The 56,509-nt window shown below is 64.3% G+C and carries 53 protein-coding genes and 2 pseudogenes; 35 read left to right on the top strand and 20 right to left on the bottom strand.

Translation table 11 applies throughout. The features are described 5' to 3' along the window. Positions 1-2: 2 nt before the first annotated feature. Complete coding sequence (locus CQW31_RS05135; protein WP_003248064.1) at positions 3-191, bottom strand: hypothetical protein; 189 nt, start codon at positions 189-191, stop codon at positions 3-5. Positions 192-339: 148 nt separating this feature from the next. Here CQW31_RS05135 and CQW31_RS05130 point away from each other — a divergent pair, with 148 nt between their 5' ends. The 4 genes from CQW31_RS05130 (at position 340) to CQW31_RS05115 (ending at position 2,753) form a co-directional block, all read left to right on the top strand. Continuing rightward, positions 340-798, top strand: coding sequence for a hypothetical protein (locus CQW31_RS05130; protein ID WP_099813951.1), 459 nt, complete (start codon positions 340-342; stop codon positions 796-798). 231 nt (positions 799-1,029) lie between these two features. Further along, positions 1,030-1,410, top strand: a complete 381-nt coding sequence (locus tag CQW31_RS05125) for a Mor transcription activator family protein (RefSeq protein ID WP_054887321.1) — start codon at positions 1,030-1,032, stop codon at positions 1,408-1,410. Between the two features lie 62 nt (positions 1,411-1,472). Further along, positions 1,473-2,123 carry a DUF2589 domain-containing protein gene (locus CQW31_RS05120; RefSeq protein ID WP_054887322.1) on the top strand — a complete coding sequence of 217 codons (651 nt, stop codon included), beginning with the start codon at positions 1,473-1,475 and terminating at the stop codon, positions 2,121-2,123. Between the two features lie 72 nt (positions 2,124-2,195). After that, positions 2,196-2,753 (top strand): DUF2589 domain-containing protein, encoded by a 558-nt coding sequence (locus CQW31_RS05115; protein WP_249341961.1) that lies wholly within the window; start codon positions 2,196-2,198, stop codon positions 2,751-2,753. A 6-nt stretch (positions 2,754-2,759) separates the two neighbouring features. Here CQW31_RS05115 and CQW31_RS05110 read toward each other — a convergent pair whose 3' ends face one another. The 3 genes from CQW31_RS05110 to CQW31_RS05100 are packed head-to-tail and all read right to left on the bottom strand — an operon-like array spanning position 2,760 to position 8,877. Beyond that, complete coding sequence (locus tag CQW31_RS05110) at positions 2,760-6,434, bottom strand: translocation/assembly module TamB domain-containing protein (protein WP_099813949.1); 3,675 nt, start codon at positions 6,432-6,434, stop codon at positions 2,760-2,762. Beyond that, positions 6,431-8,173 carry an autotransporter assembly complex family protein gene (locus tag CQW31_RS05105; protein WP_054887417.1) on the bottom strand — a complete coding sequence of 581 codons (1,743 nt, stop codon included), beginning with the start codon at positions 8,171-8,173 and terminating at the stop codon, positions 6,431-6,433. The genes CQW31_RS05110 and CQW31_RS05105 overlap by 4 nt, the downstream gene beginning before the upstream one ends. Before the next feature lie 53 nt (positions 8,174-8,226). Next, positions 8,227-8,877 carry an N-acetyltransferase gene (locus tag CQW31_RS05100; RefSeq protein WP_054887325.1) on the bottom strand — a complete coding sequence of 217 codons (651 nt, stop codon included), beginning with the start codon at positions 8,875-8,877 and terminating at the stop codon, positions 8,227-8,229. 164 nt (positions 8,878-9,041) lie between these two features. Between CQW31_RS05100 and xthA the strand changes: the two genes are divergently transcribed. Continuing rightward, a complete protein-coding gene (xthA, locus tag CQW31_RS05095) occupies positions 9,042-9,854 on the top strand; it encodes an exodeoxyribonuclease III (protein WP_099813948.1) in 813 nt (270 codons plus the stop codon). A gap of 114 nt (positions 9,855-9,968) precedes the next feature. Here xthA and CQW31_RS05090 read toward each other — a convergent pair whose 3' ends face one another. Further along, a complete protein-coding gene (locus CQW31_RS05090) occupies positions 9,969-10,721 on the bottom strand; it encodes an anti-sigma factor (RefSeq protein WP_099813947.1) in 753 nt (250 codons plus the stop codon). Continuing rightward, on the bottom strand, positions 10,718-11,239 hold the full coding sequence (locus CQW31_RS05085; protein WP_099813946.1) for a sigma-70 family RNA polymerase sigma factor: 522 nt from the start codon (positions 11,237-11,239) through the stop codon (positions 10,718-10,720). The genes CQW31_RS05090 and CQW31_RS05085 overlap by 4 nt, the downstream gene beginning before the upstream one ends. A gap of 129 nt (positions 11,240-11,368) precedes the next feature. Here CQW31_RS05085 and CQW31_RS05080 point away from each other — a divergent pair, with 129 nt between their 5' ends. The 4 genes from CQW31_RS05080 to CQW31_RS05065 all read left to right on the top strand — a co-directional run bounded on the left by CQW31_RS05080 (position 11,369) and on the right by CQW31_RS05065 (position 14,856). After that, positions 11,369-12,415: a catalase family peroxidase gene (locus tag CQW31_RS05080; protein WP_099813945.1), complete on the top strand. Its 1,047-nt coding sequence runs from the start codon at positions 11,369-11,371 to the stop codon at positions 12,413-12,415. Beyond that, on the top strand, positions 12,412-12,945 hold the full coding sequence (locus tag CQW31_RS05075; protein ID WP_099813944.1) for a cytochrome b: 534 nt from the start codon (positions 12,412-12,414) through the stop codon (positions 12,943-12,945). Before CQW31_RS05080 ends, CQW31_RS05075 begins: the two co-directional genes overlap by 4 nt. Before the next feature lie 81 nt (positions 12,946-13,026). Continuing rightward, positions 13,027-14,232 (top strand): MFS transporter, encoded by a 1,206-nt coding sequence (locus tag CQW31_RS05070; protein ID WP_054887329.1) that lies wholly within the window; start codon positions 13,027-13,029, stop codon positions 14,230-14,232. A 78-nt stretch (positions 14,233-14,310) separates the two neighbouring features. Then, positions 14,311-14,856: a cupin domain-containing protein gene (locus CQW31_RS05065; protein ID WP_054887330.1), complete on the top strand. Its 546-nt coding sequence runs from the start codon at positions 14,311-14,313 to the stop codon at positions 14,854-14,856. A gap of 38 nt (positions 14,857-14,894) precedes the next feature. Here CQW31_RS05065 and CQW31_RS05060 read toward each other — a convergent pair whose 3' ends face one another. Together CQW31_RS05060 and CQW31_RS05055 are read right to left on the bottom strand one after the other, a co-directional pair. After that, the gene (locus tag CQW31_RS05060) at positions 14,895-15,488 is read right to left on the bottom strand and encodes a 2-hydroxychromene-2-carboxylate isomerase (protein WP_099813943.1); all 594 of its coding nucleotides are present in this window, start codon (positions 15,486-15,488) and stop codon (positions 14,895-14,897) included. A gap of 26 nt (positions 15,489-15,514) precedes the next feature. Then, complete coding sequence (locus CQW31_RS05055) at positions 15,515-16,246, bottom strand: SDR family oxidoreductase (RefSeq protein ID WP_099813942.1); 732 nt, start codon at positions 16,244-16,246, stop codon at positions 15,515-15,517. Between the two features lie 87 nt (positions 16,247-16,333). On the opposite strand from CQW31_RS05055, the gene CQW31_RS05050 reads away from it, so the two are divergent. Both CQW31_RS05050 and CQW31_RS05045 read left to right on the top strand, forming a co-directional pair. Then, on the top strand, positions 16,334-16,897 hold the full coding sequence (locus CQW31_RS05050; RefSeq protein ID WP_054887333.1) for a TetR/AcrR family transcriptional regulator: 564 nt from the start codon (positions 16,334-16,336) through the stop codon (positions 16,895-16,897). Next, positions 16,884-17,477 (top strand): DUF4157 domain-containing protein, encoded by a 594-nt coding sequence (locus CQW31_RS05045; protein WP_054887334.1) that lies wholly within the window; start codon positions 16,884-16,886, stop codon positions 17,475-17,477. Before CQW31_RS05050 ends, CQW31_RS05045 begins: the two co-directional genes overlap by 14 nt. A gap of 61 nt (positions 17,478-17,538) precedes the next feature. Here CQW31_RS05045 and CQW31_RS05040 read toward each other — a convergent pair whose 3' ends face one another. Beyond that, complete coding sequence (locus CQW31_RS05040; RefSeq protein WP_371858363.1) at positions 17,539-18,531, bottom strand: bile acid:sodium symporter family protein; 993 nt, start codon at positions 18,529-18,531, stop codon at positions 17,539-17,541. 121 nt (positions 18,532-18,652) lie between these two features. On the opposite strand from CQW31_RS05040, the gene ampC reads away from it, so the two are divergent. Beyond that, positions 18,653-19,789, top strand: a complete 1,137-nt coding sequence (gene ampC / locus CQW31_RS05035; RefSeq protein WP_099813940.1) for a class C beta-lactamase — start codon at positions 18,653-18,655, stop codon at positions 19,787-19,789. A 304-nt stretch (positions 19,790-20,093) separates the two neighbouring features. Continuing rightward, on the top strand, positions 20,094-20,426 hold the full coding sequence (locus CQW31_RS05030; RefSeq protein ID WP_054887337.1) for a hypothetical protein: 333 nt from the start codon (positions 20,094-20,096) through the stop codon (positions 20,424-20,426). A 47-nt stretch (positions 20,427-20,473) separates the two neighbouring features. On the opposite strand, the gene CQW31_RS05025 is transcribed toward CQW31_RS05030, so the two are convergent. From CQW31_RS05025 to CQW31_RS05010, 4 genes are all read right to left on the bottom strand, one after another. Continuing rightward, positions 20,474-20,770, bottom strand: coding sequence for a hypothetical protein (locus CQW31_RS05025; RefSeq protein WP_099813939.1), 297 nt, complete (start codon positions 20,768-20,770; stop codon positions 20,474-20,476). Between the two features lie 160 nt (positions 20,771-20,930). Next, the gene (locus CQW31_RS05020) at positions 20,931-21,119 is read right to left on the bottom strand and encodes a hypothetical protein (protein WP_054887339.1); all 189 of its coding nucleotides are present in this window, start codon (positions 21,117-21,119) and stop codon (positions 20,931-20,933) included. A gap of 137 nt (positions 21,120-21,256) precedes the next feature. Beyond that, positions 21,257-21,577, bottom strand: coding sequence for a YbjQ family protein (locus CQW31_RS05015; RefSeq protein ID WP_054887340.1), 321 nt, complete (start codon positions 21,575-21,577; stop codon positions 21,257-21,259). Positions 21,578-21,636: 59 nt separating this feature from the next. Continuing rightward, complete coding sequence (locus CQW31_RS05010; RefSeq protein ID WP_054887341.1) at positions 21,637-22,524, bottom strand: EamA family transporter; 888 nt, start codon at positions 22,522-22,524, stop codon at positions 21,637-21,639. A 233-nt stretch (positions 22,525-22,757) separates the two neighbouring features. Between CQW31_RS05010 and CQW31_RS05005 the strand changes: the two are divergent. Beyond that, a pseudogene (locus tag CQW31_RS05005) lies at positions 22,758-24,156 on the top strand (cytosine permease). Between the two features lie 66 nt (positions 24,157-24,222). On the opposite strand, the gene CQW31_RS05000 reads toward CQW31_RS05005, so the two are convergent. Then, positions 24,223-24,978 carry a class II aldolase/adducin family protein gene (locus tag CQW31_RS05000; protein ID WP_099813938.1) on the bottom strand — a complete coding sequence of 252 codons (756 nt, stop codon included), beginning with the start codon at positions 24,976-24,978 and terminating at the stop codon, positions 24,223-24,225. 53 nt (positions 24,979-25,031) lie between these two features. Next, entirely contained in the window at positions 25,032-26,075 is a 1,044-nt protein-coding gene (locus tag CQW31_RS04995; protein WP_099813937.1) for an ABC transporter substrate-binding protein, read from the bottom strand. A gap of 189 nt (positions 26,076-26,264) precedes the next feature. Between CQW31_RS04995 and CQW31_RS04990 the strand changes: the two genes are divergently transcribed. The 9 genes from CQW31_RS04990 to CQW31_RS04950 all read left to right on the top strand — a co-directional run bounded on the left by CQW31_RS04990 (position 26,265) and on the right by CQW31_RS04950 (position 37,783). After that, entirely contained in the window at positions 26,265-28,217 is a 1,953-nt protein-coding gene (locus tag CQW31_RS04990) for an FAD-dependent oxidoreductase (protein WP_099813936.1), read from the top strand. Positions 28,218-28,256: 39 nt separating this feature from the next. Next, complete coding sequence (locus tag CQW31_RS04985) at positions 28,257-28,859, top strand: helix-turn-helix domain-containing protein (RefSeq protein ID WP_054887346.1); 603 nt, start codon at positions 28,257-28,259, stop codon at positions 28,857-28,859. Positions 28,860-28,898: 39 nt separating this feature from the next. Beyond that, a complete protein-coding gene (locus CQW31_RS04980; protein WP_099813935.1) occupies positions 28,899-29,954 on the top strand; it encodes a GlxA family transcriptional regulator in 1,056 nt (351 codons plus the stop codon). A 94-nt stretch (positions 29,955-30,048) separates the two neighbouring features. Next, positions 30,049-31,251 carry an NAD(P)/FAD-dependent oxidoreductase gene (locus CQW31_RS04975; RefSeq protein ID WP_099813934.1) on the top strand — a complete coding sequence of 401 codons (1,203 nt, stop codon included), beginning with the start codon at positions 30,049-30,051 and terminating at the stop codon, positions 31,249-31,251. A 160-nt stretch (positions 31,252-31,411) separates the two neighbouring features. Continuing rightward, entirely contained in the window at positions 31,412-32,251 is an 840-nt protein-coding gene (yghU, locus tag CQW31_RS04970) for a glutathione-dependent disulfide-bond oxidoreductase (protein WP_099813933.1), read from the top strand. 137 nt (positions 32,252-32,388) lie between these two features. Continuing rightward, the gene (locus CQW31_RS04965) at positions 32,389-34,092 is read left to right on the top strand and encodes an amidase (RefSeq protein WP_099813932.1); all 1,704 of its coding nucleotides are present in this window, start codon (positions 32,389-32,391) and stop codon (positions 34,090-34,092) included. A gap of 87 nt (positions 34,093-34,179) precedes the next feature. Then, on the top strand, positions 34,180-35,097 hold the full coding sequence (locus CQW31_RS04960) for a pyridoxal-phosphate dependent enzyme (RefSeq protein WP_099813931.1): 918 nt from the start codon (positions 34,180-34,182) through the stop codon (positions 35,095-35,097). 310 nt (positions 35,098-35,407) lie between these two features. After that, entirely contained in the window at positions 35,408-36,505 is a 1,098-nt protein-coding gene (locus tag CQW31_RS04955) for a carboxynorspermidine decarboxylase (protein WP_099813930.1), read from the top strand. 33 nt (positions 36,506-36,538) lie between these two features. Then, entirely contained in the window at positions 36,539-37,783 is a 1,245-nt protein-coding gene (locus CQW31_RS04950; RefSeq protein WP_054887353.1) for a saccharopine dehydrogenase family protein, read from the top strand. A gap of 163 nt (positions 37,784-37,946) precedes the next feature. On the opposite strand, the gene CQW31_RS04940 is transcribed toward CQW31_RS04950, so the two are convergent. Next, positions 37,947-38,993 (bottom strand): class I SAM-dependent methyltransferase, encoded by a 1,047-nt coding sequence (locus CQW31_RS04940; protein WP_099813929.1) that lies wholly within the window; start codon positions 38,991-38,993, stop codon positions 37,947-37,949. Positions 38,994-39,520: 527 nt separating this feature from the next. Between CQW31_RS04940 and CQW31_RS04935 the strand changes: the two genes are divergently transcribed. The 9 genes from CQW31_RS04935 (at position 39,521) to CQW31_RS04895 (ending at position 49,791) form a co-directional block, all read left to right on the top strand. Further along, positions 39,521-40,858 (top strand): UDP-glucose/GDP-mannose dehydrogenase family protein, encoded by a 1,338-nt coding sequence (locus CQW31_RS04935; RefSeq protein ID WP_099813928.1) that lies wholly within the window; start codon positions 39,521-39,523, stop codon positions 40,856-40,858. Continuing rightward, positions 40,846-41,820: an NAD-dependent epimerase gene (locus CQW31_RS04930; RefSeq protein WP_099813927.1), complete on the top strand. Its 975-nt coding sequence runs from the start codon at positions 40,846-40,848 to the stop codon at positions 41,818-41,820. The genes CQW31_RS04935 and CQW31_RS04930 overlap by 13 nt, the downstream gene beginning before the upstream one ends. A 34-nt stretch (positions 41,821-41,854) precedes the next feature. After that, complete coding sequence (locus CQW31_RS04925) at positions 41,855-42,598, top strand: glycosyltransferase family 2 protein (protein ID WP_054887357.1); 744 nt, start codon at positions 41,855-41,857, stop codon at positions 42,596-42,598. Further along, positions 42,595-42,867, top strand: coding sequence for a lipid-A-disaccharide synthase N-terminal domain-containing protein (locus CQW31_RS04920; RefSeq protein ID WP_054887358.1), 273 nt, complete (start codon positions 42,595-42,597; stop codon positions 42,865-42,867). Before CQW31_RS04925 ends, CQW31_RS04920 begins: the two co-directional genes overlap by 4 nt. Before the next feature lie 3 nt (positions 42,868-42,870). Beyond that, positions 42,871-44,427 carry a glycosyltransferase family 39 protein gene (locus tag CQW31_RS04915; RefSeq protein WP_054887359.1) on the top strand — a complete coding sequence of 519 codons (1,557 nt, stop codon included), beginning with the start codon at positions 42,871-42,873 and terminating at the stop codon, positions 44,425-44,427. A gap of 89 nt (positions 44,428-44,516) precedes the next feature. Continuing rightward, the gene (locus CQW31_RS04910; protein ID WP_249342079.1) at positions 44,517-45,386 is read left to right on the top strand and encodes an SdiA-regulated domain-containing protein; all 870 of its coding nucleotides are present in this window, start codon (positions 44,517-44,519) and stop codon (positions 45,384-45,386) included. A gap of 73 nt (positions 45,387-45,459) precedes the next feature. Beyond that, entirely contained in the window at positions 45,460-46,680 is a 1,221-nt protein-coding gene (locus tag CQW31_RS04905; RefSeq protein ID WP_099813926.1) for a putative DNA modification/repair radical SAM protein, read from the top strand. Further along, positions 46,671-47,510 (top strand): TIGR03915 family putative DNA repair protein, encoded by an 840-nt coding sequence (locus CQW31_RS04900; RefSeq protein ID WP_099813925.1) that lies wholly within the window; start codon positions 46,671-46,673, stop codon positions 47,508-47,510. Before CQW31_RS04905 ends, CQW31_RS04900 begins: the two co-directional genes overlap by 10 nt. 124 nt (positions 47,511-47,634) lie before the next feature. Further along, the gene (locus CQW31_RS04895) at positions 47,635-49,791 is read left to right on the top strand and encodes a TonB-dependent siderophore receptor (protein ID WP_099813924.1); all 2,157 of its coding nucleotides are present in this window, start codon (positions 47,635-47,637) and stop codon (positions 49,789-49,791) included. Between the two features lie 142 nt (positions 49,792-49,933). Here CQW31_RS04895 and CQW31_RS04885 read toward each other — a convergent pair whose 3' ends face one another. The 3 genes from CQW31_RS04885 to CQW31_RS04875 all read right to left on the bottom strand — a co-directional run bounded on the left by CQW31_RS04885 (position 49,934) and on the right by CQW31_RS04875 (position 52,618). Beyond that, positions 49,934-50,905 (bottom strand): biotin-dependent carboxyltransferase family protein, encoded by a 972-nt coding sequence (locus CQW31_RS04885; protein WP_099813923.1) that lies wholly within the window; start codon positions 50,903-50,905, stop codon positions 49,934-49,936. Next, positions 50,902-51,777, bottom strand: a complete 876-nt coding sequence (locus CQW31_RS04880) for an allophanate hydrolase subunit 1 (RefSeq protein WP_099813922.1) — start codon at positions 51,775-51,777, stop codon at positions 50,902-50,904. Before CQW31_RS04880 ends, CQW31_RS04885 begins: the two co-directional genes overlap by 4 nt. Positions 51,778-51,859: 82 nt before the next feature. Then, positions 51,860-52,618 (bottom strand): 5-oxoprolinase subunit PxpA, encoded by a 759-nt coding sequence (locus CQW31_RS04875; RefSeq protein WP_099813921.1) that lies wholly within the window; start codon positions 52,616-52,618, stop codon positions 51,860-51,862. A 116-nt stretch (positions 52,619-52,734) separates the two neighbouring features. Between CQW31_RS04875 and CQW31_RS04870 the strand changes: the two genes are divergently transcribed. Beyond that, a complete protein-coding gene (locus tag CQW31_RS04870; RefSeq protein ID WP_099813920.1) occupies positions 52,735-53,652 on the top strand; it encodes a LysR family transcriptional regulator in 918 nt (305 codons plus the stop codon). 78 nt (positions 53,653-53,730) lie between these two features. On the opposite strand, the gene CQW31_RS04865 is transcribed toward CQW31_RS04870, so the two are convergent. Then, positions 53,731-53,886 carry a hypothetical protein gene (locus tag CQW31_RS04865; RefSeq protein ID WP_249341959.1) on the bottom strand — a complete coding sequence of 52 codons (156 nt, stop codon included), beginning with the start codon at positions 53,884-53,886 and terminating at the stop codon, positions 53,731-53,733. A gap of 193 nt (positions 53,887-54,079) precedes the next feature. Here CQW31_RS04865 and treS point away from each other — a divergent pair, with 193 nt between their 5' ends. Further along, positions 54,080-56,146 (top strand): maltose alpha-D-glucosyltransferase, encoded by a 2,067-nt coding sequence (gene treS / locus CQW31_RS04860; protein WP_099813919.1) that lies wholly within the window; start codon positions 54,080-54,082, stop codon positions 56,144-56,146. A gap of 238 nt (positions 56,147-56,384) precedes the next feature. Then, a pseudogene (locus CQW31_RS32035) lies at positions 56,385-56,509 on the top strand (IS110 family transposase); the annotation flags it as partial.

Genomic DNA, 56,509 nt, shown 5'->3' with positions numbered 1-56,509 from the left:
CGTCAGGGCTTGACCTTGCGCCGCAGAATCCCGTTGATCACGACCACCACAACGGCAATCGCGATAGCCAGCATCTGGAAGGTCTGTTCACTGATCGTGCCTTGCTTCTGCAGATGCGACAGGCCCAGCATGAGGCCCAGCACCACCAGGATGATCAGAAGCGAATATTTGAGGCGCTGCACGTGGGTCATCGAAAAATCCTTCAACTTCGGGGGTATTTGCTCACAACGAGCGACGACAATGATACAACGTCAACGCCTTGCAGCGCTGTATTTCCTGCTTAGCATGGCAGGGCATGCCTGAAAGCATTGGGCTTCCTCAATCCACGCTGGAGGCACCATGCACAGGTTCGCGCTGTTCATCATACTGCTCGCACCATCACTTCCCATTCAGGCCCTCGACACCGGCCAGGCGCCGCCTGAGCAATTGCTCAAGCTAGGTAACCAACTGGCTGCGCATGCTGGCAGCAGCCAGTGGCAACAACTGTGGCAGAGAACCCGTGCAGCCGGGCACCTGCAAGCAAGGCCCGGCCACCCCTACTTCACCATCGCGCACCCATTGCTGCCCGGACTCGCTCGCCAGGCGCTGGCACAGGCGGATCAAGTCGAGCCCCAGGGCAAAACCGTCGCCCGCTATCGGCGGACTTTTCCCGACAGGGTCATCGGCATGCTCGATGACCAGCCATTGAACAGCCTCTGCCTGGACATCGACTGGCGCACCTTGCCCCGCGAGCAGTCAGGTAACGCCCACGCCTATCTTTCAGGTGCAAGCCTGCTGAACAGTTATCCGTGTGAATAAGGGTTCGGGCACTCACTAGCGCGATGGTAATGCAACCCAACGAATAATCGGGCCTGCAAAGCAGCGTCGACGTAACGTCCTACATCACGCGACATCGTTGCCTGCAAGCCCTGCTCACCAAAACTACAACTGCCAGCCCACTTGGCGCCTAGCGGCAACATTCGGCGCTCACCGAGAATTCCTCAATGCCAACGACGGCATCGCGCCCAATCCACCGCGAGGAAGTCTCCTATGGAACTGCCAGATCTCACATCCATCGACATCGGCCAGTTACCGCATTCGTTGCAGGCCTTGATCGAATGCATCGGCCTTGAAAACGCCTACCACTTGACCTGCGCCTACGGCGGCAGGCCCAAGTACATTCCCAAGCACCGAACGCGCACCAAACTCGCCGACGTGCTTCCGGCAGACGCACTCGAGGCCCTGATCAAGCGATTTGCCGGCGTGGCGCTGGAAATACCCAAGGCAGATCATTTCCTGCGGCAATTGCGCAATCTGCAAATCCAGAAAGAGAGCGCCGAAGGTTTGTCTCGCAGCCTGCTCGCCAACAAGTATGGGCTGAGCCTGCGACAGATTGGCAACATCCGGCGCCAGGAGCACTGCTCCCGCTGACTGTAACCATCGCGGCCTGAACGTGGCCGCCCCCTCAACCCTGATAAAAAGAGAAAACCCACATGTCTATCGATAACAGCCTCATCGGTTCTGTCATCAATGCCTTGCCCATGGACCGCATGATCGCTGCACCATTGCAAGCCATGGTGCAAGCGCAGGTCACCGCCAGCAAATCCTATGCAGACTTCCTCATGCAGGTCTGCGTACAAGATGGCAAAGCGGTTGCCATCCAGTTCGACTATGACGAAACCATCGTTGACGAGCAAGGCGAGTACAAAGGCGTCGTCAGCAAATCCATGAAGGTGCCGCTGCTGGCGGCCATCACCCACCCGAACATCACCATCGAAGAAGGTAACGTCGAGTTCGAACTGACCATCAGCCAGATGGCCGAGGACTTCAGTGAATCCAACAAAAGTGGCGAAGTGGCGGCCTCGCTGGGTTGGGGGCCTTTCAAACTGGACGTCAAAGGCAGTATCAGCAGCAAGTCGACGCAAACCCGCAAGACCGATACCCGTGCACGCTATGCATTCAATACCTCACTGCGTCGCCAGGATCCACCGGAGGCCATGATGCGGGTGATCGACTTCCTCACCGAAGCCGCCACCAAGCCGACAGTGACCCAGAATTCAACCCTGGAGAGCCAGGAGGAGATCTCGCAGGCCGATACCTTGAAAGACCCAACGCCTCCAGGCGCAGCTCCCAATAACGCGTGATGGTCGCTCGCTGTTTGATCGGTTGCCCCGCGCCTGGCGGCGGGGCCTCTTCCACCCTCAGGAGCCAACCCTTTGGACACCCCCCCAGTGCCCATGACTGCAATCGACCTGCGGGATATCACCCGCGGTCTTCAAGAGGCCGCTGCGGCCACCAATAGCCTTATAGCCCAGCAGTACATCAACCTGTTCGACCAGTTCTTTGACTGTGACAGCCAGGCCTTGGGCAGCCCGATGAAAGCGAAGATGGTCGAAGTCGCCATGGACGATCGACACATCATGCGCGTGCCTCTGTTCGCCCTGGTGGCACCCAAGGGCCTGAGCCTGGAGCGCATGCAGGTGGATCTGTCGGTGCGGGTCAACGCAACCGAAGGCCTGGGCGCCCTAAGCGAAGAATGCGCACAGGCCAGTGCCGCCAGTTTCAAGGTGACGATCGGCGCCCAGGGGCGCCAGGGTGAAACACGGGACCCTGACGAAGTGCAGATCCGCATGCAGTTTCATGCCAGCGAACCACCCGAGGCACTTAACCGCCTGATTGAGGAGTACACCAAGCTGATCACCCCCATACGCAAGCCCGACACGCCTGCACCCGCCGAAACCAACGAATTCATCGAGGCCGCCACCGTTCGCTGACGTTCTTCAGAAATCTCGCTTGTAGAAGATATCCAGGGAGCTCGCCAGCCCGCTGGCAGCCTCCAGGTATACCTTCTTGCTCAACTTGTAACGCAGCGCAATGGTATTGGCCGGCTCGAACACCCCGACCCCGTAGCGCAAGCTGAGCTTCTCGGTCAGGTTGCCACTGGCCACTACGCTGGTGCTGTTACCGGAGCCTTCGGTATCCAACTGGAAGTCATCGATCCCGAGGCCCGAGGCCAGGCTGCCGGTAATCCCGGCACTGCCCGCCAGGCCCAGGCCCAATGCCGCTTCGGCAAGCATGTTGTTATCCTCGCCAGAAGTCCCCAGCGGGCGCCCCAGCACCAAGTACGACAACGCCTGCTCCTGGCTCATGGCCGGTTCCGAGAACACCGTGGTGGTCGGCTGCTCGGCGCTGCCATTCAGGCGGATACCGGCAATCACATCGTCGACCTTGCGGATGGCCTCGATATCCAGATAAGGCTGGTCGATCGGCCCGGCAAAAAGCAACCGTGCGCGGCGAATGGTCAGGCGCTGGCCGTAGGCACGGTAGCGACCATCGGCCAGGCTCAGTTCGCCACGGGTGTCCATGTTGTCGCCTATATGCACGTGGCCAAGCAGGTTGGCAGTCAGGCCAAAGCCGCTGAATGACAGCGTGTCCTGCCCCACGACCACATCGATATCCATGGCCATCGCCATGGGCGGCTTGCCCTCTTCGGTCTGGTGGCCGACGATGACCGTGTCGTCCGAGACCTTGACAGTAGAAGGTGGCAACTCGCGCACAATGATCTTGCCCTTGGGCACCAGCACCTTGCCGGTCACCGCCAGCTTGTCATCGACCAGCCGCAGGTTCAGGTCCGGGGCAACTTCCAGTGTCGCGTAGGGCTCGACGGTCACGGGCAGTTGCTGGCCCTGCAGATGCAGGTCCATGCCCAGGGCCTGGCCCCAGGTCAGCTGGCCGTTGAGTTGGCCGCGCCCGGCATCGCCGCTGCGCCAGCCGCCGTTGATCTGCACCTGCTCGCCAGCGATCAGGGCCTGCAGCGACAGGTCCTGCAGGCTGACCGGCAGCTCGGCACCACTGACCTCGCCCCCGGTGAGCACCAGGTTGCCGTTGATTTGTGGTGCCAGCAAGGTGCCGGTCAAGCGGCCGCTGCCATTCAACTGCCCGGCCAGGCGTTCGACCATCGGCACGAACGGACGGGCAATCGACACATCCAGCCCGGCGAGACGGAAGTCGCCAGACAGCGGCTTGTTCTTGCCCAGCGGATCGAGGCGCGTGTTCAGGCTCAGCTCACCCAGGCGCTCACCGCGAAAATCCAGGCGCGTATCGACCCGGCGTGGCGCCAGGGTGCTGTCCAGCCGCAGGGCCTGGTAAGGGAAGTCGATCCAGCGGCCGTTGTCGCGAACGCGCAACGTACCGCCACTGGCATCGACACGGATGTTGCCCTTCGGGCCGCTGGTGGGAATGTCCAGGTTCACGTCGGCATTGAGCATGCCTTGCCAGGCGAAGTCCTTCGGCAGCCATTGCGCCAGGCTATCCAGCGGGAACTGCTTGAGGTGATAGCGCAGACGCGGCTCGGGCGCCAGCCGTTGGTCCTCGCCGCACAGGCTGGCCTGGCCTGAACGCCAGCAATGGGCGCCGAAATCCAATTGGCCACTTGCCAGCCGCTGCAGGCGCGCCGGTGACTGCAGCTGCCAGTCCTGGCCACCGGCCTGGATCCTGCCGCTGGCCAGGCGACCACGCCAGTCGCCTTTGTTCAGCTGGCCATCCAGGCCCAGGTCGAGCTTGAGTTGCGGACCGTCCAGGGCCAGGGTCAGCGCCTGCTGGCGGATATCACCCTTGCCATTGGCCTGCAAGGTGCCCAGCACCGTGTCGCCCAGGCGGATGCCGCTGGCCTTGAGGTCGATCACGCCCCGTTGGGCGCTGTCCAGACGCCCCTCCAGCTCGAGCCGCTGGAGGTGGTTTTCTTCCTGCGCCAGTTGCTGGCCCTGCAGGGTCAGGTTGCCTTGCGGTGCGTTCAGCGTGCCGCTGACGTCCAGGCGCCCTTTAACCCGCCCTTGCAACCTCGGCCATAGCTGGCCAAGCCGTGGCAGATCGAGGTCGACACGCCCGGCCATGCGCTGCTGCAGGCTACCGCTACCGTTGATACGGTTATCGCCCAGTTGCACAGCCAGTGCGCCGAGCGTCCAGCTCTGCCCGGCCCCTTTGGCCTCGACCTTGAGCATCGCCGGCTGCCCGCGCAGGCGCCCCTTGAGGTCGAGCTGGGCATCCAGGCTGAGTTGTTCGCCCTTCATCTCACCCTTGCTGCGCAAAGGCCCGGCCAGGGTGCCCGGCAACTCGGCGAGCCAGTACGCGGGGTCCAGCGCTGACAACTGCAGGTCGACGTCCCAGGCCAGCGTATCGGCAAAGCGCACAACGACGCTGCCCGCCGCCTTGCCCTGCCCGGCGGTCAGCGCCAGCTGCGGCAGGCGCACCTGGCCCAGGTCACCTTGGAACGGGCTGGCCAGGGTAAATGCCCCTGCCGGGCCGTCGAGATCACCGTTGAAGGTGCCCTGGTAGTTGCCATCCTGGTATTGAACCTGGGCACTGAAACGCTTGAGGGTAACCTGCGGCGGCGTTTCCAGCGGGTATAGACGCAACCACGGAAAGTCCTGCCAATCCAGTTGAGCGTCGGCCTTCAGCGCCTGCTGCCAGTCAGCGCTGGCCTGCAGCTTGACGCGCTGGGTGTCGCTGGCTGTCAGGTCCAGGGCATCCAGCTTGGCACCCTTGGCGTCCACCTTGCCGGCCAGCGCCAGTGCGATCGGGGCCTGTTCGGCCGGCAAGCTGGCGCTACCAGACAGTTGATAGCCCTTGAGGAGGTCGCCCTGGGCATCCAGCACAAGCTGGTTGAATTGCAGCGTGTCGGGCAACGAGCCCATTGGTTTGAATGCGTCGGCGCGTATCTGCAGCTTCGCCGGCAAGTGTTCGGCCAGGGCCTGTAGCGTCCCGTTCAGGCGGGCATCCAGGTAGCCGCTGCTGGTGGCGTCGAGGGTAAGGGTTTTCTGCAATTCACCCTTGGCGGTCAGGGCCAGTTGCCAGGCCTTGCCCTCCACCGCTGGCAACTGCACCTGGCCTTGAAGTTGTACCGGCCAATTTCCCTCAGGCTGCACATCGCCCTGCAGGTGCACCCGCAAACCGTCACGTTGCAACTGCAGGCTGTCGATGCGCAGGCCACTCGCGGTCCAGTGCGCCGCCAGGTGCAGATCGCCAAGCAGATCACTGCCATCCAGGCGCAACTGCCCCACCTTCACCTCACCGACCTCGATCGCCAGCGGCAAGCGCAGGGCGGGTAACTGCAGCGGAGCACTTTCGGCCGTTTGATCGCCTGGCGCGAAGGCCATGTCGACCCGCTGAGCCTGTAGCTGGTCGATACACAGCGTGGCGCGCATGAGGCAAGCGGGAGACCAGCTCAGTAGCGGCGCTTGCAGCTGCACCGTGTTGCCGCCGTCGACCCAGCGCAACTGGCTGGCCTGCCAGGTGCCTGCCAAGCGGCCCTGGAATGCTTCGATCGTCAGCCCTGGCACTCGGCCGAGAACCCAACGGCTGCCGCCTTCGGTACCCAGCAACAGCCCCAGGGCCAAGGCCACCAGCAGCACACTGCCGAGCACGCCCGGCAGAACGAATTTCAACACACGCATCACAGCTCGGGCCCCATGGAGAAGTGCAGGCGAATACCGCCGTCGTCATCGAGCGCCTTGGCCAGGTCCAGGCGCAGCGGCCCTACCGGCGAAACCCAGCGCACACCAAAACCGACCCCGGTCTTGAGGCTGGGCAGTTCCAGCGTGTTGAACGCGTTGCCCTGATCGATGAAGGTTGCCACCCGCCATTTTTCGGCCAGCGAATACTGGTACTCGACACTCCCCGCGACCAGGTAGCGCCCGCCAATGCGGTCACCGTCGCTGTTCTTCGGCGAGAGCGTCTGGTAGTCGTAGCCGCGCACGCTCTGGTCACCACCGGCGAAAAAGCGCAGCGACGGCGGAATGTTGTTCTTGTAGCCGTTGGTGGCACTGCCACCGAACTGCACCCGGCCGAGGAAACGGTGATTGTGGCCGAGCGTAGTCAGGCCCTTGAGCAGGACATTGCCGTGCAACAGGTTGGTGTCGGACACCAGCCCCTCCTTGGCCACCTGGGTATCAAACTGTAAGCGGTAGCCGTTGTGCGGGTCGATGCGGTTGTCACTGCGCAGGTAGGAAAAACTCACGCCGGGCATCAGCAGGTTGCTAAGCCCCGAGTCATCGCCCAGGCGATACTCTTCGCGCTGGTACTTGAGCGAGACCACCCGCTGCCAGCCGCTGGCCAGTTTGCTGTGCCACTCCGGGCCGACGGTCAGCAACTTGCTGAGGGTGTCGGTGCCGGCGATTTCCTCGTTCTGGTAACCACCTGCGAAGCGCAGCTTGTCGGTCAAGGGTGGATCGAGCGGCACGTCGTACCACAAGCCCACGTTCTGCCGCGGAGCCGAAAGCTCGGTTTCCCAGCCATAACTATGGCCTTGCGGATTGACCCAGTGCCGTGTCCAGTTGGCCTTGCCACGCGGCCCCACGTCAGTCGAGAAGCCCAGGCCCAGGCCCATGGTGCGCGGTTTGCGGGTGTCGAGGCGCACCTCTACCGGGATGTCCTCGCCCACTGCCGCAGTGGGCGCGGCATCGACCCGCACGCCTTCGAAATAGCCACTCGATTGCAGGTCGTTGTTGAGTTGGGCAATCAGTTCGGAGTCGTAAGGCGTGCCGGGCTTGAACGAGACCATGCGCTGCAGCAGGTCTTCATCGAGCGGCGTGTCACCAGTGAATTTCACGGCGCCGAGGCGATAACGCGGACCACTCTGGTAAACCAGTTCGATATCGGCCACACCGGCCTGAGGGTCGACCGCCAGGCGCTGGCGCGTGAAGTGGCCACTGAAGAAGCCATAGCGCGAAGCCTGGTTCTGGATCAACCGCTTGGCATCTTCGTACGTGCCATGGTTGAGCTGTTCACCCTCCCGCAGGGCCTTGCTGTCGGGTACGCGAAAACCTTTCATCTCGCTGGCCGGCCCTTCGATGCGCACCGTCACGTTGCGCAGGCGCACCGGCTCGCCGGGGGCGATCTCGATGATCAGCTGTGGGTACTGGTCGGCCTTGGCTGGCGGCTTGACCTCGGTGTCGATCTGCGCCTGATAGTAGCCAAGGGCCTGCGCGGCCTTGCGCGCCTGCTCCTGGGCCCCGCGACTGAAACGCAGCAGCGCTTGCTCATCGCGGTCTCCAAGGCTACCGATATAGCCTTCGACATTGGCCTTGAGTTCCTTGTTGGCGGGCTTGACCTTCACCAGCAACTCGCTCTGGCCCCATGCAGCAACACTGGCAGCCCAGAAAACCAGGCCCCAGGTAAGTCTTCCTGAATACGTCATGCGGCGCATGCTACCAGAGCCAGGCGCTCAAGGGAGGCGCCTGGCGGCACAGTTCAAGCAATTGATGACATGGATGAGACTGGGTTGGGATGAAAGAACACCCTTTCCCGGACTGGCCCTACAGCTACCTCCCCTATCTCTTCATAGCCCTGGCGCGCGTAAAAGGCCAGGTAATGCTCGTTGCCAGAGTCCAGCACCACGCCTTGGGTGTTGGGGTCTTCCGCGCACCAATCGTGAACAGCTTGTAACAATTGCTCGCCATAGTGACAGCCTCGAAATTGCGGATGCACCCCCAGCAGCGGCAGCATGTGCACCTGCCCGCTCGGCAGGCAGCTGGCCAGCGCGGCCTGGTAATCCATGTAGCGTCGGGTACAGCGCTGGCCGGTGCCCAGCAGCATGCGCAAGCGCCAGGCCCAGCTGTCGGCCACACCCAGGCGACGTTGCGGCGGCACGATCAGGGCCATGGCGATCAGGCGGTCTTCCAGCAGCAGGCCGATTGCCGGCAGCTGCAGGTAAAAATGTTGACGTACCCACTCGCGCACCATCACCCGCAACCGGCGCTCGTAGCCTGGGCGCTGGGCTTCGAAGATATAGGCAAAAGTCGGTTCGTGGCGGTAGGCGTTGTACAACAGTGAGCGTGCCTCACGGCTGTAGCCGTCATCGAGGGTGCAGATACGCGCCTGGGCGGCAGCTGTTTCGAGCATGGCGGGTCGTCCTCCTGGAAAGGGCATGTCAGTGCCTTGGAGGTGCTCCACTGCGCATCGTTCACCTCACCCAGCACGTTAGCAGTGCCAGGGCCTGGCCGCCATGCTGGTGATCATCGCCGATGTCGGCTAGCATCCGGCCTTTTACCAGGATTGTCTTTCCAATGAAGATCGTCTGTTTCAACATCAACGGCCTGCGGGCCCGCCCGCACCAGCTGGCGGCGCTGATCGAAAAGCACCAGCCGGACGTGATCGGCCTGCAGGAAACCAAGGTCAGCGACGATCAGTTCCCCCTGGCCGATGTCCAGGCGCTGGGCTACCACGTGCACTACCACGGCCAGAAGGGCCACTACGGGGTCGCCCTGCTCTCGCGCCAGGCGCCGCTGAGCCTGTCCAAGGGCTTTGCCACGGATGAAGAAGATGCGCAGCGCCGCTTCATCTGGGGCACCTTCGCCGATGCCGACGGTAACCCGATCACTGTCATGAACGGCTACTTCCCGCAAGGTGAAAGCCGTGATCACCCCACCAAGTTCCCGGCCAAGCAGCGCTTCTACAGCGATCTGCAAGCGTTGCTCGAAGCGCAGTTCAAGAACGACCAGCCGGTCTTGGTGATGGGCGACATGAACATCTCGCCCCAGGACTGCGACATCGGCATCGGCCCGGACAACGCCAAGCGCTGGCTGAAGACCGGCAAGTGCAGCTTCCTGCCGGAAGAGCGCGAGTGGATGGAACGCCTCAAGGGCTGGGGCCTGGTGGACAGCTTCCGCCACCTGCACCCGGACGTAGCCGACCGCTTCAGCTGGTTCGACTACCGCAGCCGCGGCTTCGAGGACGAACCCAAGCGCGGCCTGCGCATCGACCTGATCATGGCCTCCCAGGCCCTGGTGCCGCGGATCAAGGCGGCCGGCGTGGACTATGAGCTGCGCGGGATGGAAAAGCCTTCCGACCATGCGCCGATCTGGCTCGAATTGAGCTGACCTGATCCGACGCATTCGCGGGCACGCCCGCTCCCACAGGGAACCCACAACGCTCGAGCTTGTGGTAATCCTGTGGGAGCGGGCGTGCCCGCGAAGAGACACACACGATACCCGCTAGAGCCCCAGGCGCAACGCCTCCCCAACCCCTGCCCCACGCCCATCGTCCGCCGCGCTGACCAGGGCAAAGTTGTACGCCCCATGCGACCAGTATCGCGCCTCCAGTTGCCCATCGACCCGCTGCCCCTGCGGCATGCGTTCATAGCGGTCGCCCGGCGAGCGCAGGAACAGGCTGATGCGCTGGCCGTTACGATCCTGGAATACCAACAGCGCTGCCGGCCCCTGCTCGTTGCTGAGCAAGCGCGCACCGACCGGCTCGAAGCCGTAACCCGCCAGGTCAGGGAGCTGGCCCACGCGGTTGAAATGCCGGCCCAGCCAGTCGCGCAATTGCGCCGGGTCACTGGCCTGGATATCCAGTGCCTCACTGCCGGCGAACAATCGATGGGCCTGCACCGCATCGGCCATCGGCAATACATGGCTGGCCAAGGTCACCTGGCGTGCCTGCCAGCCACCCAACCCGCCGACCCCCATGGCCAGCAACAGCACCGCCGCCGAAGCCAGCCGCCGCTGGCGACGCTGGCGCACCCGCTGCTGCACCTGACGCAGGTCGAGCGTGGCCGCCCCAGGCTGCTCGGCAAACCCTGCCAAGGCCGCACGCAGGCGCCGGGCATCGTTGCGCCAGGCCTCGACCCGCGCCGCTTCCTGCGGGTTGGCCGCCAGCCAGGCCTGCACCTCGGCACGGCGGGTGGGCTCCAGGCGGTCATCGATATAGGCGTGCAGTTCGTCTTCACCAGGAATCAGGCGTGTCATTTGAGTCTCCGCAAGGCCGGCGGCTGGGGGTTGCCTTCGGTCAGTTCACGCAAGGCAGCACGGGCACGCGACAGGCGCGACATCACCGTGCCAATAGGGATTTCCAGGGCTGCCGCCGCTTCCTTGTAACTGAGCCCCTCGATGCTCACCAGCAACAGCAAGGCCCGCTGTTCGGTCGAGAGCTGGGCGAAGGCCTGCAAGTCGGCCTGGGCCAGGACGATGTCCTCGGTGTTATCGCCGAGTGCTTCATGCTCCACCGCGCTGCGGCCGAACCATGACAGCCAGCGGGCATGCAAGCGCTCGCGGCGCTTGGCATCGAGAAACAGCCGATAAAGAATGGTAAACAGCCAGGCGCGCAGCGCCTCGGCTTCGCGTTGCTGGTCTCGGCGGCTCAAGGCGCGTTCGATGGTGGCCTGGACCAGATCATCGGCACTGCCGGGCTCACGGGTCAGCCACAGGGCAAAGCGGCGCAAGCGCTGCAACAGCTCACGCCATTGCTGTTCGTCCAGATCGTGCATGGTCAGGTACCGGGCGCTGGGGTTGTCAGTGTAGGGGCAGACGCCCGACAAGAAAATTTATTCCCGCCCAGGGAATAAGTCTTTCCCCAGGCCGTCGTACCGCCACCTTCACTGAACCGGATGACCACCATGAACTCACCCTTGCAAGGCCCTGCCAAGGCGCTGCGCCTGGCCGGCATCGGCACCGTGCTGCTGGCGCTGGGCGCCGGCTTCGCCTATGCCGCAGGCTGGATAGGCGGGCCGCAGCTGACGCCACAACGCATCATCGATACCTTCGAAGCCCAGGCCGGGCACTACCCGGGGTATCGCAAGAACCACGCCAAGGGCCTGTGCGTCAGCGGCTACTTCGAGCCCAGTGGCCAGGCCGCGAGCTTGTCGACAGCACGGGCTTTCAGCCAGGCGCGAGTGCCGGTGATCGGCCGCTTCGCCATCGGCGGTGCCAACCCGTTCGCCCCGGACACCGGCATACCGGTGCGCAGCCTGGCAATCCAGTTGAGTACCGATGACGGCCAAGTCTGGCGTACCGGCATGAACAACCCGCCCGTGCTGGCGGTCAGCACACCGCAAGGCTTCTACGACCAGGTGCTGGCCGGCGCGCCAGATCCGGCCACTGGCAAGCCAGACCCGGCAAAGCTGCAGGCATTTTTCGCCGCCCACCCGGAGAGCGCGGCATTTCGCCAGTGGGCGGCAAGCTACAAACCCAGCGACAGCTTCGCCAGCACCCAGTACCACAGCATCAATGCCTTCCGCCTGATCGACGCCCACGGCACCGCGCACCCGGTACGCTGGCAGCTGGAACCGCAAACGCCATTCACCGCCCTGCCCGGCCAGGTCGACGACAAACAGTTCCTCCAGCACGACCTGCAACAGCGCCTGGACCAAGGGCCATTGCGCTGGACCCTGCGCCTGGTGCTGGCAGACCAGGGCGATGCGGTGGACGACCCGGCTCGTCCCTGGCCGGCCGAACGCCGTCGCGTCGATGCCGGCAGCCTGGTGATCGAACAGGTCGACGCCCCCGAACAAGGCGCTTGCCGTGACCTGAACTTCGACCCATTGATCCTGCCCGGTGGCATCGAACCGTCCGCCGACCCAATCCTCGCCGCCCGTTCGGCGGCCTATTCGGAATCATTCAACCGCCGCAGCCGCGAGTCCCTCGGCGCAGGAGCAAAGCGATGAAACCTGAAGTCTTCCACCCGATGGCGCGCCTGGTGCACTGGCTGATGGCGATCCTGATCATCAGCATGCTGTTCATTGGCGTGAGCATGGTCGGCGACCTGTCACCGCGCCACCCGCTGCTGGTCGAATTGCACAAGGCCACAGGCCTGGCACTGCTGGGACTGGTGATCGTGCGCATCGGCCTGCGCCTGACCTTGCCACATCCGCCCTTGCCCACCGACCTGCCTGCCTTGCAACGTGTTGCCGCGGGCGCCTCGCACTTGCTGCTCTACGCCCTGATGCTGGCCATGCCGCTGCTGGGCTGGGCGATGCTGTCGGCGGGCGGCTACCCACGCCCCCTGCAACTGCCGGCGATCGCCCCGCACGACCTGCAGCTGTATGCCTTGCTGCGCCAGGCCCATGGCTGGGCAGGCTACCTGCTGTTCGCCACTGTACTGGTGCATCTGGGCGCGGCGCTGATGCATGCGTTGGTGCGTCGGGACGGCGTGTTGCGTAGCATGTGGCCAGGCCACGTGCGGCGCAGCGAATGACAGGCTGACGCCAGGCGGGCTCACGATGACTACTCTTACTCATCTCGACAGCTAGCTTGTCGACCTGCTCTGGACTGCCCGATGAACACCGCAAAGGACCCTGCCCTGCTTGCCCCTGCCAACGCCCTGGACATGCGCCCGCTGCTGCTGGCCAACATGGCCTGCACCATGTCGATGATGGCCTTCGTCGCGCTGATCGGGCCGATCTCGCGCTTGCTGGGCATGGCCACCTGGCAGGCCGGCGCGGCGGTGACGGTGGCCGGCGTGGTCTGGGTGCTGCTCGCGCGCCCTTGGGGGCGATTGTCCGACCGCCTGGGGCGTCGCCGCATCCTGCTGATGGGCAGCGCTGGCTTCACCCTGGCCTACTGGCTACTGTGCCTGTTCGTCGAAGGTGCGCTGCGCTGGTTGCCAGGGGCAAGCCTGGCCTTCGTCGGGCTGATGCTGGCGCGCGGTTGCATCGGCGCTTTCTACGCTGCCATACCGGTGGGCTGCAATGCACTGATCGCCGACCATGTCGAACCGCAGCGCCGGGCGCGGGCCATGGCTTCACTGGGCGCGGCGAATGCCGTCGGCCTGGTGGTGGGGCCGGCGCTGGCAGCCGTGCTGGCCCAGCACAGCCTCAGCCTGCCCTTTCACATCATGTCGTTGCTGCCGGCCAGCGCCTTCTTGGTGGTGTTGTTCAAGCTCAAACCACAGCCCCTTGCCCAAACCTATGCGCCCAGCCCGGTTCGGCTCAGCGACGCCCGCTTGCGCCGGCCACTGCTGGTGGCGTTCAGCGCCATGCTCAGCGTCACGGTTTCGCAGATCGTCGTCGGCTTCTTCGCCCTCGACCGCCTGCAACTGGCGCCGACCGATGCCGCACAGGCTGCCGGTGTCGCCCTGACCACCGTCGGGGTGGCGCTGATCCTGTCGCAGGTGCTGCTGCGCCAGCTGGAGTGGCCACCGTTGAAGATGATCCGGGTCGGTGCCAGCGTGTCGGGGCTGGGTTTCGCCGCTGGCGCGCTGGCCACCACGGCGCCCTGGCTGTGGAGCTGCTATTTTGTCGCTGCAGCCGGTATGGGCTTTGTATTCCCGGCGTTTTCCGCGCTGGCAGCCAATGCCATGCAGGCCTCGGAACAAGGTGCCACCGCCGGCTCGATTGGCGCAGCCCAAGGCATGGGGGCGGTGATCGGCCCGTTGGCCGGAACCCTGGTCTACGCCTTGGACCCACGCCTGCCGTTCCTGGCGGTGGCACTGCTGTTGCTACTGGTCGGGCTGTGGCCGCTGCCGCGTGACCAACGCGCCTGAAAGCACAGCGCGCAAGCGTGCAGAGTATGTTTTAATGCGTCGCTAATTATTTTAAACACCTCTGATTACAAGGCGGCTATGGACACGGGGACGCGACTCAAACTGGTGCGTGAACGCAACAACCTCTCCCAACGGGAACTGGCCCGCCGCAGCGGGTTGACCAATTCGACGATCTCGCAGATCGAACAGAACCGTGTCAGCCCGTCGGTCAGCTCCCTGAAAAAACTCCTCGAAGGGATCCCCATGACCCTGGCCGAGTTCTTCAGTTTCGACGAGCCGGTGCGCGAAGAGCGCTTCGTGTTCCGCGCCAGCGAGCAGCCGGACCTGGGCCGCAATGGCCTGCGCATGCTGCTGGTCGGTGCCAGCGTCGAGGCCCGCCAGATGCGCATGCTGCGTGAACTGTATGCCCCCGGCGCCGACTCCGGCGAGCCGATCGTGCATGCCGAAGGCGAAGAATGTGGCCTGGTTACCCGTGGCACCGTGGAGCTGTGGGTCGATGGCCAAGTGAGCATCCTCAACTCGGGCGATGGCTACTACATCCCTACTACCCTGCCGCACAGCTTCAAGAACATCGGCCCGGACGAGGCGGAAATCATCAGCGCCAACACCCCGGCGAATTTCTGAGCCCGCGATGGCCTCACCCATGGAGAGGCCATCCAGCCTCAACGGCTCAGCGCTTCTTCGACGAAATCCAGGCGATCCTGGCCGAAGAACATTTGCCCATCGACAAAGCAGGTCGGCGCACCAAACACACCCCGCGCAACCGCCTCCTCGGTCACCCGCTTGAGTTCGGCCTTTACCTCGCCATCGGCCGCCAGAGCATGAAATGCCTCAGGGTCGAAGCCAGACTGGTGCAGCGTTTCATTCAGTACCTGACCATCGCTCAAGTTGCGCTGATGCTGCCAAAGCCCCTTGAACAGCACGGCCAACAACGCGTCGAACTGCGCGGGCGCACGAAGCTGCATGCCGAGGGTGCCGCGCATCAGGGTCAGGGTGTTCACCGGGAACCCCGGCGGCAGCCCGAACGGCACGTCATAACGGCGGGCGTAACGGCCAAGATCGATGAACATGTAGCGGCCCTTGGCAGGGATCATCGCCGGTGATGCGTTGCCGGTGGCCTGGAACACCCCGCCCAGCAGCATGGGCCGGTAGACCAGGGTCGCGCCATGCCGGGCGCACAGCGCAGGCAGCTGGGTCCAGGCCAGATAACTGGCCGGGCTGCCCAGGTCGAAGTAGAACTCCACGGTCTTGCTCATAGGTCACGCTCCTTGCTCAGGCAGGCTTACCAGCGCTCCATCCACGGGCGCAGGTCCAGTTCGAAGGTCCAGGCATCCCGGGGCTGGGCATGCAGGAACCAGTAGCTGTCGGCGATGTGCGCCGGGGCGAGGATACCGTCCTGATCCTTCAGCGCGTAGCGTTCGGGGAACGTGTCACGAATGAACGCGGTGTCGATGGCCCCATCCACCACCACATGGGCCACGTGGATGTTGCGCGGGCCAAGCTCGCGCGCCATGCTCTGGGCCAAGGCACGCAGGCCATGCTTGGCCCCGGCGAAGGCGGCGAAACCGGCAGCGCCGCGAGTGCCTGCAGTGGCGCCGGTGAAGAGGATCGTGCCACGCTCACGGGTGACCATGCGCCGGGCCACGGCCTGGCCGGTGAGGAAGCCGGCGAAGCAGGCCATTTCCCAGATCTTGAAGTATTTGCGCGGGGTCTCCTCAAGGATGCTGCACGGCACATTGGCGCCGATATTGAAGACAAAGGCTTCAATCGGGCCAATATCACGTTCGATGGTTTCGACCAGCTCGGCAACTTCCTGCTCTTTGCGCGCATCCGAGCCGAAACCATGGGCTTGGCCCCCTTCGGCGCGGATCTCATCGATCAACGGCTGCAACTTATCGGCCTGGCGGCGCGTAACACAGGCGACATAGCCCTCACGGGCAAAGCGCTTGGCGATTGCGCCACCGGTGGCGTCCCCGGCCCCGATCACCAGCACCACTTTTTGTTGTTCTAGCATGCCTGACTCCATTGGTGAATGATCGTTTAGTAAACGAACGCTATGTTATGATCGCCGCCATCGTCAAGCAGCGCGAAGAGGTCGTGCATGCGCTACTCCACCGAACACAAGCAGCAGACTCGCGACAAGCTGCTGGCCAGCAGCGGCGCGCTGGCCAAGCGTGGCGGCTTTTCCAGCACCGGCGTGGCCGGGTTGATGAAGGCCATCGGCCTGACCGGCGGTGCCTTCTACAACCATTTCCCGTCCAAGGACGACCTGTTCACCGAGGTGGTCCGCCAAGAGCTGTGCAACAGCCCCCTGGCCCGCCTGGCCAATCAGGGGGCCAGCCGCGAACGCCTGGCCCGTTGCCTGCAGCAGTACCTGAGCCTGGCCCACCTGCACAATGCCGAGGGCGGCTGCCCGCTGCCACCGCTGGGGGTGGAAATCGCCCGCGCCGAACGGCCTGTGCGCGAAGAGGCCGAGCACTGGCTGGTAGGTTTGCATGGGGCGTGGAGCGAAACCCTGGAAGACCCGGCGCTGGCCTGGGTGCTGATCAGCCAGTGTGTCGGCGCCCTGGTGGTTGGGCGCATGCTGGCCAGCGAGGAGGTGCAACAGCAGTTGCTCGATGCCAGCAAAGGCTTTGTCGACAGGGCATTGAATGAAGGCCATTAACCTGCTGTTGGGGCTACTGCTGGCAGCGCCCGCCCTGGCCGAACAGGCCTGCCCGGCCGGGCAGTACCAGGTGTGCCTGATGGGCTGTTTCTGCGCGCCGATCGACCCTGGCCAGGCCGGGCAGATACTGCAGGATGTCGAAGCCGTAGCGTCGAGCAGCCTGGCGTTTGCCTTGCAGCAGGCACGCGACGAGGCCACCGCCAGCGGCAGTCAACCGATCCCTTTGCACATCCGCGCACAACTGGAGCCCTGGTATGATTTTGCCGTGCTCGATGCAGCGCGCTACCGGGTCGGTGACGAGCAGCAAGTCACGGCGGCCAACGCCATGCTGCAGAACCCGGACGTGAACGCGGTAACCCTGGTCGATACCATCATCTTCCGGCACGCCAGCGATGCCGAGGACAACGTGGCATTGTGGGCACACGAGCTGAAGCATGTGCAGCAGTACCAGCAGCTAGGCGTGAATGAGTTTGCCCGGCGCTACACACGCAACTATGAAGAGCTGGAAGGCCCGGCCTACAAGATCGAGGCCGAAGTAGGGAAGGCATTGCGCGAGCGCAGTGCCGGGCAAGCGAGATAGCCTGTTCCGGCCTCTTCTCGGGTAAACCCGCGAAGAGGCCAGTACAAGCAACGTCTAGCGATCAGGACGAAGCGGTAGCCCCCTCACCCACCTGCTCCCGACTGGCATAGCGCTGTGCCAGTACCGCACACACCATCAACTGAATCTGGTGGAACAGCATCAGCGGCAGAATCATCGCGCCGATGCCGCTGCCCACGAACAGCACCTGGGCCATTGGCACCCCGGTGGCCAGGCTCTTCTTGGACCCGGCAAACAGGATGGTGATGCGGTCTTCCAGGTTGAAGCCCAGCAGCTTGCCCAGCATGCGCGTACCGAACAGCACCACCGTCAGCAGGATGCCGCAGACGGCGAACAGCCCGGCCAGGTGCTGCGGCGACACGGTGTGCCACAGGCCGGTGACCACGGCCTCGCTGAACGCGGTGTACACCACCAGCAGGATCGAACCCTGGTCGACGCTTTTCAGCCAGCGGGCATTCTTCTTGACCCACGCCCCGATCCAGCGGCGTGCCATCTGCCCGGCCACGAAAGGCACCAGCAACTGCAGCGTGATCTTCAACACGGCGTCCAGCCCCGAACCCGTATCGCCACTGGCGCCCAGCAGCATCATTACCAGCAGCGGGGTCAGGAAGATGCCGATCAGGCTGGACGCCGCCGCGCTGCAGATGGCAGCCGGCACATTGCCGCGGGCCAGCGAGGTGAAGGCGATCGCCGACTGCACGGTGGCTGGCAGCGCGCACAGGTACAACACGCCCAGGTACAGTTCGTTGCCTACCAGCGGCACGAACAGCGGCTTGAACGCCAGGCCCAGCAGCGGGAACATCACGAAGGTACAGGAGAACACCAGCAGGTGCAGGCGCCAATGGCCAGCACCCGCGATGATTGCCTCGCGCGACAACTTCGCACCGTGCAGGAAGAACAGCAGGCCGATCGCCAGGTTGGTCAGCCAGCCGAAATACACCGCGCCGTCGCCCGAGCAAGGCAGCACGGTGGCGATCAGTACCACCCCGAGCAGGCACAGCGTGAAGTTGTCGAACAACATGCGTAAATACTTCATAACAGTTTCCATCTTGTCGTTGTGCAGGGCCTGACGATAAGGTCTTGGGTTTTTTCCCGCTAACGCCGGAACCCCCATTGGTGTCGCTCAACGGACACATCCACGAAAAGGACCCCTTTGCATGCCACGCGTACGTCTAGCTCCACTGCTGATGCTGTTCGGCCTTGCCTCGGCGCACGCGGCCGAGCCGCTGCAGGCCCAGGTGGACGAGGTCATCCGGCCGCTGATGAAACAACAGGACATCGCCGGCATGGCCGTGGCGGTTTATGACAACGGCCAGGCCCACTACTTCAGCTATGGTGTGGCCAGCAAGGCCGACGGCAAGCCGGTGAGCGCCGACACCCTGTTCGAAATCGGGTCACTGAGCAAGACCTACACCGCCACCCTCGTGGCGCTGGCCAGTGCCGAAGGCAAGCTCGACCTGGACGCCCCTGCCCGGCGCTACGAGCCGGCCCTGACCGGTGCGCCGTTGGGCGAGGCCAGTGTGCTGGAGCTGGGTGCCTACAGCGCCGACTGCCTGCCACTGCAATTTCCCGATGAGGTGCAGACTGCAGAACAGGCACTGGCATTCCTGCGCAACTGGAAGGCCCGCAGCGAACCTGGCACTCAGCGCTGCTATTCCAACCCGAGCCTGGGGCTGTTCGGCGACCTCGCGGCACGCGCGCAACACAAGCCATTCGCAGCCGTCATGACCCAGCACCTGCTACCGCAGATGGGCCTGCAGCACACCTACCTGCAGGTGCCAGAAGCGGCAAAGGCCTTGTATGCGCAGGGCTACGACGCGCAAAACCACCCGGTGCGCGTCAGCCCTGGTCCCTATGCCGACGAAGCCTATGGCATCAAGACCAGCGCCAGCGACCTGCTGCGCTACGTGCGCCTGCACATGCAGCCTGCGCAACTGCCGTCGGCGCTGCGCAAAGCCATCGGCATCACCCAGGCGGGCTACTTCAGGGTTGGCAGCATGACCCAGGGCCTGGGCTGGGAGCGCTACCCTTACCCGGTCGCGCTGGACACGCTGGTCGATGGCAACAGCCCGCGCCTGATTCGTGAACCCCAGGCCACCCAGCGCCTGCAGCCGGCGCTTCCGGCCCTGCCTGCCGCCTGGTACAACAAGACCGGCTCCACCAACGGGTTCGGCGCCTACGCTGCCTTCATCCCATCCCAAGGCAGGGCCATTGTCCTGCTTGCCAACCGCAACTACCCCAACGAAGCCCGAGTTCGGGCGGCCTTCCAGATCCTTTCCGGGCTCGACCGCTGAGTCACCGCCGAACTGATTGCCAGACAATATGACAAGAATGTAGTGAATAAAAATATTCACTACAAAACCATTGACGACGTTCGTCGGCCTTGTGCATGATGAGGCCGTCTCCCTGATCGGGAGCGGTGGCAAGGGTGTTCCAGACGGCTTGCGCGGTAACGCAGGCCGTCCGTGGAGAGGGAATCTGTCCAAAAGGCAGCGTGAGAAAGCCCCTGTTGCGATGCTGCTGTAGCAGCCTTGGTAGTGCGCTACAACCTGTGGCGCCAACTGTGACAATCAACAACAAATAGGTGATGGGGGCTTTATGATGAACTTGAACGACAATCCGACTATCGACCAACTGGCCCAGCTGTTCGCGGTACGCAAGGACAGCCTCGACGACCACCTGCTGTGGGTCAGCCAGACCGGCGAGGTGCGCATCGACCGCCTGCCGCCGAACACGGTCGAAGATGAATTCGAAGCGCACCTGCCCAGCATGCGCGCCCGCTTCAAGGTCTACCGCCGTGGCCAGGGCTACGTCGGCAAGAAGGCCGCCGCCGACACCGAGTTCGTCGGCCGCGTCCTACAGACCCTGCAACAAGAATGGCCCGCCGCCCGTGAGCGGCAGGCAGTCAAGGTGATCGATCCGCTGAACTGAGGGTTGGCCACCACTTAGCGAGCCCGGCCTGCATAGGCCGGGCTTTTTCATGCCCGCTGTCGGCGCTGCGGCATCGGTAACGCACCGATCGCCAGCGCCCGAGCCCGGTTAACCCCCCACACCAGCGCGCGGGTCATGGTTTCGCCGGGCCGCGCCGGGTAGTACTCCTCCAGCAGTGCCCTGCCGTCCTGCCCATAAAGCCCAAGGAACAGTTGTGTCGCGCCGAGCCGCGACAGGCGCACCTGGATATCCAGCGAAGTGCCGTCGCTGAGCACTTCGTCATGGCAGCGGCTATGCAGCTGCGCATCGGCCCACTGCCAATAGGTTTCGTCCCTGACTCGCATGGAAAATCAATCCTCCCTTTCCTGGATGCCGCGCCAGAAGACCACACCTGCGCCGCCGCCGCGAGAGCAACCCGCGGTTACCATGAGCGGGATCAAGCAACATCAACAAAAACCCCGCCGTTGGGCGGGGATCTGTGAGCAGGTTCACCTTTTGACTGGCCTATTTCCTGGCCGGCACCCGGGGTGTGAAGCGGCCCTTCTTGATGCGCTGCAGGTAGGCAGGCTTGAGGTCTTCCGACTCCTCCAGGGTCATGTGGATGAAGCCGAGGCGAAACGCCGCCTGGCCGCAACGCACCTGGCTATTGATCGGAAATGCATCGTTGCTGTCTTCGAAAAAGGACTCGCTCATGCCCCTATCTCCATTCAGTGGCGACCGCGTCAGCCAGCAATGGGCTGACCTGAAAAACGCGACCTGTGCCAGTGAGACTAGCCGGTCACAAGCGGACCGCTCGGACGAAACCTGCGGACCCGACCAGTGGCATTTAGCTACTTCAGCCGCACGGCAGTACCGGTGGCGAACACCACGACCATGCCGCCTTGCACCGACGGCATGCTGATCTCGAAGTCCACGCCTACCACCGCATCGGCTTGCAACTGCCGTGCCCGCGCCATGAGTTCTTCGGTGGCTTGCGCGCGGGCCTCACGCAGGGCGCTTTCCAGGGTCTGCGAACGGCCGCCGAAGACGTCGCGAACACGTGTGAAGAAATCGCGCACGAAGTTGATGCCCTGCACCGATTCGGAGCTGACCACGCCAAGGTACTCGGCGATCGGGCGGCCCTCGAGCTGGCTGGTGGTGGAGATGATCATGTTGCGCTCCTTGGCCTTGCAAAAAAGGCCAAGTCTAACAAAAGCGCCGGTGGCTTCCGCTATTGCGCACTGGCTGCCCGCAAACGCTGCCCCAGCCTGGGTCCGAACACATTGACCAGTAAACCAAGCATCACCAGCAATGCGCCCCAGCCCTGGGTGGCCGTCAGCCGCTCACCCAGCAACCAGGCTGACGAACTCAGGCCGATTACCGGCACCAGCAGCGAAAACGGCGCCACCTTGCCCGCAGGGTGGCGCGACAGCAGCTTGCCCCACAGGCTGTAACCGATCATGGTGGCGACGAAGGCCAGGTACGCCAGCGCCAGTACCGAGCTCCAGCCGATATTGGCCAGTGCATGACCAATCCGCTCCGGCCCTTCCAGCCACCACGACAACGCCAGGAACGGCAGCGGTGGAATCAGCCCGCCCCAGATCACCAGCGCCACCAGGTCGACCGAGCCAAAGCGGCGGGTAATGATGTTGCCCATGCCCCACATGGCCCCGCCACACAAGGTCAGCAGCAGCGCCACCAGCGGTACATGGCCGCTGTCCTCGCTACCGATCAGCGCCAGGCCGCTGGCCGCTACCAGCAACCCCAGCACACTCGCCAGGCGCAGCCGCTCCCCCAGGAACAGCGCGGCAAAACCGAGGGTGAAGAACGCCTGCGACTGCAGCACCAGCGACGCCAGGCCCGGTGGCATGCCGCTGTACATGGCCTGGAACAGGAAGGCGAACTGGCCCAGGGAGATGGTCGCGCCATAGGCGATCAGCCAGCCCCAAGGCAGCTTCGGCCGCTTGACCAGCAGCACAGCCGGAAACGCCACCAGCAGAAAACGCAATGCTCCGAGCAGCATCGGCGGCAAGCCATCGAGGCCGACCTTGATGACCACGAAATTGACTCCCCAGGCGACAATCACCACCAGGGCGATCAGTAGGTCCTTGAGCGGCATTGCAGCTTCCTTCTTCGGGCGTTCTAGACATATTTCGTAACAGCATAAGGCCATTTTCCGCCCACGGACCAGCACAGTTATGGCCAACCCTTGCGCTACAGATTGGCTGTTATGCCCAGCAGTCTTCACTTGACCCTACTTGTATAGACATGATGATATCGGGAAGACGCCATCCGCGCAGCGCGCCGGCGATGGCCCTCCCCTGACACAAAAACAATGAAGTGGAGCCCTCAATGTCCCGCAAATCCGTGCTCGAACGGCGCTCTATCGACTACATCCCGGAAGCCGAGCGCCATGGCAAGCTGTACAGTCAGTTCACCCTCTGGCTCGGCGCCAACCTGCAAATCACCGCCATCGTCACCGGCGCCCTGGCCGTGGTGCTCGGCGGCGACGTGTTCTGGTCGCTGATCGGTCTGCTGCTGGGCCAGTTGATCGGCGGCGCGGTCATGGCCTTGCATGCCGCCCAGGGCCCGCGCCTTGGCCTGCCGCAGATGATCTCCAGCCGCGTGCAGTTCGGCGTGTATGGCGCGGCCATCCCGATGGTGCTGGTGTGCCTGATGTACCTGGGCTTCACCGCCACCGGCACGGTGCTGTCCGGGCAAGCCATCGGCCAATTGCTGAGCGTCAGCGACAGCACCGGCATCCTCATCTTCGCCTCAGTGATCGTGCTCGCCACCCTGGCCGGCTACCGGGTAATCCACTGGATCGGCCGGGTCGCCAGCGTGCTGGGCATCATTGCCTTCGTCTACCTGTTCAGCCGCATCCTGATGCTCGCCGACATCGGCCAGTTGCTGGAAAACCGTCACTTCAGCTGGGCCAGCTTCCTGCTCTCGGTGTCGCTGGCGGCCTCCTGGCAGATCGCCTTCGGCCCCTACGTGGCAGACTACTCGCGCTACCTGCCGAGCAGCACCTCGCCGGTGAAGACCTTCCTCGCCGCCGGCCTGGGTTCGGTCGTCGGCGCGCAGGCGTCGATGATTCTCGGCGTGTTTGCTGCGGCCATCGCCGGCGGGCAGTTCTCCGGGCGTGAAGTGGCCTACATCGTCGGCCTCGGCGGCGCCGGTACCACTGCGGCGTTGCTGTACTTCAGCATCGCCTTCGGCAAGGTGACCATCTCGACACTGAACTCCTATGGCAGCTTCATGTGCATCGCCACCATCATCAGCGGCTTCCGTGGCCACCTGGCGATCAGCCGCGTGCAACGCCTGGTGTTCGTGCTGGCCATTGTCGGTGCCGCCACGCTGGTCGCCTTGCTCGGCCAGCACTCGTTCCTTAGTGCGTTCAAATCGTTCATCCTGTTCCTGCTGACCTTCTTCGTGCCCTGGAGCGCGGTCAACCTGGTGGACTACTACTTCATCACCAAGGAGCGCTACGACATCCCGGCCCTGGCCGACCCGCAAGGCCGCTATGGCCGCTGGAACTGGCCTGGCATCAGTGTCTATACCCTTGGCGTGCTGGTGCAGATGCCGTTCATCGACACCAAGCTGTACACCGGCCCCATGGTCGCGCACCTGGGGGGGTGTGGATGTGTCGTGGCTGATCGGGCTGGTAGTGCCGAGCGTGCTGTACTACTGCGTGGCGCGCCGACGAGCCGCCGAAGCCCCCGCCAGCATGATCGTGCCGCAGGCGCGCTGATGGCCGTGTCCTGAGTTTTCCTGCACCGGCCTCTTCGCGGCGGTTCGACGCGAAGAGGCCGGCCAGTCAGTCGCGATAGTCTGGAGCAATGCGCTCCAGCATCCGCAATAAAGCCGCCCACGCCAGCTGCAGCGCATCCGGGTCATTCAGCTCGCCCTGCTTCAACCCGCGCATCGGCTCATTGAACTGCCGCTCGGTATGCGCACACACCGCCTCCGGCGGCAACACCAGTTGCCCGGCACTCTGCGCCGCCAGCTGAATGTCGCACGCCTTCTCCAGGTAATACATGCGCAAGAACGCCTCGGCCACCGAGCGCCCGGTAGTCATCAAGCCATGGTTGCGCAGGATCATCACCGGCTTGTCACCCAGGTCCGCCACCAGCCGTTGCTGCTCGTCCAGGTCGAGCGCGATACCTTCGTAGGTGTGGTAGGCGACCTTGCCATGGAACTCCATCGACATCTGGTTGACCGGCAGCAAGCCGCACTCCAGCGCCGCCACCGCGCAACCGGCGCGGGTATGGGTGTGCAGCACGCACTGGGCGTCTTCACGGGCGGCATGGATGGCACTGTGGATGACGAAGCCAGCCGGGTTGACCGGGTATTCGGTAGGCTCCACCGGCCGGCCTTGCAGGTCGATCTTCACCAGGCTCGAGGCGGTGATTTCGTCGAACAGCAGGCCATAGGGGTTGATCAGGAAATGGTGTTCGGGGCCCGGCAAGCGCAGGGAGACATGGGTGAAAATCAGGTCCGACATGCGGAAATGGGCAATCAGGCGATAGCAGGCGGCCAGTTGCTGGCGCAGGGTATGTTCCGTGGCGGTCATTGTTGTTCTTCCTGTTGGAATCTGGGGCTGCAAAGCAGCCCCGATAAATTACGTCATTTGCTCGCCCAGGCATTGAAGCGTTGCTCCAGCTCCTCGCCGTGATCGACCCAGAACTCCACATTCATCGCCAAGGCGCCCTGCAGGTTCTCCGGCGAGGTCGGCACCCAACTGGCCAGCGCCGGGTCAAGCTTGGCCGCCGCCTTGGTATTGGTCGGCCCGTAGGGAATCTGCTCGACGTAACGCACCTGGGTATCCGGCTGGTTGGCATAGCTGATCAGGCGCTTGGCCTGGTCGACGTGCTTCGAGCCCTTGATGATCGCCCAGTAGTCCATGCCATACAGGCTGCCAGGCCAGACCACCGCCAGCGGGCTGCCGTGCTGGGCGGCCACGGCGATGCGGCCGCTGTAGGTCGAGGTCATCACCACATCACCCGCCGTCAGCCACTGCGCCGGTTGCGCGCCGGCCTCCCACCACTGAATGTACGGTTTGAGCTCGGTGAGCTTGGCAAAGGCACGCTCGACACCCGCCGGGGTCGACAGCACCTTGTACACGTCATCGACCTTGACCCCGTCGGCCAGCAAGGCGAACTCAAGGTTGTACACCGCGCGCTTGCGCAGGCCGCGTTTGCCCGGGTACTTCTGCACGTTCCAGAAATCGGCCCACGAGGTCGGTGCCTGGGCCAGCTTGTCGCGGTCGTAGGCGATTGCCACGCTCCACACCAGCGCCGCCGAGCCGCAGTCCTGGGCCGCCGCGGGGATCAGTTCGGCGGCATGCCCCAGGCGTTGCCAGTCGAGGTGCTCGTAGATGCCCTCGTCGCAGCCGCGCATCAGGTCTGGCCCCTCGATCTGCACCACGTCCCAGTCGACATTGCCGGTATCGGCCATCACCTGGATGCGCGCCATCTCGCCGTTGTATTCGCTCTGGATCAACTTACTGCCGTCCTGGGCGCTGAAAGGCTGGAAGATCGCCACATCCTGGGCTTTCTGACCGGCGCCGCCATAGCCGACCACGACCATCTGCGGCGCCGCTTGCGCACTGCCCAGGCCGAAGGCCAGGAGCGCTGCGCAAAGGCCGGTACTGCGAGGAAATGCCTGCATCGAGTTGCCTCCTGTCGGTGCCGTCCAGCGTTTAGCTCGAAGGCCCGTTTCTTGTTGTAGTGAGGTCACGCGCCACTGCCGTGGCTGGGAAAAAGCTAGTCGGGCGCCAGTAAAAAAACAAGTTGATTTTTTACTGTAGCTACACTTTCATGAGAAAAACAAGAACGACACCGCACCGGAGCCGCCCGCATGACGACCGCCTTCGCCCACCTGTTCGAACCCCTGCAGATCCGCGGCAAACGCCTGAAGAACCGCATTATGTCGACCGGCCACGACACTTGCCTGCCCACCGACAACCTGGTCAACGACAAGCTCATCGCCTACCAGCGCGCCCGTGCCGCCGGCGGCGTCGGCCTGATCGTGCTGCAGGTGGCCGGGGTGCATGACAGTGCCCGCTACACCTCGCACGTGCTGATGGCCACCGACGACGCCTGCATCGACGGCTACCGGCGCCTGGCCGAGGCCTGCCATGCCCACGGCACGGTGGTGCTGTCGCAACTGTTTCACCCGGGTCGGGAGATCATGGAGTCGGCGGATGGCCTGCTGGCAGTGGCCTATTCGGCCTCGTCGGTGCCCAACGAGCGCTTCCGGGTCATGCCGCGGGCGCTGGACCAGGCGATGATCGACGAAATCGTCCAGGGCTATGCCAGCGCCGCCCGGCGCCTGCACCAGGCCGGCCTGGACGGTGTCGAGGTAGTGGCCAGCCATGGCTACCTGCCGGCGCAGTTCCTCAACCCGCGGGTCAACCAGCGCACCGACGGCTACAACGGCGACCTGGAACAGCGCCTGCGCTTCCTGCGCGAGGTGCTGGCAGCGGTCAGGGCGGCCACCGACGAGCAGTTCATCGTCGGCCTGCGCATCAGCGCCGACGAACGCGACAGCGAAGGCCTCAGCGAGGACGAATCGCTCGCTGCCGCCCAGGCCCTGCAAGACCAGGTCGACTACCTGCACATCGTCGCCGGTACCTCGGCGTCGCTGGGCGGTGCCGTGCATATCGTGCCGCCCATGGCCATCGCCCCGGCCTACCTGGCGCGCGAGGCCGGCACCTTCAAGCAGCACCTGGACATCCCACTGTTCGTCACCGGGCGCATCAACCAGCCGCAGGAAGCCGAACTGATCCTGGCCCGTGGCCAGGCCGACGTGTGTGGCATGACCCGCGCCCTGATCTGCGACCCGCAGATGCCGGCCAAGACCGAGCGCGGCCAGGTCGAGGACGTGCGCGCCTGCATTGCCTGCAACCAGGCCTGCATCGGCCACTTCCACCGCGGCCTGCCGATCTCCTGTATCCAGCACCCGGAAACCGGGCGCGAGTTGCAGTACGAACACCCAGCCCCCGCTACTGCGCGCAAGCGCATCCTGGTAGCGGGCGGCGGCCCCGCTGGCATGAAAGCCGCAGCCGTGGCTGCGGCCCGCGGGCATGACGTCACGCTGTACGAAGCCAGTACACAACTCGGCGGCCAGATACAGCTTGCCCAGCTGCTGCCCCGGCGCAGCGAGTTCGGCGGCGCCAGCACCAACCTGCAGCGCGAGATGGAACTGGCTGGGGTTCGCGTAGTACGTAATACGCGTGTTGATCGCGCATTGGTCGAACGTGAACGCCCCGACCTGGTGATTGCCGCTACCGGCGCCACGCCCTACTGGCCCTCGTTCGAACGTAGCGGCGGGCTGCAGGTGGTGGATGCCTGGCAGGTTCTGCGCAATGAAGTCGCTCTTGGCCGCTCGGTGCTGGTGATCGATTGGCGCTGCGACTGGATCGGCCCCGGCATCGCCGAGCGCCTGACTCGAGATGGCCACCAGGTGCAGCTGGCGGTGAACGGCACCCACTGCGGCGAAACCCTGCCGCTGTACGTGCGCGACCAGATGGCCGGCGAACTGCACCGCCTGGGCATCCCGATCACACCTTATGCCCGCCTGTACGGGTGCGACGACAACACCGTCTACCTGCAGCACACCGCCAGCGGCCAACCAATGATCTTCGAAGGTATCGACACCCTGGTACTGTGCCTCGGCCACCAACCTCAGGACACCCTGGCAGCAGAACTGGCCGGCCTGGTGGAGGTGCGGCGCATCGGCGACTGCCTGGCCCCACGCACGGTCGAGGAGGCGATCCATGAAGGCCTGACAGTTGCCTGGGCGCTCTGAGCCTGTCCATACTGCGGCTTTCCCGATGGACCGAAGCGCATGAGCCAGCAACCCCAGTTTCCGCCCGCCGCCGAAGACGGCGGCAGCGCGCCGCAGTTCCTCGGTGGCCGCATCCGCGGCCTGCGCAAGCGCCGCGGCATGACCCTGGCGGAGCTGGCGGCGCACAGCGAGCTGACCGCCGGCTACATCAGCCAGCTGGAACGCAACCTGTCGTACCCGTCGATCCCGGCGCTGTTCAACATCGCCCGCAGCCTCGGCGTGACCATCCAGTGGTTCTTCGCCAGCGAAGCCACCACCGCCCCCGAAGACCAAGGTTACGTGGTGCGGCGCAACAGCCGGCTGAGCGTGCATTACGAGGACGGCATCGTCGACCAGCTGCTCACGCCGCAACCCAACCGCCAGCTGGAGATGCTGCACTCGCGTTTTCCACCAGGCACCTACAGCCAGCAGAGCTACAGCCATGAAGGTGACGAAGCGGGTTACGTGCTCTCGGGCAGTTTCGAGGTGTGGGTTGGCGAGCGTCACTTCCTGCTGGGCGAAGGCGACAGCTTCAGCTTCTCCAGTCAGGAGCCGCACCGCTATGGCAACCCTGGCGAGGTGGATGCCGTGATCATCTGGGTGATCACTCCGCCAACATTCTGAATCCGAGGACGCCATCACCACCAGGCGACGCCCGATACAATGACCGAGCCCAATCAGCAACTCGACCCACCGCTGCTCCCCGTCGACCACCCAAGGGTGCTGGTCTTCGTCGCCTATCCGCAGATGGGCCTGCTCGACCTCAGTGGCGCGCAGACCGTGTTCTGGGCCGCGACCAAGGCCATGGCCGAGCGCGGCCTGCCAGGCTACCGGCTGCACACCGCCAGCCTGGAAGGTGGCCTGCAGCAAACGGCCGAAGGCCTGGTTGTCGCCAGCGAGCGGCTGGACGATGTCATGACGCAAACCGTCGACACGCTGATCGTGCCCGGCGCCCCCGACATCATCCGCAGCCTCCCCGATCACGGCCCGCTGATCACCTGGTTGCGCCGTGCCAGCCACCACGCCAGGCGCACCGCTTCGGTCTGCAGCGGTACCTTCCTGCTGGCCAGTGCCGGCCTGCTCGATGGCCGGCGCGCCGCCACACACTGGGCCATGTGCGAGGTATTGCGCCGCGACTTCCCGGCCGTGGAAGTGGACCCTGAATCGATCTTCGTCCAGCAGGGCAGCGTCTGGACCTCTGCCGGTGTGAGCGCGGGTATCGACATGGCCCTGGCCCTGGTCGAACTGGACTGCGGCCGCGACGTGGCGATGCAGGTGGCGCGCGAGTTGGTGGTGTTCCTCAAGCGCCCCGGCGGCCAGGCCCAGTTCAGCGAACTGCTCAAGTCCCAGGGCCAGGACGCGGGGGCGTTCGAGGCGCTGCACCTATGGCTCAACCAGCATCTGCACGACCCACGACTCAGCGTCGAGCACCTGGCCGAACAGGCGCACATGAGCCTGCGCAACTTCACCCGGGTATACAAGCAGAAAACCGGCCGCACCCCGGCCAAGGCCATCGAGGTGTTCCGCCTCGAAGCGGCGCGGCGGCTGCTGGAGAACAGTGACGGCCACATCGAGCAAGTTGCCCGCCAGTGCGGTTTCGGCAGCGAAGAGCGCATGCGCCTGGCCTTCCAGCGCCACCTGGCGGTGACCCCTCGCGACTACCGGGCGCGCTTTGCCCGCACGGTACCTTTGGCCGAAATCCAGGGTTCTCTGGCCTAGGGTGCGGCACCTGGCCGGTCGTAACATCGTTGACCGCAATGACGGTCTGTCTTGTCTACCGGTCTTTCCTCATGGACTACCCAGGAGCATAACGATGAAGAATATCCTGATCATTGGCGCCGGCTTCGCAGGCCTGTGGAGCGCCCTGAGCGCCATCCGGCAACTGGACCTGCACGGCCGCCGGGATGTCCAGGTGACACTGCTCGCCCCCCAGGCCGAACTGCATGTGCGCCCGCGCTTCTACGAACCTGAAGTGCATACCATGGCGGCACCGCTGCAGGAACTGTTCGATGCGGTGAACGTGCGCTTCGTCCACGGCACGGCCTTCGATGTCGATGAAGCCGAGCAGCGCATACGCTACCGCACGTCATCCGGCACCGAATGCAACCTGCCCTACGACCGCCTGATCATGGCCTGCGGCAGCGTGCTCAATCGCCCGGACATGGTGGGTATCGAGCACGTCTTCGATGTCGACAAGATCGACAGCGCCGCGCGCCTCGAAACCCACCTCAAGTCCCTGGCCGACCTGCCCGAGAGCCCCGCACGCAACACCGTGGTGGTAGCCGGCGGCGGCTTTACCGGTATCGAGACCGCCACGGAACTGCCGACGCGCCTGCGCGCCATTCTCGGTGAGGACGCCAGGCTACGGGTGGTTGTGGTCGACCGCGGGGCGAAGATCGGCGCCGCGCTGGGTGACGGCATCCGCCCGGCCATCGAACAGGCCTGCGAGGCGCTGGGCATCGAGTGGATCTGCGGCACCACTGTCGCCTCGGTGGACCGTGACGGGGTGCTGCTGGACGACGGCCAGCGCATCGACGCCGCCACGGTCATCTGGACCGTGGGCTTCAAGGCCAACCCGCTGACCGAACAGATCAGCGGCGAGCGCGACCGCCAAGGCCGGCTGCACGTCGACGGCAACCTCAAGGTGATCGGCAATGACGCGGTCTACGCGGCCGGAGACGTGGCCTATGCCGCCTGCGACAACCAGGGCAACTTCGCGGTGATGTCGTGCCAGCATGCCATTCCGCTGGGGCGCTATGCCGGCAACAACGCAGCGGCCGAGCTGATCGGCGTGGCACCGATGACCTACAGCCAGCCCAAGTACGTGACCTGCCTCGACCTTGGCGCCTGGGGCGCGGTGTATACCGAGGGCTGGGAGCGCACCGTCTCGCCACCGACCGACAAGGCCGAGGCCAAGCTGCTGAAAGCGCAGATCAACTCGATCTGGATCTATCCGCCGATGGCGGACCGTACGGCTGCCCTGGCGGCGGCGGACCCGACCATTCCCGTAGCCTGACCCTGCGCATTCGCGGGTACGCCCCGCGAATGCCCCCACCCATTCCCCATGCAGCCCGTGCCCGCGCCCAATGCATTTGCGCTTTTCTCCGAACCCGTGGCATAGATGCAGGTCAACGTCTTTGGCTGACTGCCTTCGCGACTTCCCAGGAGAACCCTGCATGAGCAAGCACCCTTACGTCCCGCCCAAGGTCTGGCGCAACGACGCGGCCTCCGGCGGCCAGTTCGCCAGCATCAACCGGCCGATCGCCGGGCCGACCCATGACAAGGACCTGCCCGTCGGCAAGCACCCGCTGCAGCTGTACTCCCTGGCCACCCCCAACGGTGTCAAGGTCACCATCCTGCTCGAAGAACTGCTCGCCCTGGGCCACAGCGGCGCCGAATACGACGCCTGGCTGATCCGCATCGGCGACGGTGACCAGTTTTCCAGCGGCTTCGTCGAGGTCAACCCCAACTCGAAGATTCCCGCCCTGCTCGACCGCAGCGCTGAACCGCCGGTGCGGGTGTTCGAGTCCGGTTCGATCCTGCTGCACCTGGCGGAAAAGTTCGGTGCGTTCCTGCCCAAGGCACCTGCCGCACGCACCGAAACCCTCAACTGGCTGTTCTGGCAGATGGGCGCCGCGCCTTACCTGGGCGGCGGCTTCGGCCACTTCTATGTGTACGCGCCGGAGAAGATCGAGTACGCGATCAACCGCTTCACCATGGAAGCCAAGCGCCAGCTCGACGTGCTGGAGCGCCGCCTGGCGGTAAGCCGCTACCTCGGCGGCGACGAATACAGCATCGCCGACATCGCCGTGTGGCCATGGTACGGCCAGCTGGTGCGCGGCAACCTGTATGGCGCGGCGGAATTCCTGGCGGTGGATGAATACCCACAGGTCAAGCGCTGGGCCGAGGAAATCGCCCAGCGCCCGGCCGTGCAGCGTGGCACCCGGGTCAACCGTACCTGGGGCGATGAAGCCAGCCAGGTGCCCGAGCGGCACTCGGCGGCCGACCTTGACTGAAGCTGTCGGGGGCCGCTGGGCGGCCCCGACAATGCCCCGTTGCAAAAAACCATTTCTGCCGCGCAAACCTCCCAGCCCTGATCCCTTCTTGTACACTCCTCGCACTAGCCCCAACCTGCACAAATTTTGGTGAAAGCATGATCGAGGTAACCGAGGTTTCCATTGCCGAGCTGCGCGACGCACTCGAAACGGGCCGCACGACGGCGGTCGAGCTGGTCAAGGCCTACCTGGCGCGCATCGACGCCTACGATGGAGCCGACACCGCCACCGCGTTGAACGCCGTGGTCGTACGCAACCCTGATGCGCTCAAGGAAGCCGAGGCCTCCGACGCCCGCCGCGCCAAGGGCCAGACCCTGAGCCCGCTGGACGGCATCCCCTACACCTCCAAGGACAGCTACCTGGTCAAGGGCCTGACCGCCGCCTCCGGCAGCCCCGCGTTCAAGGACCTGGTCGCCCAGCGCGACGCTTTCACCATCGAACGCCTGCGCGCCGCCGGTGCCGTGTGCCTGGGCAAGACCAACATGCCACCGATGGCCAATGGCGGCATGCAGCGTGGCGTCTACGGCCGCGCCGAAAGCCCGTACAACGCCAAGTTCCTGACCGCACCGTTCGCCTCCGGCTCGTCGAACGGCGCCGGTACCGCCACCGCCGCCAGCTTCAGCGCCTTCGGCCTGGCCGAAGAAACCTGGTCGAGCGGCCGCGGCCCTGCCTCGAACAATGGCCTGTGCGCCTACACCCCGTCGCGTGGCGTGATCTCGGTACGTGGCAACTGGCCGCTGACTCCGACCATGGACGTGGTGGTGCCGTATGCCCGAACCATGGCCGACCTGCTGGAAATCCTCGACGTGGTGGTTGCCGACGATGCCGACAAACGCGGCGACCTGTGGCGCCTGCAGCCATGGGTACCGATCCCGGCTGCCTCTTCGGTGCGCCCGGCGTCCTACCTGGACCTGGCTGTCGATGCCAGCTCGCTCAAGGGTAAACGTTTTGGCGTACCGCGCATGTACATCAATGCCGACGCTGAAGCCGGCACCTCGGAGAAGCCGGGCATCGGTGGCCCGACCGGCCAGCGCATCGTCACCCGCGACAGCGTCATCGCCCTGTGGCAACAGGCTCGCCAGGCCCTGGAAGCGGCTGGCGCCGAAGTGCTGGAAGTGGACTTCCCGCTGGTGTCCAACTGCGAAGGCGACCGCCCGGGGGCGCCGACCGTCTACAACCGCGGCATCGTCAGCAAGGAATTCCTCCATGACGAGCTGTGGGAGCTGTCGGGCTGGGCCTTCGACGACTTCCTGCGGGCCAACGATGACCCCAAGCTCAACCGCCTGGCCGATGTCGACGGCCCGCAGATCTTCCCCCACGACCCGGGCACCCTGCCCAACCGTGAGGACGACCTGGCCGCGGGCATGGACGAATACGTCAACATGGCCAAGCGCGGCCTGAAGACCTGGGACCAGATCGAGACCCTGCCCGATGGCCTGCGCGGGCTGGAAAAGACCCGCAAGCTTGACCTCGAAGACTGGATGGACGCGCAGGGCCTGGACGCCGTACTGTTCCCGACCGTGGCCGATGTCGGCCCGGCCGATGCCGACGTCAACCCGGCCTCTGCCGACATCGCCTGGAGCAACGGCATCTGGGTGGCCAACGGCAACCTGGCGATCCGCCACCTGGGCGTGCCGACCGTGACCGTGCCAATGGGTGTGATGGCTGATATCGGCATGCCGGTGGGGCTGACCTTTGCAGGCAAGGCCTATAGCGACAATGCGCTGCTGAGCTTTGCTGCGGCCTTTGAATCGACCGGTTCGCGCCGGATGGTACCGCCGCGTACCCCGCCGCTGGGCTGATCATCCTGGCCCCAGCGTCGCCTTGCCGATGCTGGGGCCAGCTGGTATGACAGGCTTCCTTTGTATTGCGCAAACCAGAAGGCTCACATGTCCCTGCATATCCAGACGCCCCTCCTTGAATCCCGCCCTCTGTCGCTTGCCGCCGGCCGCTCGGTCTGGCTGAAAATCGACGCCCTGCAGCCCTGTGGGTCGTTCAAGCTCCGAGGTGTCGGCCATGCCTGCGAGGTGCATCATGCCCGTGGCGCGCGCCATTTCGTCTCCTCGTCGGGCGGCAATGCCGGGCTGGCGGTGGCCTATGCCGGGCGCAAGCTGGGGGTGCCGGTGACCGTGGTGGTGCCCGAGACCACCACCGAACGGGCCAAGGAGCTGCTGCGCCTGGAAGACGCCAAGGTGGTGGTGCATGGCAGCTCGTGGCAAGAAGCCAATGAACTGGCACTGACCCTGGTCGGTGCTGGCGATGCCTTCATCCACCCGTTCGACGACCCGCTGCTATGGGCCGGGCATGCCAGCCTGGTCGACGAAGTGGCGGCGGGCGGCTTGAAACCGGATGCGGTGGTCCTGTCGGTGGGCGGCGGCGGCCTGCTCAGTGGCGTGGTCGAAGGCTTGCAGCGTAACGGCTGGGGCGATGTGCCGGTGCTGGCGGTGGAAACCACCGGGGCCGCTTCGCTGCATGCGGCCATGCAGGCCGGGCACACAGTGGAACTGCCGGGCATCGCCTCGGTGGCCAGCTCGCTGGGCGCCAAGCGCGTGGCCGAACAGGCACTGTCCTGTACCCGGCAGCATCCGGTGCACTGTCATTTGGTCAGCGACCGGGCAGCACTGGAAGCCTGCGAGCGCTTCTTGCTGGACCATCGGGTACTGGTGGAGCCCGCGTGTGGCGCGGCATTGGCACTGGCTTACTCGGCAGAGGCGTTGGCTGGCTACCAGTATGTGCTGGTGGTGGTTTGTGGGGGAGCTACTGCAACGCTGGAGCAGATTCAGGCGTGGTTGAAGCAGGCGCAATGAACGGCGGTATGGCCGCCGGGTGCTCGCCGAGGCCTTTTCGGCGCCTGAGGGACCTAGCACCGCCCGCGATGCGCCGCTCGGGCGGCGCTCGGTCCCTCAGGCGCAAAAATGCCATGGCGAACACATGCCATCGGTCACGCTGTCATCAGGATGTTCATTTCCCCCTGTATTACTGAACCCGCCGCTGCCGAATCATTTCACCTGCAACAACCGCCACGCAGACGAAATACACCATCCGCCCTTTCGATCTGCGGCAAGTGAAGGCACAATGCGGATCTTTTTTTTGGCCGGCCTGGCCGGGGGCCTTTAAATGATCAAGACGCCGTACTACCTAATCGACAAAACCAAGCTCCTGCGCAACATGGAGAAGATCGCCTACGTGCGTGAAAACTCCGGTGCCAAGGCGCTGCTCGCCCTCAAGTGCTTCGCCACCTGGTCGGTGTTCGACCTGATGCAGCAGTACATGGACGGCACCACGTCGTCCTCGCTGTTCGAGCTCAAGCTCGGCCGCCAGAAGTTCGCCGGCGAAACCCACGCCTACAGCGTGGCCTGGGCCGATGACGAAATCGAGGAAATGCTCGAGAACTGCGACAAGATCATCTTCAACTCGATCGGCCAGCTGCAGCGTTTCGCCGAACAGTCCGAAGGCAAGGTCCGCGGCCTGCGCGTCAACCCGCAGGTGAGCAGCTCCGACTACCTGCTGGCCGACCCGGCCCGCCCGTTCAGCCGCCTCGGCGAGTGGGACCCGGTGAAGATCGAACAGGTGATCGAACAGATCTCCGGCTTCATGTTCCACAACAACTGCGAGAACGGTGACTTCGGCCTGTTCGACCAGATGCTGACACACATCGAAGAGCGCTTCGGCCACCTGCTGCACAAGGTCGAGTGGGTCAGCCTGGGTGGCGGCATCCATTTCACCGGTGAGGGGTATGCCCTGGATGCCTTCTGTGCACGCCTGAAAGCCTTCTCCGAGCGATACGGCGTGCAGGTGTACCTGGAGCCGGGCGAAGCGGCCATCACCAACAGCGCCTCGCTGGAAGTGACCGTGCTCGACACCCTGTACAACGGCAAGCACCTCGCCGTGGTCGACAGCTCGATCGAAGCGCACCTGCTCGACCTGCTGATCTACCGCCTCAACGCCAAGATGGCCCCCAACGACGGCGAGCACACCTACATGGTCTGCGGCAAGTCGTGCCTGGCCGGTGACATCTTCGGCGAGTACCAATTCGATCGTCCGCTGGCCATCGGCGACCGTCTGTCGTTCATCGACACCGCCGGCTACACCATGGTCAAGAAAAACTGGTTCAACGGCCTGAAGATGCCATCGATCGTGGTCAAGCAGCTCGACGGCAGCGTCGAGGTGGTGCGCGATTTCGGTTTCGAAGACTACGTTTCCAGCCTGTCGTAAGACCGGCTACCCAAGTAAGGAGCAACAGGTAAATTGAAGAAGAACGTTCTTATCATTGGTGCAGGAGGTGTCGCCAAGGTGGTGGCCCACAAGTGCGCGCAGCATAACGACGAACTGGGTCGTATCGCTATCGCGTCACGGAACATCTCCAAATGCCAGGCCATCATCGACAGCGTCAAGGCCAAGGGTAGCCTCAAGGTGCCCGCCGACATCCAGGCCTTCTCGCTCAACGCCCTCGATGTCGAGGCGACCAAGGCACTGATCCGCGAGACCGAATCGCAGATCGTGATCAACGTCGGTTCCGCCTTCCTCAACATGTCGGTGCTGCGTGCCTGCATCGATACCGGTGTCGCCTACCTGGACACCGCCATCCACGAAGAGCCGGGCAAGATCTGCGAGACCCCGCCGTGGTACGGCAACTACGAGTGGAAACACCTCGAAGAGTGCCAACAAAAGAACATTACCGCCATTCTCGGTGTCGGTTTCGACCCGGGTGTGGTGAACAGCTACGCAAAACTTGCGCAACAGCAATACTTCGACAGCATTGATTCGATCGACATTCTCGACGTCAACGCCGGTTCGCACGGCAAGTACTTTGCCACCAACTTCGACCCGGAAATCAACTTCCGCGAGTTTACCGGGCAAGTATGGAGCTGGCAGAACAGCCAGTGGACCAGCAATACCATGTTCGAAGTCAAGCGTACCGACGACCTGCCGGTGGTCGGTTCGCAGAACCTGTACCTGACCGGCCACGACGAAGTTCATTCGATCTCGAAGAACCTCAACGTACCGAACGTGCGTTTCTGGATGAGCTTCGGCGAGCACTACATCAATGTGTTCACCGTGCTGAAGAACCTTGGCCTGCTCTCCGAACAACCGGTGAAGACGGCCGAGGGCCTGGAAGTGGTCCCGCTGAAAGTGGTCAAGGCCGTACTGCCTGACCCGGCCTCGCTGGCCCCGGGCTACACCGGCAAGACCTGCATCGGTGACCTGGTGAAGGGCACCAAGGACGGTAAGCCGCGTGAAGTGTTCATCTACAACGTGGCCGACCACGAAGAAGCCTACGCCGAGACCGACAGCCAGGGTATCTCCTATACCGCCGGTGTACCGCCGGTGGCTGCGGCTCTGCTGGTCGCCCGTGGTGAGTGGGACGCCAAGCGCATGGTCAACGTCGAAGAGTTGCCAGCCGAGCCGTTCCTCAAGGCGCTGGACGTGATGGGCCTGCCGACCCGCGTGAAAGATGAAAATGGCGATCGTCCGTGGGACGCTGAAGCCTGAGCCGTAAACCAGAAGGGGCGCCAACATGGCGCCCCTTCTGCATTTGCAGGCCCGGCCTCTTCGCGGGCTCGCCCGCTCCCACAGGTACTGCGCAGGCCTCGAATACTGCGCAGTACCTGTGGGAGCGGGCAAGCCCCGCGAAGAGGCCGGCACAGGATTACATCTATTTCCTGGCCTCCAGAATCAGGTTGAACGGTGTCTGCGTAGCCCGCCGGAACTGCCTGAACCCTGCCTCCTCGAACACTGCCCGCAACCGCGCCTCCCCAGCCTGAGCCCCCAACCCCAGCCCCACTTCCTGGGACAACGAGTTAGGCGTGCAGATGAACGTCGACGCCGCATAGAACAACCGCCCGACCGGCGTCAGGTTGCCCTCCAGCGAGTCTTCGGCGTAGGGCTCCACCAGCATCACCGTGCCATCTGCCTTCAACGCCCGGTAGGCATGCTTCGCCGCGCCCACAGGGTCGCCCATGTCATGCAGGCAGTCGAAGAAGCACACCAGGTCGTGGTCATGCCCCGGGTAGTCCTTGGCCGATGCCTGCTGGAAGCTCACACGCGCCGCCAGCCCGGCTTCGCGCGCACGTTCACTGGCCGTGGCAATGGACGGTGCGTGGTAGTCGTAGCCGATGAAGGTAGAAGCCGGAAACGCCTGCGCCAGGACCAGCGTCGAAGCGCCATGGCCACAACCGACGTCTGCGACCTTGGCCCCGGCCTGCAGCTTGGCCACCACGCCTTCGAGCGCCGGCAACCAGTCCGCCACGAGAAACGTGCGGTAACCGGGCCTGAAGAACCGCTCGGTGCCACTGAACATGCACGGGTGGTGGTCACCCCAGGCCAGCCCGCCATCGCCGCGCATGGCCGCCACCAACTTGTCCTTGTCATGGAACAAGGCCGCGATGACCGCCGCGCCCCCGGCCATGTAGGCCGGCGAGTCTTCCAGGGCCAGCGCCATGGCCTGCTCTTCAGGCAGAACGAACGTGCCTTTGTCATGCACCATGTAGCCGGAGGCTGCCTGGGCGTTGAGCCATTCGCGCACCAGCCGTGGGTGGCAGCCGGTCTTTGCCGCCAGGGCCTCGGGGCTGGTCGGCTGGCTGTCGGCCATGGCCCGGTACAGGCCAAGTTCATCGCCAAGGATGACATTGGCCAGGGTCGCTGCAGCGCCCATGTCACCGACCAGCTTGCCCATGAATGCGTGAAGCCTTGTCTCGTCCATGACCTGCCCTCCTCTGCAAGAAGGCCACCGTCGACGAGGAAGTCCGGTTCGAGGGGAGCGGTGGTCAGTGGTTTGAATGGATGGACATCCGTTATGAGTCTAGCCCCTCGATGCCGTTCATGGGCTACACCAACTTAACGGGCTTACAACTTTCGCTTGTTAGTGCAACTTATCCTAACGAACCCACCACATATTCTGGCACTTCGCAGTCCACTGTCTATGCTCTTGCACTGTGTCGACCCTTTTCCGGCTTATGTTCAAAGTCGCAATTATCAAGTAGTCCATCGCTCAACTTTCCGGCCTGCGCCGGGCGCTTTTCCGTGCGTCAGGAAGATGAGTTTGCATTTCATTTACATAGCAAACGTGTGCATCACACAAGGGCCCTGAGAACCGCACTCAGGTAACAAAATTTAAACAAAAATGTGACATTTTTTTTCAGCTTTTTCGCCAAGGATCTCTGCGGCCGCATCCCGGCACCTGCGTAAGCAGGGGTACTGCCCGTACAGGTTCACACCATGGAGCTTTGAATGAAGGTTACGGTTTTCGGTACCGGCTATGTCGGCCTTACCCAGGCGGTGTGCCTGGCCCAAGTGGGGCACTCGGTGTTATGCATGGATATCAACGCCGCGAGGGTGGCGGCGCTCAGCGAGGGACATTGCCCGATTTTCGAGCCCGGCCTTGCGCCTCTGCTGGAGAAGAACCTGGCCTGCGGCCGCCTGCGCTTCACCACCGATGCCGCTGAAGCGGCGCAGTACGCCAGGTTGCAGTTCATTGCCGTCGGTACCCCGCCCCAGGCCGATGGCAGCGCCGACATGCGCCATGTGTTCAGCGTCATCGACAGCATTCTCGAACATGCCGACGGCCCCAAGGTGATCGTCAACAAGTCCACCTCGCCGGTCGGCACGGTAGACCGTATCAAGGCGCGGATCAGCCAGGCGGTGGCCGACGCTGAACGCTACCATGTGATCAGCAACCCCGAGTTTCTCAAGGAGGGCTCGGCGGTGGATGATTGCATGCGCCCGGACCGCATCATCATCGGCGGCGCCGAACCGGCCGAGGTCGAGTTGCTGCGCGAGCTGTATCAGCCATTCAGCCGCAACCGCGAGAAAATCATGCTCATGGACGCGCGCAGCGCCGAGCTGACCAAGTACGCTGCCAACTGCATGCTGGCGACCAAGATTTCCTTCATCAATGAAATGGCCAACCTGGCCGAGCACCTGGGTGCCGACATCGAAATGGTCCGCCGCGGTATCGGCTCGGACCCGCGCATCGGCTACGATTTCATCTACCCCGGCTGCGGCTTCGGCGGCTCGTGCTTCCCCAAGGACCTGCAGGCGCTGCGCAGGACTGCCGAGGCCGAGGGCTTCGACCCGCTGTTGCTCGGCGCAGTGGAGGCCGTCAACCAGCGGCAGAAGAGCCGGCTGTTCAGCAAGATCCAGCGCCACTACCCCGACGGCCTGCACGGCAAGGTCTTCGCCATGTGGGGGCTATCGTTCAAACCCAACACCGATGACATCCGCGAAGCCTCCAGCCTGGTGCTGCTCGAAGCCCTGTGGGCCGCCGGCGCCCGCGTGCAAGCCCACGACCCGCAAGCCATGGAAGAGATCCAGCGGCTCTACGGCGCTCGCCCCGACCTGAAACTGGTGCCGTGCAAGGACGACGCCCTGCTGGGGGCCGATGCCCTGGTGATCGTCACCGAGTGGCAGGATTACCGGGTATTGAACCTGGACAAGGTCCCGCAGCAACTGGCTGACCGCGTGGTGTTCGACGGCCGCAACCTGTTCGAACCCGAGCACATGGCCGCCGCCGGCCTCACGTATTACGGTATTGGCCGTGGCCAGGTGAAACAAGCATGCCCGTACTGATCACCGGCGCCGCTGGATTCATTGGTTTCCACCTGGCTCGCCGCCTGTGCGAAGCCGGCATCGACGTGGTGGGCATCGATAACCTCAACGCCTACTACAGCGTCGAGCTCAAGCTGGCGCGCCTGCAGCAGCTGCTCGCCTATTCCAGTTTCCGCTTCCAGACGGTCGACATCGCCAACGCCGCCGACATGCAGCAACTGTTCGCCGGGCAGCCGTTCAGCGAAGTGATCCACCTGGCGGCGCAGGCGGGCGTGCGCTACTCACTGGACAACCCGGCGGTGTATGGGCAATCCAACCTGACCGGTTTTCTCAACCTGCTCGAAGCCTGCCGCCAGCACCCGCCGCGCCACCTGATCTATGCCTCCAGCAGTTCGGTGTATGGCGCCAACACCAAACAGCCGTTCAGCGTCGAAGACCCGGTCGAGCAGCCGATTTCGCTGTATGCCGCGAGCAAGCGCGCCAATGAGCTGATGGCCCACAGTTATGCGCACCTGTACCAGCTGCCGATCACCGGCCTGCGCTTTTTCACCGTCTATGGCCCGTGGGGCCGCCCCGACATGGCGCTGTTCAAGTTCACCCGGGCGATGCTCCAAGGCCAGCCGATCGAGATCTACAACCATGGCCAGATGGCGCGCGACTTCACCTACATCGACGACATCGTCGAAAGCATCCTGCGCCTGCGCCAGAAACCGCCTCAGCCTGATGCCGGGCAACCGCCCTGCCAACTGTTCAACATCGGCCGTGGCCAGCCGGTACGTCTGCTGGCGTTCGTCGAGTGCCTTGAGGACGCACTGGGCATCAAGGCCCGGCGCGAATACCTGCCGTTGCAGGCCGGTGACGTGCTGGAGACCTGGGCGGATGTGGACTCACTGACGCGCTGGATCGATTTTTCGCCGAGCACCCCACTGGAGCACGGCGTTGCCGCTTTCGTCGGGTGGTACCGGGACTTCTACCGGGTTTGACCACGCAATCCATACAAGCACACAGGTAGCCTCGATGACTGATCCTCTTGACCTCTCGGTACTGATCCCCGCCAAGAACGAGGTCGACAACCTGCCGGCGCTGCTGGCGGAAATCCGCACGGCGCTGGCCGCCGAAAACTATGAAGTGCTGGTGGTCGACGACGGCAGCACTGACCAGACGCTCAACAGGCTGAAGCAGCTCAAGCAGCAAGGCTTTCCCCAGTTGCGCATCCTGCGCCACGACCGCTCGCTGGGCCAGAGCACCTCGATCTGGCACGCCGCCCAGGCTGCCCGCGGCCGCTGGCTGGCCACCCTGGACGGCGACGGGCAGAACGACCCGGCCGACATCCCCGGCATGCTCGCCCTGGTGCGCGGCAACCAAGACCTCGGCGGCGGCATCCAGCTGGTCGCGGGGCACCGCGTCAACCGCCGCGATACCGCCAGCAAGCGCTGGGCCTCGCGCTTCGCCAATGGCCTGCGCAGCCGCCTGCTCAAGGACGCCACGCCGGACACCGGCTGCGGCCTGAAACTGATCGACCGCGAAGCCTTCCTGCGCCTGCCCTATTTCGACCACATGCACCGCTACATCCCGGCGCTGATCCTGCGCCACAAGGGCCGCATGCTGGTGCACCCGGTGCACCATCGCCCGCGCCATGCCGGCGTGTCCAAGTACGGCAACCTGGACCGCGCCCTGGTCGGCATTCTCGACCTGGTCGGGGTCTGGTGGCTGATCCGCCGCACACGCCTCGACACCCACCCTCAGGAGCTCGAAGGATGACCCGCGAAACCCTCTGGCTGATCGTCGGCTTCGCCGGCCAGGTCGTGTTCACCGGCCGCTTCGTGCTGCAGTGGCTGTACAGCGAATTCAAGAAACGCAGCGTGATCCCGGTGGGCTTCTGGTACCTGAGCATGCTCGGCAGCGCCCTGCTGCTGGTCTACGCCATCTACCGCGAGGACCCGGTATTCATCATCGGCCAGTCGTTCGGCCTGGTGGTCTACCTGCGCAACCTGCAGTTGATTGCCCGCCACAAAGAGCAGAAGGAATAGCCCTTGCCAAGGTTCCAGACACTGGGGGCCGAACGCCTGGCCCTGGTTGTACTCGCCGTGCTGCTGGTCGGTGCCGGTATAGGCTGGCGCCAGCCGATGAACGTCGATGAAGAGCGCTTCCTCGGCGTCGCCCTGGAAATGCTCCAGAGCGGCAACTGGTTCATCCCTCACCGCGCTGCGGAAATCTATGGCGACAAACCCCCGTTGTTCATGTGGACGGTAGCCCTGTTCAGTTACCTGACCGGCTCGCCCAAGGTCGCCCTCTACCTGCCAGGGCTGATGTCCGCTGCGACCATCACCCTGGTGCTGCATGACCTGGGCAGACGCCTGTGGACCCGGCGCATCGGCATGATCGCCGCGCTGCTGTTCCTGGCGACCTACCAGAGCTACAGCATCCTGCGCACCGGGCAGATCGACAGCTACCTGTGCCTGTGGGTGGCGCTGGGCCTGTACGGCATGGTCCGCCATCTGTTGCTCGGGCCTGCCTGGGGCTGGTTCTACATGGCCTGTGCGGCCATGGGCCTGGGCATCATCAGCAAGGGCGTGGGGTTCGTACCCGCACTGATGCTGCTGCCTTATGCCTGGGCCGTGCGCAAAGGCTGGCGCGGCGTGGTGGCGTATCCCGGCCAGGGTTGGCGCTGGAGCCTGGGTTTCGTCTGGCTGCTGGCAGGCTGCGCGGTGTGGCTGCTACCGCTGCTGATATCGATCGCCCACGGCGGCGGTGCCGCGGAACTGGCCTACCTGAAGGAGATTCTCCTGCGCCAGACCGCTAACCGTTACGCCAATGCCTGGGACCATCGCGAGCCGTTCTGGTACTTCTTCGTCAAGGTCATCCCGCAATACTGGCTGCCCCTGATCCTGGCCTTGCCGTGGCTGGTCCCGGCCTGGCGCAGGCAGCTGCAAAAACGTGACGGGCGCTTCCTGCTGCTGCTCGGCTGGGTGGCCCTGGTGCTGCTGTTCTTCAGCCTGAGCAGCGGCAAGCGCAAGCTCTACATCTTCCCGGCCCTGCCCGGCCTGGTACTGGCCATCGCCCCGCTGGTGCCGTGGCTGCTCAAGCGCTGGTTGCAGCGCCGCCCCGGCTGGCGCAAGGCGTTCACGGCCATTGCCCTGGCGTGGTTCTGCCTGTGGTTCGCCCGCGGCTTCGTCGAGCCGCTCAAGGAGGGCCGCAACCCGCACGAAACCTTGATGGCCGACGCCGCCCGCGCCACCGGTGGCGCCGAACTGGTGCTGGTCAACTGGCGTGAAGGGCATTGGCTGTTCGCCCGGCAACCCCTGGTTCATTTCGGTTTCGCCAACCAGTCCAAGCCGGAAACCGCGGTGTATTGGTTACGCCAGAACCCCACGGCCTTCGCCCTGGTTCCGCAAACCGAACTGGGCCGCTGCTTCAACGCTGACAAGGCTCAACGGTTGGGCGACACCTCGCGCGCCGAGTGGTACGTGGTCGGTGCCGATGCCGACAACGGCCAATGCCAGCCAAACGTACCTGAACAGGTCTACCACTTCGCCTGGGCCAACACGCCCGCACACCTGCAAACAGCAGCACAGGGGGTCGGACAATGACGACTCAAACCCTGCCAGCACCGCGCCGGCATGTGTGGCGACGTTTGAACCGCTGGGGCCAGATCGGCGCGGTCGGCGTCTTGGTGGCCATGGCATTGGTGGGCATCGAGGCCGCCCGCTCGTTCTGGCCTCAGCAACTCTACGCGCACCTGAGCAACCGCTTGACGGGCGACACCGCACCCGGCAAGAACGTCTGGCTGCCGGACTTCAAGGTCACGATCGACGCCAAAGTGGTGGACCCGAACCTGACCAACCTGTCCGGCATCACCTACGACTACGACCGCGACCGGCTGCTGGCGATCACCAATGGTGTGCCCATGGAATTGCTGGAGTTGAGCAAGACCGGCGTCATCGTGGCGCGCTATCCCCTGGTGGACTTCGAAGACACCGAAGGCCTGGCCTACCTGGGCAATGGCCGCCTGGCCATCAGCGACGAGCAGAAGCAACGCCTGGACGTGATCACCCTGCCCGACCACCCGCAGCCGATCCACGCCAGCGAGGCTCAGTGGATCACCCTCGACATCAACCCGACCCTGCGCAACAAGGGCTTCGAGGGGGTGACCTACGACCGCCAGCATGACCGCCTCTTCGCCATCAAGGAGCGCGACCCACGACAGCTGTTCACAGTCACCGGCATGCTCGGCGCACTCAGCGGCGGGCCCTTGCAACTGACAGTCAGTGACCGCCGCGACTGGGTCAAGCGCAGCGTGTTCGCCACCGACCTGTCCGATGGCTACTACGACCCACGTACCGGCCACCTGCTGGTACTCAGCGACCAGTCGAAGAACATCACCGAGCTCGATGGAGATGGCCGCTTCGTCAGTATCCGTTCACTGCGTGCCTGGCTTGGCGGGCTGCACCGTGACGCGCCGCAGCCCGAAGGCATGACCATGGACAGCGCCGGCAACCTCTACGTCGTCAGCGAGCCCAACTTGTTCTACATGCTCAGCAAGCCCTGAAGCCGGCGCTGGCCCTTGCAAATGTATCGGTCTCGAAATACTGTATGAATATTCAGTATTTCGAGACATCCCCATGCAACTCATTGCCAAACTCGGCATTCTCGCCGATGCCGCCAAGTACGATGCCTCATGCGCCAGCAGCGGCGCGCCGAAACGCAGCTCGCGGGGCCGCGTCGGCATGGGCGCGACCGATGGCATGGGTATCTGCCACAGCTACACCCCCGATGGCCGCTGCGTATCGCTGCTCAAGGTGCTGCTGACCAACTTCTGCCTGTATGACTGCCAGTATTGCGTCAACCGCCGCTCCAGCAACGTCCCGCGGGCGCGCTTCAGCCCCGAGGAAGTGGTGCGCCTGACCCTGGATTTCTACCGGCGCAACTGCATCAGCGGCCTGTTCCTCAGCTCGGGCATCATCCGCTCGGCCGACTACACCATGGAACAGCTGATCCGTGTGGCGCGCCTGCTGCGCGAGGAACACCACTTCCGTGGCTACATTCACCTGAAGACCATCCCCGACGCCGACCCGCTGCTGATCGAAGAAGCCGGGCGCCTGGCCGACCGCCTCAGCGTCAACATTGAACTGCCTACCGACGCCAGCCTCAAGCGCCTGGCCCCGGAAAAGCAGGCACATACCATACGCCAGGCCATGGGCGTGATCCATCAGGGCCAGCAGGCCGTGGCCGGTGAACCGAAGGCACCCCGCTTCACCCCGGCCGGGCAGAGCACCCAGGTCATCGTCGGCGCCGACGCCACCGACGACAGCACCCTGTTGCGCAACGCCGAATCGCTGTATCAGGGCTACGGCCTCAAGCGCGTGTACTACTCGGCCTTCAGCCCGATCCCCGACAGCCCTGGCAGTGTGCCGCTGGCCGCCCCGCCACTGCTGCGCGAACACCGCCTGTACCAGGCCGACTTCCTGCTGCGCGGCTACGGTTACAAAGCCGGTGAGCTGCTCGGCCAGGCTGGCAACCTGGCGCTGGACATCGACCCCAAGCTGGCCTGGGCGCTGGCCAACCGCGAGCTGTTCCCGCTGGATGTGAACCGTGCCGAGCCTGCGTTGCTGGCGCGCATTCCCGGCATCGGCCTGCGCAGCGTGCAACGGCTGGTGGCGCTGCGTCGCGAGCGGCGCGTGCGCTACGACGACCTGATCCAGCTGCGCTGCGTGCTGGACAAGGCGCGGCCGTTCATCGTCACCAGCGATTACCGCCCCGCCGATGGCGAGCTGCGCAGTGGCTTGCTCAGGGCACGCCTGCGCGAACCCCAGGCGCCGCAGCAGATGGGGTTGTGGGGGTGATTGCGCTCGATTGCGATGACCTGTTCGCCACGTGGCGCAACCAGGCGCGTACTCTGCTGGGGCATGGCATCGACCCCGCCGACGTGACTTGGGCACAAGGCCCGATCCAGGACCTGCTGGCGCAGCCCACTCCCCTGCCCGAAAGCCCCGGCCCATTTCGTGCCAAGGTGCCGGCCGCATTGCTGACGCAACTCGAGCAGGCTGCCCGCTACCGCGGCGAACAACGCTGGAACCTGTTGTACGAAGTGCTCTGGCGCGTGGCCCATGGCGACCGTACCGCAATGCTGGCGGGTGACCGCCTGGGCAGTGAGTTGCAGCGGCGCATCAAGCAGGTCAGCCGCGAGGCGCACCACCTCCACGCATTCGTGCGTTTCGTGCCACTGCCCCAGATGCTGGCCGAGCGGTTGCAGCTGGACCTGGTGGCTTACCACGAACCCGCTCACGACATCCTGGAAAGCGCCAGCGCGCACTTCGCTGACCGCCTCGGGCGCCACCGCTGGCTGATCGCAACCCAGCAGGATGGCATTCGCTTCGATGGTCAGGTATTCGATTATCGACGCCGCTGCCCGGACGATTGGCGGCAATGGGCGCACAATGCCGACGACCCCGGCGCTGAACTGTGGCGTACCTATTACCGGCATACTTTCAATCCTGCCCGGCTCAACCCTGACGCGCTGCGCCTGCACATGCCGGGTCGGTTCTGGCGGCACCTGCCGGAAGGCATGCTGATTCCGCAGCTGGAAGGCCTGGCACGACAAGGCAAGCAGCGCGACGGGCAGGCAATCGAAGTGGCCGGCCAGCGTGGCAAGAAGATCACCCGCACCGGGTGATTTGTGAAAATTTTGTAATGGATCTGGCATACCACCTTCCCAAGGTGCGACACATCCTGACAAACTAACTGCTAATCATTCTCATAATTAGTTACGTTAGCCATACGCCAGGAGCCCATCCGTCATGCTTTCACCCCTCGCGCACACGCGCCCCCTCGCCGCCCGCAACCTGCTCGCCATGGCCGTATGCATGGCCATGGCCACGCCCACCCTGGCCGAAGACGCTCCGACCACGCTGGAGCTGGGCGCGACTGAAATCAGCTCGGACAGGCTGGGCAGCACCACCGAGGGCTCGGGCTCCTACACGACCGGCTCCATGTCTACCGCCACCAAGCTGCCGCTGAGCATGCGCGAAACGCCCCAGGCAGTAACCGTGATCACCCGCCAGCGCATGGACGACCAGGCCATGACCAGCATCAACGATGTGGTCAAGGCCACGCCTGGCCTGTTCCTCGACTACTCCAGCGGCCCGGGCCGGCAGAGCTACTCGGCACGCGGTTTCAACATCGATAACCTGATGTACGACGGCATCCCCAGTGGCTATACCGGCTGGCTCGTCGGGGCCCAGCCGAACCTGGCAATGTTCGACCGGGTCGAAGTGGTGCGCGGCGCCACCGGCCTGGTCACCGGTGCTGGCAACCCGTCGGCGGCGGTCAACCTGGTGCGCAAGCGCCCGCTGGCCGAGCAGAAGGTCACCCTGACCGGCGCCGCCGGCAGCTGGGACGACTACCGCGGCGAGGTCGATGCCTCCAGCCCGCTCAATGACAGCGGTACCCTGCGCGGGCGCGTGGTGGCGTCCTACCGTGACGCCAACAGCTACATCGATGATGTCGAGGAAGACCACGGCCTGTTCTATGCGGTGACCGAGGCAGACCTGTCCGATGACACCAGCCTGATGCTTGGTTTCTCGCACCAGAAGGACAAGACCAATAATTTCTGGGGCGCCATGCCCACTGCGGTCGATGGTCACCACCTGGACTTCTCACGTTCCTACAACCCCGGCAGCGACTGGGAGAACAAGGACCAGCAGATCGATACCCTGTTCGCCGAACTGCGCCACTTACTGGCCAACGACTGGAAGCTGCAGGTCAATGCCAATTATGCGCAGCAGCAAGCTACCTTCACCGGGTCCTACCAGTCACGCTGGGGCGGGCTGCAGGCGCCGATTGCGCGCACGGTCTACCAGTCCAGGCACCAGGAAAACCAGGCAGGCCTGGACGCCTTCGTCAGCGGCCCGTTCGAACTGCTTGGTCGCAGCCATGAACTGGTGGTCGGCGCCAGCAAGCGCATCTACGACATGGACACCCGCAACTACAGCCCGTACGACAGGTTCTGGCCGCTAAACGGCAGCAAGCCGAACTTCGTGCACACCGGCAACCAGCGCGAAGTGACCACCCAGGACGGCGTGTACATCACCACCCGCCTGAACCTGGCCGACCCGCTCAAGCTGATCCTCGGCGGGCGCCTGGACTGGTACGACTACGACAACCGCGATGGCGACGGCGACTACAAGGTCACCCGCAACGTCACCAAGTATGCAGGCCTGATCTACGACCTCGACGACCATCACTCGGTGTATGTCAGCTACAGCGACATCTTCACCCCGCAAAGCTCGAAGGACACTTCCGGTACCCCGGTAAAACCGATCGTAGGCAGGAACTACGAGGTCGGCATCAAGGGCGAATACTTCGGCGGCGCGCTCAATGCCAGCGTCGCGCTGTTCCGCATCGACCAGGAGAACCGTGCCACCCAGGTATACGTCGCGAACTGCCCGCAAACCTCCTGCTACGAGGCCTCGGGCGAGGTCCGCAGCCAGGGTATCGACATGGAGCTGCAAGGGGCGCTGACGCCTGACTGGCAGATCGGCGCGGGCTATACCTATGCGCGGGCACACACCATCAAGGACGCGGCCAACCCTGCCAACGTCAACCAGCGTTTCGACACCGATACCCCGGAGCACATGTTCAAGCTGAACACCGTGTACCACTTCCAGGGCCCGCTGGAGAAACTGCGCGTGGGTGGCAACATTTCGTGGCAGAGCCGTATCTACAACGATTTCACCGTGGCCGATGGCAGCGAGTACCGGCTGGTCCAGGGCGCCTATGCCGTCACCGACCTGATGGCGGGCTACCGGGTCAACCAGCACCTCGACCTGCAGCTCAATGCCAACAATGTGTTCGACCGCAAGTACTACTCGGCCGTTGCCAGTTCGGTGGACTACGCCGGCGACACCTGGGGCGCGCCGCGAAACCTGATGATGACGGCCAAGTATAGCTTCTGAAGACCTTGCTGGATGGCACCGGCTTGGCCGGTGTTCGCGGGACAAGCCCGCTCCTACAGGATTTGCACAATATTCAAATGCTGTGCAGTACCTGTGGGAGCGGGCTTGCCCGCGAAGAGGCCGGTACAGGCTATTGATTCAGTCAGCCAAACAGCCTGGCCAGGCAACCGAGCTTCTTCTTGTACGAACGCCGGGCTGCCAGCGCGTCCCCCAGGCTCACCGCCAAGAACCGCGCCTGCTGGTTCGGCTGCATCTGCCCGATCAGGTCCAGGTCGGCACTGATCACCGTGCCGATCATGGCGTAACCACCGCCCGACACGGCATCGCGATGCAGGATGATCGGCTCCAGCCCCGCCGGCACCTGGATCGAACCGATCGGGTAGCAGCTGTCGACGATATTGGAGGGGTCCGAACCTGCGCCAAACGGCTGCTCACGCGGCTGGAAGCTCAGCGCACCGCCCCCCTTGTAGCGATAGCCGATGCGGTCGGCCTCTGAACCGACGGTCCAGGCATCGGTGAAGAAACTTTTCGTCGCCGCCTCGGTCAGGCGGTGAAAATACAGCCCCGGCACCACCCGCAACACTACTTCGCCGCCCAACGATTGGCGCAAAGCCATGGGCAGGCTGGCCCCGGCCCGGCTCTTGCCACTCGGCACACCGATCGGCAGCAGATCACCGGCCACCAGCTTGCGCCCCTGCAAGCCACCCAGCGCACCCAACGCATAGGTCGAGCGACTGCCCAGCACCTCGGGGACATCGATGCCGCCCGCCACGGCCAGGTACGCCCGGGCACCCGCCGTCGGGAAGCCGAAGCGCAGCACCTGCCCGGCACGCACCGCGAAGGCGGTGTCCGGGCGCTGTTCACGGCCATCGAGCAGCACTGGCATCTGCGCACCGCACACCGCCACAAGGGCGTCATGCTGAAACGACAGCTCCGGCCCGACCAACGTGCATTCCAGGCCCGCCGCGCCGGCCGGGTTGCCGACCAGGTGGTTGGCGGCCTGCAAGGCATACTGGTCCAGCGCACCGGAAGGCGGGATGCCTAGGTGGTAATAGCCTTCGCGGCCCATGTCCTGCACCGAGGTGGCCAACCCGGGTTTGATGACCTTGATCATGCCAGCGCCTCCTGCAGCGATTTGGGGTAGCCGACCGGGTCGGCGAGAAATGCATCCAGGGCAAACTCCACCGGGCGGATACGCAGGTCGAAGCGCCCCTCCTCGACATCCGCCACGGCCTGGTCATAGGCCTGCCGGTCGATGGGCTTGAACTGCACGATATCGCCAGGGCGGAAGAACACCATGTGGTCCTTCAGGTAGGCCAGCGACTGCTGCGGGTCGTAGATCGGTGCCGGGGTCACGCCGAACATCTGGTAGCCCCCTGCCCCGCGCACCGAATAGATACAGCCGAAGCAGCCACCATGGCCGAGGGTCTGTTTGGGGGTGTCGGTGCGTGGGCGCAGATACTTGGGCACCTGCAACTGCCGCTCGCGCTCAACCATTTGGAACATGAACGGCAAGCCGGCGACGAAGCCGACCATCGACACGAACCACGGCGCGCCACTGTGCGCGGCAACGAACGCCTCGACGTCGGCAAGGCCGTTGATGCGGGCGGCGTATTCCAGGTCGGTGCTGTCGGGGTCCTGGTGGCGGTCACGGAAACGCATGAGGGTTTCGTGGGTCCAGGGATCGTTGTACAGCACCGGGATCTCGATGATCCGCGTGCTCAACGAACGCTCGGCCACCGCGTCGGCCTCGGCGCCACGCACGGCTTCGAGCAACGCCTCGGGGGCAATGCGGTCGGGGTCGAAGCGGATCTGGAACGAGGCATTGGCCAGGCAGATGTCGAGCACGCCCTCCAGCGCCAGGCGCTCCACCGCACGGGTCACCGCCATGCCCTTGAAAAAGGCCTCCAGCGACATGCTGTCGCTGACTTCGGCGAACAGGTGCTCGTCGGCACCGAAGCTGTAGCGGATAGGGGTACTGGCCATGTCTGCTCCTTTTTTGGAATCATTATCGAACGGCAGGCAAAACGGCAGGCCGTGGCGTCTTCGCGCCAGCAGCCATCGAAACTCAGCGCGGTGCACGCACCTCGATGCCGGCCGCGTCCAGTGCCGCTCGGGTGGCCTCGACCAGGTCGAGCGCACCGGGGGTGTCGCTGTGCAGGCAGATCGAATCGAATTCGATCGCCAAGTCCTGGCCTTCCACCGTGCGTACAACGCCCTCCTGACAGGCCCGCAGCACCCGCTCGGCGACCCGCTGCGGCTCGTAGCCTCGCACATGGCGAGTGAACACGATGGAACCACTCAGATCGTACTCGCGGTCGGCGTAGAACTCGCGCACCACTGGCTGGCCGAGCTCCTGGGCAATGCGGCAGATCACCGAGCCGGGCATGCAATACAGCAACAGCGCCGGTTCGATCACCCGCAGGTTTTCCACCAGCAGGCGCGCGGCCTCCTCATCCCGGGCCAGGTGCATGTACAGCGCACCGTGGGGCTTGATGTGCTGCAGCCGGACGCCCTGCGCCCGGGCAATCTCGCGTAGCGCACCGAGCTGGTAGAGGATGTCGTCGACCAGTTCCTGGGCCGGGGCATTGATGTGGCGGCGGCCGAAGCCGACCAGGTCACGGAAACCGGGGTGAGCCCCTACGCCCACGCCCAGTGCCTTGGCCCGCTCGACGGTGCGGCGCATGGTGCCGGGGTCGCCGGCATGGAAGCCAGTGGCGATGTTGGCGGAGCTGATGAAGGCCATCAGTTCATGGTCGACGCCATCGCCGATGGTCCAGGGGCCGAAACCCTCGCCCATGTCAGAGTTGAAATCCACTGCGCGCATCGCTGTTCTCCTGACTTGTGACGGCATGCAAGCCACGGTAGATTCTCCCAACCCCCTTGGGAAGATCTATAAACAGATAGGGTGTCTTCTGAAAATCAGATACCAAGGAGCCCACTGTGTCACTGACCCTGCGCCAGGTCCGCTATTTTGTCGCCACCGCCGAGATCGGCCAGATCTCCCAGGCGGCGATCCACCTCAATATTTCCCAGTCGGCGGTGACCACCGCGATCAAGGAACTGGAAGCGATGCTGGGGGTGCTGCTGTTCCAGCGCTCGGCCCAGGGCATGAGCCTTACCGAGGCCGGCCGGCACTTCCTCAATCGCGCCTATGTGATCCTGCGCAGCGTCGACGACGCCCTGAACAGCCCGCTTCCCGATGTGCGCGCCAGCGGCCTGCTGCGCCTGGCGGCGAGCTACACAGTGATCGGCTACTTCCTGCCGCACCACTTGCAGCGCCTGGAGCACTGGCACCCGGACGTGACCCTGGAAGTGCATGAACAGGAGCGCAGCGCCATCGAGCAAGGGCTGCTGGAAGGCCGTTTCGACATGGCAGTGGTGCTCACCGCCAACCTCACCCACCCCGATATCGTCTCGGAAACCCTGTTCAACTCCGAGCGTCGGCTGTGGCTGCCCGGCCATCATCCGCTGTGCGAACGCTCGGCAGTGAACCTGGCCGACGTGGCCCGGGAGCCGTACATCCTGCTCACCGTGGACGAGGCCGAACAGAGCGCCATGCGGTACTGGCAGCAAGCCGGGCAACGGCCGAACGTGCGGGTACGCACCAGCTCGGTGGAGGCCGTGCGCAGCATGGTCGCCAATGGTAGCGGCGTGGCAATCCTCTCCGACCTGGTGCACCGCCCCTGGTCGCTGGAAGGCAAGCGCATCGAGACAGTGACCATCACTGACCCGGTGACACCGATGAGCGTGGGCCTGGCCTGGCACCGCGAGCGCGCCTTCAGCCCGGCGATGCAGGCGCTGCGCACCTACTTCCACGATGCCTTCCTGGCTCCACAGCAACTCTCGGCCCGGCGCTGAGTCCGTGCGCAAATCCCGCGGAAGCGGCCTTGTGTCGCCAGGAAGATATCTGGTTGCAGGCCTGGCCACTTCGCGGCCTTAGTCGCGAAGAGGCCGGGCCTGGGACCAGTGCTTCAGGCAGGTATCGACACTCCAGCCATACAACCATTGCACCGCATCCTGGAACTGCGCCTGCGAGCGCCCTTGCCACAGCTGGTTGCGCACCAACCGCTCGACGCCCTTGGCATGGTACATGCCGGCCCATTTCCCGCGCCGACCACAACACCCGCGCCGTGCTCCAAGAGGTATTCCACAAACATCGAAGGCTGTGTGGTACCTGTGGGAGCGGGCAAGCCCGCGAAGAAGCCAACGCTATGCTCCAGCCGAACGATCCGCCCACGATGCCGTCATAACTTTGGCCGGTGCCGCCACGCAAAGAGGACGCGAAATGACCCAGCCCGACCCGTCATACCTCCAATGGCTCGAAGACCGCTCGATGCTCAAGGCCTCGCAGGAGCGGGCCCGCCTGTACTCCGGCCAGTCACGCCTGTGGCAGAACCCCTACGCCGAAGCCCAGCCACGCCGCGCTACTGCAATCGCCTCGGTATGGCTGACGGTCTACCCCGACGCGATCATCGCCCCCGAAGGCTGCTCGGTGCTGTCTGCCCTCGGTCACGAGGCGCTGTGGAAACGCCTGTCGGAGATCGGCGTGCAAGGCATCCACACCGGCCCGATCAAGCAGTCTGGCGGGGTGCGCGGGCGTGACTTCACCCCGAGCATCGACGGAAACTTCGACCGCATCAGCTTTGACATCGACCCGCTCTACGGCACCGAGCAGGAGCTGGTGCAGATGAGCCGCCTGGCCGCCGCGCACAATGCCGTGACCATCGACGATCTGATCCCCTCGCACACCGGCAAGGGCGCGGACTTTCGCCTGGCCGAGCTGGCCCACGGTGCCTACCCCGGGCTCTACCACATGGTCGAGATCCGTGAGGAGGACTGGCCGCTGCTGCCCGAGGTGCCTGAGGGCCGCGATGCCGTGAACCTGTCGCCGGCGGTGTGCGACGAGCTCAAGGCGCGCCATTACATCGTCGGTCAGCTGCAGCGGGTGATCTTCTTCGAACCCGGGGTCAAGGAAACCGACTGGAGCGCCACCGCGCCCATCACCGGGGTCGACGGCAAGACCCGGCGCTGGGTGTACCTGCATTACTTCAAGGAAGGCCAGCCATCCCTGAACTGGCTCGACCCCAGCTTCGCCGCCCAGCAGATGATCATCGGCGACGCCCTGCACGCGCTGGACTGCCTGGGTGCCCGCGGCCTGCGCCTGGATGCCAACGGTTTTCTCGGCGTGGAAACCCGCCCCAGCTGCAGTGCCTGGTCCGAGAGCCATCCGTTGTCGATCGTCGGCAACCAGCTGATCGGCGGCATGATCCGCAAGGCCGGCGGTTTCAGCTTCCAGGAGCTCAACCTGACCCTGGACGACATCGCGCAGATGTCCAAGGGCGGTGCCGACCTGTCCTACGACTTCATCACCCGCCCGGCCTACCAGCACGCCTTGCTGACCGGCGACACCGAATTCCTGCGCCTGATGCTCAAGGAAATGCACGCCTTTGGCATCGATCCGGCGTCGCTGATCCACGCCTTGCAGAACCACGACGAACTGACCGTCGAGCTGGTGCACTTCTGGACCCTGCATGCCCACGACATGTACCTGTACAAGGGCCAGACGCTGCCTGGCAGCATCCTGCGCGAGCACATCCGCGAGGAACTCTACGAACGCCTGTCCGGTGAGCATGCACCGTACAACCTGCGATTCGTCACCAACGGCATCGCCTGCACCACCGCCAGCCTGATCACTGCAGCATTGGGCATGCGCGACCTCGACCAGATCAGCCCGGCGGACATCGCACTGATCCAGAAAGTGCACCTGCTGCTGGTGATGTACAACGCCATGCAACCGGGCGTGGTCGCGCTGTCCGGCTGGGACATGGTCGGCGCCCTGCCGCTGCCGGCCGAGGCGGTGGCCGAGCGCATGGCCGACGGCGATACCCGCTGGATCCACCGTGGCGGCTACGACCTGGCCGGGCTCGCCCCGCAGGCAGAGACATCGGTGCGCGGCATGCCGCGCGCCCGCTCGCTGTATGGCAGCCTCGACAGCCAGCTGGACAACCCCGCGTCGTTCGCCAGCCAGGTGAAGAAACTGCTGGCCGTGCGTCAGGCCTATGGCATCGCCACCAGCCGCCAGGTGCTGGTGCCCGAGGTCAGCAGCCCGGGGCTGCTGGTGATGGTGCATGAGCTGCCGGCCGGGCGTGGCATCCAGATCAGCGCGTTGAACTTCGGCCAGGCGGTGATTGCCGAGGAGCTGCAATTGACCGGCTTCACCCCGGGGCCGGTGGTGGACATGATCAACGAGACGGTCGAAGGCGACCTGACCGAGGATGGGCGGCTGACTGTCAACCTGGACCCTTATGAAGCGCTGTGCCTGAGGATCGTGAACAGCAGCGGGCATGTCTGAAGCCTGTACTGGCCTCTTCGCGGGCAAGCCCGCTTGTATGGTTAGACTTGAAGGGGTGGTGGGACTAAATGCCCGATTCTGACTGTTCGCAGCAGTACAGACCGTGGGAGACATCGCCCCACCCCTTCCACCAAAGCGCCGATAAAGAATGCATCGTTTGCAAGCGACGATAGAAGCAAGCCAGCGCCTCTTGGTGAAACCCCTTCAAGCCGAAAAACCATAACGTGAGGAGCCGCCCATGGCAATGCAGGTAGGAAAGTTGATCGTGGGTGCGGATGTCGCAAAAGCTGAGCTGGTTATCCACCACGATGATCGCGACGAGATCATCAGATTGAAAAATTCCAAACTCGAGATCAGAAGGTG

It is taken from the genome of Pseudomonas sp. 382, assembly GCF_002759075.1.
GTDB lineage: Bacteria > Pseudomonadota > Gammaproteobacteria > Pseudomonadales > Pseudomonadaceae > Aquipseudomonas > Aquipseudomonas vlassakiae.
Note: the sequence above shows the minus strand (reverse complement) of the source record. Positions and strands in the feature narration are given on the sequence as shown.

Bases quoted from the DNA above. Each gene is read 5' to 3' on its own strand.
- CQW31_RS05135 (WP_003248064.1), bottom strand. From the start codon at position 191: ATGACCCACGTGCAGCGCCTCAAATATTCGCTTCTGATCATCCTGGTG.
- CQW31_RS05130 (WP_099813951.1), top strand. From the start codon at position 340: ATGCACAGGTTCGCGCTGTTCATCATACTGCTCGCACCATCACTTCCC.
- CQW31_RS05125 (WP_054887321.1), top strand. From the start codon at position 1,030: ATGGAACTGCCAGATCTCACATCCATCGACATCGGCCAGTTACCGCAT.
- CQW31_RS05120 (WP_054887322.1), top strand. From the start codon at position 1,473: ATGTCTATCGATAACAGCCTCATCGGTTCTGTCATCAATGCCTTGCCC.
- CQW31_RS05105 (WP_054887417.1), bottom strand. From the start codon at position 8,173: ATGACGTATTCAGGAAGACTTACCTGGGGCCTGGTTTTCTGGGCTGCC.
- CQW31_RS05100 (WP_054887325.1), bottom strand. From the start codon at position 8,877: ATGCTCGAAACAGCTGCCGCCCAGGCGCGTATCTGCACCCTCGATGAC.
- xthA (WP_099813948.1), top strand. From the start codon at position 9,042: ATGAAGATCGTCTGTTTCAACATCAACGGCCTGCGGGCCCGCCCGCAC.
- CQW31_RS05090 (WP_099813947.1), bottom strand. From the start codon at position 10,721: ATGACACGCCTGATTCCTGGTGAAGACGAACTGCACGCCTATATCGAT.
- CQW31_RS05085 (WP_099813946.1), bottom strand. From the start codon at position 11,239: ATGCACGATCTGGACGAACAGCAATGGCGTGAGCTGTTGCAGCGCTTG.
- CQW31_RS05080 (WP_099813945.1), top strand. From the start codon at position 11,369: ATGAACTCACCCTTGCAAGGCCCTGCCAAGGCGCTGCGCCTGGCCGGC.
- CQW31_RS05075 (WP_099813944.1), top strand. From the start codon at position 12,412: ATGAAACCTGAAGTCTTCCACCCGATGGCGCGCCTGGTGCACTGGCTG.
- CQW31_RS05070 (WP_054887329.1), top strand. From the start codon at position 13,027: ATGAACACCGCAAAGGACCCTGCCCTGCTTGCCCCTGCCAACGCCCTG.
- CQW31_RS05065 (WP_054887330.1), top strand. From the start codon at position 14,311: ATGGACACGGGGACGCGACTCAAACTGGTGCGTGAACGCAACAACCTC.
- CQW31_RS05060 (WP_099813943.1), bottom strand. From the start codon at position 15,488: ATGAGCAAGACCGTGGAGTTCTACTTCGACCTGGGCAGCCCGGCCAGT.
- CQW31_RS05055 (WP_099813942.1), bottom strand. From the start codon at position 16,246: ATGCTAGAACAACAAAAAGTGGTGCTGGTGATCGGGGCCGGGGACGCC.
- CQW31_RS05050 (WP_054887333.1), top strand. From the start codon at position 16,334: ATGCGCTACTCCACCGAACACAAGCAGCAGACTCGCGACAAGCTGCTG.
- CQW31_RS05045 (WP_054887334.1), top strand. From the start codon at position 16,884: ATGAAGGCCATTAACCTGCTGTTGGGGCTACTGCTGGCAGCGCCCGCC.
- CQW31_RS05040 (WP_371858363.1), bottom strand. From the start codon at position 18,531: ATGAAGTATTTACGCATGTTGTTCGACAACTTCACGCTGTGCCTGCTC.
- ampC (WP_099813940.1), top strand. From the start codon at position 18,653: ATGCCACGCGTACGTCTAGCTCCACTGCTGATGCTGTTCGGCCTTGCC.
- CQW31_RS05030 (WP_054887337.1), top strand. From the start codon at position 20,094: ATGATGAACTTGAACGACAATCCGACTATCGACCAACTGGCCCAGCTG.
- CQW31_RS05025 (WP_099813939.1), bottom strand. From the start codon at position 20,770: ATGCGAGTCAGGGACGAAACCTATTGGCAGTGGGCCGATGCGCAGCTG.
- CQW31_RS05020 (WP_054887339.1), bottom strand. From the start codon at position 21,119: ATGAGCGAGTCCTTTTTCGAAGACAGCAACGATGCATTTCCGATCAAT.
- CQW31_RS05015 (WP_054887340.1), bottom strand. From the start codon at position 21,577: ATGATCATCTCCACCACCAGCCAGCTCGAGGGCCGCCCGATCGCCGAG.
- CQW31_RS05010 (WP_054887341.1), bottom strand. From the start codon at position 22,524: ATGCCGCTCAAGGACCTACTGATCGCCCTGGTGGTGATTGTCGCCTGG.
- CQW31_RS05000 (WP_099813938.1), bottom strand. From the start codon at position 24,978: ATGACCGCCACGGAACATACCCTGCGCCAGCAACTGGCCGCCTGCTAT.
- CQW31_RS04995 (WP_099813937.1), bottom strand. From the start codon at position 26,075: ATGCAGGCATTTCCTCGCAGTACCGGCCTTTGCGCAGCGCTCCTGGCC.
- CQW31_RS04990 (WP_099813936.1), top strand. From the start codon at position 26,265: ATGACGACCGCCTTCGCCCACCTGTTCGAACCCCTGCAGATCCGCGGC.
- CQW31_RS04985 (WP_054887346.1), top strand. From the start codon at position 28,257: ATGAGCCAGCAACCCCAGTTTCCGCCCGCCGCCGAAGACGGCGGCAGC.
- CQW31_RS04980 (WP_099813935.1), top strand. From the start codon at position 28,899: ATGACCGAGCCCAATCAGCAACTCGACCCACCGCTGCTCCCCGTCGAC.
- CQW31_RS04975 (WP_099813934.1), top strand. From the start codon at position 30,049: ATGAAGAATATCCTGATCATTGGCGCCGGCTTCGCAGGCCTGTGGAGC.
- yghU (WP_099813933.1), top strand. From the start codon at position 31,412: ATGAGCAAGCACCCTTACGTCCCGCCCAAGGTCTGGCGCAACGACGCG.
- CQW31_RS04965 (WP_099813932.1), top strand. From the start codon at position 32,389: ATGATCGAGGTAACCGAGGTTTCCATTGCCGAGCTGCGCGACGCACTC.
- CQW31_RS04960 (WP_099813931.1), top strand. From the start codon at position 34,180: ATGTCCCTGCATATCCAGACGCCCCTCCTTGAATCCCGCCCTCTGTCG.
- CQW31_RS04955 (WP_099813930.1), top strand. From the start codon at position 35,408: ATGATCAAGACGCCGTACTACCTAATCGACAAAACCAAGCTCCTGCGC.
- CQW31_RS04940 (WP_099813929.1), bottom strand. From the start codon at position 38,993: ATGGACGAGACAAGGCTTCACGCATTCATGGGCAAGCTGGTCGGTGAC.
- CQW31_RS04935 (WP_099813928.1), top strand. From the start codon at position 39,521: ATGAAGGTTACGGTTTTCGGTACCGGCTATGTCGGCCTTACCCAGGCG.
- CQW31_RS04930 (WP_099813927.1), top strand. From the start codon at position 40,846: ATGCCCGTACTGATCACCGGCGCCGCTGGATTCATTGGTTTCCACCTG.
- CQW31_RS04925 (WP_054887357.1), top strand. From the start codon at position 41,855: ATGACTGATCCTCTTGACCTCTCGGTACTGATCCCCGCCAAGAACGAG.
- CQW31_RS04920 (WP_054887358.1), top strand. From the start codon at position 42,595: ATGACCCGCGAAACCCTCTGGCTGATCGTCGGCTTCGCCGGCCAGGTC.
- CQW31_RS04910 (WP_249342079.1), top strand. From the start codon at position 44,517: ATGGCATTGGTGGGCATCGAGGCCGCCCGCTCGTTCTGGCCTCAGCAA.
- CQW31_RS04905 (WP_099813926.1), top strand. From the start codon at position 45,460: ATGCAACTCATTGCCAAACTCGGCATTCTCGCCGATGCCGCCAAGTAC.
- CQW31_RS04895 (WP_099813924.1), top strand. From the start codon at position 47,635: ATGCTTTCACCCCTCGCGCACACGCGCCCCCTCGCCGCCCGCAACCTG.
- CQW31_RS04885 (WP_099813923.1), bottom strand. From the start codon at position 50,905: ATGATCAAGGTCATCAAACCCGGGTTGGCCACCTCGGTGCAGGACATG.
- CQW31_RS04880 (WP_099813922.1), bottom strand. From the start codon at position 51,777: ATGGCCAGTACCCCTATCCGCTACAGCTTCGGTGCCGACGAGCACCTG.
- CQW31_RS04875 (WP_099813921.1), bottom strand. From the start codon at position 52,618: ATGCGCGCAGTGGATTTCAACTCTGACATGGGCGAGGGTTTCGGCCCC.
- CQW31_RS04865 (WP_249341959.1), bottom strand. From the start codon at position 53,886: ATGTACCATGCCAAGGGCGTCGAGCGGTTGGTGCGCAACCAGCTGTGG.
- treS (WP_099813919.1), top strand. From the start codon at position 54,080: ATGACCCAGCCCGACCCGTCATACCTCCAATGGCTCGAAGACCGCTCG.